This is a genomic window from Paraburkholderia sp. BCC1886, assembly GCF_900996245.1.
Classification (GTDB): Bacteria; Pseudomonadota; Gammaproteobacteria; order Burkholderiales; family Burkholderiaceae; genus Paraburkholderia.
In genome coordinates, this window is sequence record NZ_CAAJGK010000052.1 from 1 (window position 1) to 57671 (window position 57671).

Sequence of the window (57671 nt, forward strand, 5' to 3'; positions counted from 1 at the left end):
AGTTCGATTCTCGTCGGCATTCAGGTGCCGGAGAGCGAGAACGATGCGTTCGCGCGCTTCCAGGCGACGCTCGGTTATCCGAACTGGGAAGAAACGCATAACCCGGTGTATCGGTTGTTTCTTGCATGATTTTTCGGGACTGAAGCACGCAGATGGCTCTCACGCTTGCGGACAAACTGGTGGTGGCAATCTCGTCGCGCGCGCTGTTCGACTTCGAGGAAGAGAACCGCGTGTACGAGGACGGCGACCTGCGCGCGTATGAAGCGTTGCAGCGCGACCGGCTGACGGTGCCTGCGAAGCTGGGCGTCGCGTTTCCGCTGATCCGCAAGTTGCTGGCGCTGAACGCCGGCGGGCATCGGGTCGAAGTGGTGATTCTGTCGCGCAGCGATCCGATCAGCGGGCTGCGCGCGTTCCATTCCTGCCGCGAGCATGGGCTCGCGATCGAGCGCGGGGTGTTCACGCGCGGCCGCGCGCCGTTCGGCTATCTGAAGCCGCTGAATGCCGCACTGTTTTTGTCCGCGAATCAGGACGACGTGCGTGATGCGCTGGCCGCGGGATTTCCGGCTGCGCGCGTGTTGCCCGAATCGGCGAGAATGGCGAGCACGTATCCCGACGAGATCCGGATTGCGTTCGACGGCGACGCCGTGCTGTTTTCCGACGAAGCCGAGCGCGTGTTCCAGAAGGATGGCTTGCGGGCTTTCGTCGGCCATGAGATTCACAATAAGGACTTACCGCTGGCGGACGGTCCTTTGAAGCCTTTGCTCGAAGCGCTGCACCGTTTGCAAAAACTCGCGGACGAAGCCGCACCCATGCATATTCGTACGGCATTGGTGACGGCGCGATCGGCGCCGGCGCATGAGCGGGCGATCCGCACCTTGATGGCCTGGAACATCGAAATCGACGAAGCGATGTTTCTTGGCGGTTTGGACAAGAGCGCATTTTTGCGCGAGTTCGAGCCGGACTTTTTCTTCGACGACCAAATTGGCCATTGCGAATCGGCCCGCGTCGTGACGGCGACGGGGCACGTGCTGAGTGGCATCGTGAACGCATCATGACACCTGAACAGTCACCGCTGGGTAAGCCCTCTGCTTACACCGAACAATACGACGCATCGTTGCTGTTTCCGATTGCGCGCAGGAATGCGCGCGAGGCGATTGGCATTGGTGCGCAGTTGCCGTTTTTCGGCACGGATATCTGGAACGCTTACGAGTTGTCGTGGCTGAATTTGCGTGGCAAGCCGCAGATTGCGGTGGCGACGTTTTTCGTGCCGGCGGATTCGCCGAATATCGTCGAGTCGAAGTCGTTCAAGCTGTATCTGGGGTCGTTTGCGCAGACGGCGTTCGAGTCGATGGATGCGGTGCGCGACACGATTAAGCGGGATGTGTCGGCTGCTTGTGGTGCGACGGTTTCGGTTCAGCTTGCGGCGCCTTATGAGTTTGGCAAGTTGAAGATGGAGGAGTTCGACGGGTTGTCGCTGGATCGGCTGGATCTGGATACGGATGTTTACCTGCCGGATGCTTCGTTGCTGTCGGCGGCGCTCGATGAAGCGCCGGTTGAGGAGACGGTGGTTTCCAATCTGCTCAAGTCGAATTGTCCGGTGACCGGGCAGCCGGATTGGGGGAGTTTGCAGATTCATTATGTCGGGCCGCAGATCGATCATGCCGGGTTATTGCGGTATGTGATTTCTTATCGGAATCACACGGGGTTTCATGAGCAGTGTGTGGAGAAGATTTTTATCGATCTGGTGAGGGTTTGTCGGCCTGTTAAATTGGCGGTGTATGCGCGTTACACGCGGCGGGGGGGGTTGGATATTAATCCTTTCAGGACGAATTTTAATTTGCCAATGCCGGATAATTTTAGATTGGCTCGGCAATAACTGTTTTGCACGTTGCACTGGCTTTTGTTTTGGTTTTTTTTGGCCTTTCCTTGATTTGCTTTCGGTCTATTAGCGTTCCCCCTGTGCGGGGGGGCACCTACTTTTCTTTGCCGCCGCAAAGAAAAGTAGGCAAAAGAAAGCGGGCTCAAACCGCTAACCATTAAGCGGGCACCACGCGCGGTTTCTGGTAGTGGTGCATCTGGAATCTGTGTTCCCGCACATTCCGCCTCAGTGACAAGGCCGTCATTCTTCCGGCGGCGCTTCGCGCGCCCCCGGGTCGTTCTTGGAACCCTCGGTTTTTTTGCCTTCCGCCGTTTACCCATCCGCGACGCACGCAGTGCGGAGTGGGAGCTGATGAGTGCTTTGTCACTACCGCAGAATGCGCGACGGCACGGATTCCAGATGCACCACTACCAAAGAAATGCCGAGGGACCCGCTTAAGAATTAGCGGTGTGAGCCGCTTTCTTTTGCCTACTTTTCTTTGCGGCGGCAAAGAAAAGTAGGTGCCCCCCCGCACAGGGGGAACGCTAATAGACCACTAACAAAGCAAGGAAAGGCCAAAAAATCCAGAAAAACAAATCAAGCCGAAGGCTTCCTATAAGCCACACAATCAACCTCAACCTTACAATCAATCACCATAGAAGAAACCACACATGCCCGCGCCGGCGGATTCCCCCCAAAATACTCTCTGAAAACCTTATTAAACGAAGCAAAATCCCGCGGATCATCCAGCCAAACCCCACACCTCACCACATCCTCAACCCCATAACCCGCCTCACCCAGAATGGCGACAACATTCTGAATCGCCTTGTGCGATTGCTCCACAATCCCACCATTAATCACCTCGCCATTCTCCATCGGCGTCTGCCCAGACACGAACAACCACCCATCCGCTTCCACCGCCCGCGCAAACGGCATGTGCTGACCACCCGTCCCCTTCCCACCTTCCACACCATATCGCTTCATCATTCGACTCCTAAAAAAATTCAGAACACCCCACCCGCATCGGCCTTCGAGGCCGCCCCTCGTGCCACGAATCGCCCGGCCCGCTCCCCGGTCACCGCACCATCCCGATACGAGAGCACGCCATTCACCCACACCGCGTCGATACCCTCGGCAGCCTGCCGCGGCGACTCGAACGTGGCAGCATCCCGCACCCGCGCCGGATCGAACAGCACGAGATCGGCGTGATACCCGATATGCACCTCGCCCCGCTGCGACAACCCAAAACGCCGCGCGGACAACCCCGTCATCTTGTGCACCGCCGCCTCCAGCGGCAACAACCCGGCGTCGCGCACGTAATGCCCCAACACCCGCGGAAACGCCCCCCACAAGCGGGGATGCGGCAACGGATCGTTCGGCAATCCGTCCGACCCCACCATCGACGCCGGATGCGACAAAATCCGCCGCACATCGTCCTCCGACATGTTGTGATACACCGCGCCCGCCGGCTGCAACCGCTTGCCCGCCTCCTGCTGCGTCACGCCCCACAACGCCGCAATCTCCCCGACCAGCTTGCCCGCCATCTCGGGATGCGGCTCCGACCACGTCACCGTAATGTCGATGTCGCCCGTCACCTGTTTCACATCGAGCGTCGAAGAACTGCGGTTATACGGGTAGCAGTCGCAACCGACCGGCTGCAACCGCCGCGCACCGTCCAGCGACTGCAACACCTCGGCACTACGCCCCCAGTTCGACGGCCCCGCACACTTCAGATGCGAGATCACCACCGGCACCCGCGCATGACGGCCGACGCGGTACGCCTCGTCCATCGCGTCCAGAATCGCATCAAACTCGGTGCGCATATGCGTCGTGTAGAGCGCACCCGCCGCGGCCAGCGGCTCGGCCAACGCCATCACCTCTTCCGTCGGCGCCGAAAAAGCCGAGCCGTACGCAAGTCCCGAACTCAAACCCAACGCGCCGTTGGCCAACGCCGCTTCGAGTTGCGCCCGCATCGCGGCGATTTCGTCGGCCGTCGCTGCGCGATCGAGACGGTCCATCTGGTTGCTGCGCAAGGCCGTATGACCGATCAGTGCGCCGACGTTCACCGCCGGCCGCGCGTCGTTCACCGCTTTCACGTAATCGGCGAAATCCGGGTACTGGAACGCGTCGCGCTCACCGAGCAGATTCATCGGATCGGGCGGCTCGCCCTTCAACGTGACCGGCGCGGCGCTAATGCCACAGTTGCCGACGATCACCGTGGTCACGCCCTGACTGATCTTGGGCAGCATCTGCGGAGAACGGATGACATGCGTGTCGTCGTGCGTATGCACGTCGATGAAACCCGGCGCGAGCGCGCGACCCTCGGCTTCGATCACCTCTTCCGCAAGCCAGTTCGACAGATTGCCGATCGCGACGATGCGGCCGTCGCGAATCGCCACGTCGCGCTCGAGCGGCGGCGCGCCGGTGCCGTCATAGAGTTGCGTGCCGACGATCAGCGTGTCGGCGACTTCAGGATGCGAATGCATGACTCAATCTCCCAACGGTTGTCGATTGCCGCCGCCACGATGCGCGTCGAGCGCGTGCTTCATGCGGCGCAGCAATTCGCGGCTTTCGTCACCCTGACTGACCGCGAGTTCGGTGACGAGCACATCGAGCGCCATCATCATCGCGTAGCGCGACGACGAGGGCTTGTAAATGAAATCGGTTTCGAAGGCGACGATCGGGATCACCCAGTCCGCCTGCTTCGCGAGCGGCGACGCGGGCGCGGTCAGCGCGATCAGCGTCGCGCCGTAGCCGCGTGCGATCTTGCAGTTCTCCAGCATTTCCGGCACGCGTCCGGTCGTGGACAGCGCAATCACCACGCAATCGCGCGACACCGTGCTCGCCACCATGCGCTGCAGCAACCCGTCCTGATACGTCGCCACCGGACGGCCGAGACGCACGAGCCGGAAGCGCATCTCGTCGGCAAGCGCGGTGGAGCCGCCGCCCATCCCGAACACGTAGATCATCTTGGCCGCGCGCAAAGCGGCGGCGGCTTCGCCCAGCGGCGCCTGGCGCAACAGTTGATGGTTGTGCGCGAGCGCAGTTTGCACTTCGTCGAATACGCGTGTGGCAATCGGCTCGGGCGCATCGCCGGCGGCGCCCGCCTGCAGAAACCGTTGCCCGACCGCGGCCGCCTGCGCGAGCCGCAGTTTCAGTTCGCGCACGTCGCGGCAACCGACCGCCTTGGCAAAGCGGGTCACCGTTGCCACACTCACCTGAGCCTGCTGAGCAAGCGCACCGATGCTCGCGCGCGACGCGCCGGTCAGGTCGTCGAGAATCTGCGCGGCCACCTTGCGTTCGGCCGAACGCAACTCCGGCGCGCATTCGGCGATGCGCGCGACGATGTCGAAAGCGAGTGGATCGGCGGTGGAGTTCATCGTGACAGCGGCATGACCAGGCGGCTCAGGAAGCAGGCGGACAAGCCGCCTGAAAAATTCTGGTACTAAATAACATTCGTCCGAGCATCGTACTTTCGGTAACATGGCAAAGTCAAATTTCGATTCGATTTAACCGAACGATGGAGCAGGAGAACATGAAAGTTACAAACTATCAAGGCGCGTCAATCGATCCTTATAGCAAGGGCTTGGGCATGGTTCCGGGCGCGAGCATCCAGCTGACCGACGCGGCGCGTCTCGAATGGAATCTGCTGAACGAGGACGTGAGCCTGCCGGCCGCCGTGCTGTACGCGGATCGGGTCGAGCACAACCTGAAATGGATGCAGGCGTTCGTCGCGGAGTACGGCGTCAAGCTCGCGCCACATGGCAAAACGACCATGGCGCCGCAGCTATTTCGCCGGCAACTGGAAACCGGTGCATGGGGCATTACGCTGGCCACCGCGCATCAGGTGCGCGCGGCGTATCACGGCGGGGTCACGCGCGTGTTGATGGCCAATCAGCTGGTCGGCCGCCGCAACATGATGATGATCGCCGAACTGCTGAGCGATCCGGATTTCGAGTTCTTCTGCCTGGTCGACTCGGTCGAAGGCGTCGAACAGTTGGGCCGTTTTTTCACGTCGGTCAAGAAGCCGCTGCAAGTGCTACTCGAAATCGGCGTGCCGGGCGGTCGCACCGGCGTACGCGATGCAGCACAACGCAACGCGGTGCTCGAGGCCATCGCGCGCTATCCAGATGTGCTCAAGCTGGCGGGCGTGGAGTTGTATGAAGGCGTGTTGAAGGAAGAAGCCGAAGTGCGCGAGTTCCTGCAAACCGCGGTGGCCGTGACTCGCGAACTCGTCGCCGCCGGTCGCTTCGCGCGCAAACCGGCGGTGTTGTCCGGCGCGGGCTCGGCCTGGTACGACGTGGTGGCGGAAGAATTCGTGAAGGCTTCAAAAAGCGGCGAGGTCGAAGTCGTGTTGAGGCCAGGCTGCTATCTGACGCACGACGTCGGCGTTTATCGCAAGGCGCAGACCGACATCTTCGCGCGCAATCCGGTCGCGAAGAAAATGGGCGAAGGCTTGCTGCCGGCGCTGCAGTTGTGGGCTTACGTGCAGTCGATTCCCGAACCGGACCGCGCGATCATCGGTCTGGGCAAGCGCGACTCCGCTTTCGATGCCGGCATGCCGGAGCCGGCACGTCACTATCGGCCCGGCAACGAAGCGCCGCGCGAGATCGAAGCGAGCGAAGGCTGGGAGATTTTCGGCATGATGGACCAGCACGCGTATCTGCGCATTCCTGCTGGCGCCGATCTGAAAGTGGGCGACATGATCGCGTTCGATATCTCCCACCCGTGCCTGACGTTCGACAAGTGGCGTCAACTGCTGGTGGTCGATCCGGCGTATCGCGTGACGGAAGTGATCGAAACGTTTTTCTGAATCCGAGCGGCGCCGTTACGCTGCTTCATTGCCCGGCGCCGCGTCTTCGGTTTGCGTAGCCGCCGAACCAGCGGCGATGACGCTCTCGGTCGCCGCCACTTCGGCAATCCGCGCTTCCAGCATCGTCAGCGCGCCGCCGAGCGCGGCCAACGCGTCGTCCGGCAAAGCCGCCATCGTGTCGTGCAGAAACGCATTGCGACGCGGCAAGCTCTCTTCGATCGCAGACTGCCCTGCCGCCGTCAGATGCACGTTGGTCACGCGGTTATCGCGCGTGTCCATGCTGCGCGCGATCCATCCCAACGCTTCCAGGGTTTTGAGCTGCCGCGTGAGCGCGCCTGGGTCCACGCGCAACCGCTCGACCAGCCGCTTCTGCGACGACTCGCCGTCCTGCGCGTGCAGCGCGAGCAGAATGCGCCAGCGCGGCAGCGGATGGCCGACCTGCGCCTCGAAGGCCGACATGAACGCCCGATAAGTGCGACCGAATTGTTGCATGACGGCGACGCGGTCCTGTTCTTCCATGATCTTTCAGCCAAACGGTAAGCAAACGGGAAATCAGTCGACGTGCATGACCGGCTCGAGCTTGCGTTTGAGCTCGATCGGCGGGACACGACGGCTTTGCCACAACGACAACACGGCGACCACCGCCGCCATCGCCAGACCGAGATGGATGGCCGCCACCAGCGCTTCGCGCGCGCTTTCGAGCAGCATCGCGCCGTTATGGCCGGCTTGCGCCAATTCGCCTAGCAGCGTGGCCTGCGCATCGCGATTGATGAGAATTTGCGGATCGCCGAGACTCGGAAACCACTTCGACGCGTGATCGTTATCGAGCGCATTGCGCACACCGCTCGCGTACATATGGCTGACCAGCGTACCGGTGAGCGCCGTGCCGAACATCCCGCCGATCATCCGCAGCGACTGCAGCAAAGCGGTCGCAATGCCCAGGTGTTCGCGGCCGGCGGTCTGCTGCGCGAAGATGGTCAGGTTCGGCATGACGAAGCCGAGACCCAGGCCGCCGAACGTCATGAACAGCATCAGCAGCCATTGCGGCATCGCGTGAGTCGACACCACGACGCCGAGGCAAGCGAGCGCGATGAGCGCGAAGCCCACGTACAGCATCAGATTCGGATTGCGGATGCGCGACACGATGCGGCCGTTGGTAATGCTGCCGATCGTAATGAACACGACGAGCGGCGTGATGATGATGCCCGCGTCTTTCGGCGACAGCCCGAAGCCGCCTTGAAACAGCAGCGGCGCGTAAAACAGCAGCGAAAACATCGTGAAGCCGCCGAGCACGGCCAGCGTGAACAGCGCGGCGAGACTGGGATTGCGGAACATCTCGACCGGCAAAATCGCCGTCGGGCAGCGCTTTTCCCACTGCCAGAGCGCGTAAGCCCCGGCGACGCTCAGCACCAGCAACCCCACTGCGGTGCCGGTCACGCCATGCTTCGGCAAGAGTTCGACGAAGAGTTGCAACGAGCCGAGCACGATCGCGATCAGCAGTGCGCCGGGCCAGTCGAGCCGCATCTTGCTCTCATGCTCGACATGCCGCAGATGCGGCAGAAAGCGCCACACGAAGAACAGCGACAGCAAACCGACCGGCAGATTCACGTAGAAAACCGAACGCCAGCCGTAGTACTGCGTGAGAAAACCGCCGAGCGACGGACCGACTGCATTCGCGATACCGAACGCCGAGCTCATGATGACCTGCCAGCGCAAGCGCACGACGGAGTCGGGAAACAGATCGGGAATGCAGGCGAACGCGGTGCCGACCAGCATGCCGCCGCCGATCCCCTGCAAGCCGCGCGCAAGCACGAGGAACAGCATGTTGTTGGCCGCGCCGCACAGCACGGAAGCGGCCGTGAAGACGACGATCGATGCGATCACGAATGGCTTGCGGCCATAGTAATCGCCGAGTCGGCCGAAGATGGGGACGGTGATGACGGACGTGAGCAGATACGACGTGGCGACCCACGCATACAACTCGAAGCCCTTGAGTTCGGCGACGATGGTCGGCAACGCGGTGCCCACCACGGTCTGGTCGAGGGCGACCAGCATCGTCACGAATGAGACGCCGAGAATGGCGAGCAACGACTCACGGAAAGGTAAAACTTGCCCACTTGAGTGGTGGGCCGCGGTATGAACAGCCATTTTTGATAGCGCAACAGTTGACTTGTCAAACAATGGGGAATCATACCATGGGTCACTACTCTAAGCTGGCACACACCGGTGCGACGAAGCGCCGGATATTCGCTCACAGGCAGGAGCCCACATGACGCCAGGGAGGCACATGGAGCCGAGCTCGCTCACCCCATCATCATTGACGAACGAAGATTTGCGCGCGCTGCGGCGCGCGAAACACGAACTGGAAAGCCCCGCGCTCGCCATGAAGCTGGCGAGTATCGTCGGCGCGCCGCTGGAGAAGCTGCTCGCGCGGATGCCGGCCTTCGCCAACGAGAAAGTCACGGATGCAACCGAATTGGCGTTGCGCAAATGCCTGTCGATCGCATTGCGCACCATGGGTCGTCAGGATGGCGCGACGCCGCTGGTCGTGCCCGACAAGCCGAGCAACCTGTTGCACAAGTTCGCAGTGGCCACGACGGGCGCGGCAGGCGGAGCGTTCGGCCTGTTCGCGCTGCCGGTCGAGTTGCCGGTGACGACCACGCTGATGTTCCGCTCGATTTGCGACATCGCGCGCAGCGAGGGCGAGGACCTCACGTCGATCGACACGCAACTGCAATGTCTGACCGTGCTGGGCATGGGCGGCTCGTCGAGCGCGGACGACGACGCCGATTTCGGCTACTTCATCATGCGCGGCGCGCTGGCTCAGGCGATTTCGAAGGCGTCGTCCGAGATCGCCACGAAGGGTTTCAGCGCGCACGGATCGGCGGCCTTGCTGCGTCTGCTCAATACGATCGCCGCGCGCTTCTCTGTGCAGGTGAGCGAACAGATCGCCGCCAAATCGATTCCGGCGATCGGCGCGGTGCTCGGTGCGATGGTGAATACGGTCTTCATCGACCACTTCCAGCAGGTCGCGCACGGCCACTTCACCGTGCGGCGACTCGAGCGGCAATACGGCTCCGAGGCGGTCGAGTCCGCGTATCAGACCATCGACATCGCGCTCGACGGCTGAGCGGCACGCTCGCTCGTCACGCGCTGCACGAAGCTCGCGGCGCGGTCGAGCGCGCGGTTGGCTTCCGGCAGGAACGGCGCGAACAACGGCCATACATGCGGCATCTTCTTCCACACTTCGATTTCGCAAGCGACACCCGCCGCCCGCGCGTTGTCGGCGACCCGGCGCGAATCGTCGAGCAGCACTTCGGTGCTGCCCGCCATGATGAAGAGCGGCGGCAAACCCTTCAGATCCGCGTAGACCGGCGACGCGTAGGGATGCGTGCCCGGCGTATCGCCGAGATACAACTGGGCGGCGCGGCCGATCGCAGGGCCGCTAAACATGGGATCGAGTCCGTCGTTGCTTTGCAGGGTGGCGCCGGTCGCGGCCAGATCGGTCCACGGTGAGAACAGCAACGCGCCGGCCGGCAACGGATCGCCGGCATCGCGCAGCGCGACCAGCGTAGCGAGCGCGAGGCCGCCGCCTGCCGAATCGCCGGCAATCACGATCGAGGCAGGCGGCGTGCCGTTCGCGATCAATCGACGGTAGGCGGCGCTCGCGTCTTCCAGCGCGGCTGGAAAGCGATGTTCAGGCGCGAGCCGGTAGTCGAGCGAGAACACCGGAGCGCCCGTGCGCGTCGCAAGCCCATACACGATCGAGCGATGCGTGCGCGGCGAGCAGAAGTAGTAGCCGCCGCCATGGCAATACAGCACGGTGGGCCCGGCGGCGACCGCCGCCCCACCGTCGACACGCTCCACCCATTCGCCGCGCAACGGCGCATCGCCGCTGTCGTAACACTCACGCAAACGCCAGCCGTTCGGTACACGCGGAATGCGCGCGCGCTTCGCGGTCAATGCCCGCGCTTTGCCGACATTGATGCCCGGCTTCAATGTCTCCGGACGGAACTGTCGACGCAAAAACCAGCAGGCGAGTGCACTTTGCCAACTCATGGGGGACGCTCCTTTCGCTAAGGTCCCGCCATGGTACGTGCGTTCGCCACGGTGACACTGGGCAAGGGCTTCTAATCTCGAAAAGCGGACGCGCGATGAGTGTGGCTTCGCTTCGAGCCTAGTTGGCCGGCAAAACCTGCCCGCGAATCTCGCCCATCGGGTTTTGTGCGGTATGCACGTTGAAGTACCACTGGCCGCCCATCAGATCGGTCACCTGCTGTTCGCTGAGCACCGCCGAGCCCTTGATCGGGCTACCCAGCGCATCCTTGCCGATCGGCACCTGGATCTTGGCGTTCTGCCCCACTGGCGCAGGTCCGTGAAAATGGGCGGCGGTGGCCGGGCCGGTCAGGCCTTCGTAGGTGACGGTCCATTGCAGCGTTTCGTTCGACGTGTCGAAGGTGGCGTTCAGCATGCCGTGCCCGTGACTGACGCGCGGCGGGACTTCGGTCGACGGCTCGAGGTCGGCCTTCAATGCAACCGTATCGGCCAGCGCGATACCCGAAGCTGCCGCCCACATCGCCACTGCGGCGATGGCCAGATTCATTTTTCGAAGTGCAGTCATGATCCCCTCCAGTCGTGATCCAACGCCGCGCCGACGGTTCGGCTGCGCACGGCCACACATACTAGTGCAAATCACGCGAGGCAATGCAGGCGTCGCCAGGCTGGCTTTCAAACGGCAAGGTGGTCGATTGCGGCAGGTCGAGCTACGCAGATCACGCTATCGCTCTGCCCACCTATCACGATCAGAAAAACCAGCATTCTCAGCGCTATTCGATTTTTTCGAAGAGTTAATTGCGCTTTCTGTAATGAATGTTCGGCACCAACGCGGTTATGCTCCCGTTTGCGAGAAGCGACTTCTTCATCGAGAAGTCTCCAAACCTTTAACGCGGCCTCGGCCGCGTTTTTTTTCGTCCTGGTTTTGCGTTATCAAGCTTCGCCCGCCTTGCGTCGTGCGTTAAACGAGCAGCGCCGACTGCTGCTCGATGCCATCGAGCATTGCATGGCATCTGGCGATCAGCGCGAAACCGTCGTCGCGCACCCGCTCCGGTGACTGCACTGCGAGATCGCGGCGATATGTCTCCAATGCATCGAGTAACGGCGGATATTGCAGCACGCTTGCCGCGCCGGCCACCCGATGAAGCCATTCGCGCAACCGTCCGAGATCGCTGCGCTCCAGCAACGGCGACAATCGCTCGACGTCCTCGCGCACCGACGAAACGAACGAATCGAGCAAGGCCTTCACGGTCGACTCGCTGCCCCACAGTTGCGTCATTTGACCGAGATCGACCGGCACGAACGGTTGCGCGCCGCCGCCGGCAGCCGGATCGGTGAAGAGCGGCGCTTGCGCGCTTTCGGCAGGCGTCGCTTGCCACGCGCTCTCGGTGCCGAACCAGCGGTTCAGATAGTCGCGTAGCGTGGCGAGCCGGGTCGGCTTGACGAGCGTGTCGTCCATGCCCGCATCGCGACAGAGATTCAGATCGCCCGGCGCGGTGTTCGCGGTAATGCCGAGAATCGGCAGGCGATGCGTGCCGCCCTGCTTCTCTTCGCGCTCCCGGATCCGTTGCGCGAGTTCGTAGCCCGACAGGTTCGGCATGTGGCAATCGGTAATCAGACAGCCATAACTCGTCTGTTCGAGCGCGGCGAGCGCTTCGGCGCCATCGCTCGCCACGTCGCAGGCAAAACCGAGCAGCGCCAGTTGATGACGGATCAACTCCTGATTCACCGGATGATCTTCCGCAACGAGAATCAGCCGGCCGCTGGCGATCGCGCGTTCGCGGTCCGGCGGCACGGCGGCGCGCTCGGGCGTGCGCGGTATGCCCGTTGCACGCGGCGCCACCGACGGCAGCCCCGCCATCGCCGCCGCGCAGGCAGCACCCAGGCCGCGCCACGAGATCGGATTGACGCTGACGCGCACGTGGTTGTCGAGAATACGGTAGCCGGTCGGCTTGGGTTTCTCGGTCAGACAGATGATGCGCGTGGTCGAACTCACGCCTGCGGGCGGCGGCAAATCTTCGCCGAGGAACAGCAGGTCGGCGTCAGCCAGAATCGTGTGTGCCTGCGAGAGTGCGAGGCCCGGCGTAAGACGGTGCATATCGAGTCCGAGCGCCGCGCCGAAATGCATCAGCGCCTGGTCGACGCCCATGTCGCGCGTCACGACGACTGCGCGCTTGCCGCGTAATCCGCTGACCGAATAGTGCCTCGTCGCGACCGGCATGCTGAGCCGCACGATCATCCGCGTGCCGACGCCGGGCTCGCTGCGCAGATCGAGAGAGCCGTCCATCAGGTCGATCAGCTTGCGGCAGATCGTCAAGCCGAGGCCAGTGCCGCCGAAGCGGCGCGTGGTCGACGACTCCGCCTGCACGAACGGCTCGAACAGTTTGGCCTGCACCTCCGGCGCGATGCCGATACCGCTGTCCTCGACGACCATCTCGACGGTCTGCACCTCGTGCACTTCATCCACGACCGACATGCGCACGTCGACTTCGCCCGTCGGCGTGAACTTGATCGCGTTGCCGAGCAGGTTGAACAGAATCTGCCGCAGCCGCACGCTGTCGCCGAGCAGCGTCGCCGCGACGTCGCCCGCGATATCGACGCGAACCTTCAGCCCTTTTTCATGCGCTCGGCCCGCGAGCAGTCCGACGGCGTTGTCGACCAGTTCGCGAATGTCGATCGGCTCGGCTTCGATCGTCAACCGTCCCGCTTCGATCTTCGAATAGTCGAGCAGGTCGTCCAGAATCTGCAGCAGCGCGCCCGCCGATTCGTGGATCATGCTCAACATCTCGCCCTGATCCGGATTCAGCGGCGTGCGCTCCAGCACTTCGACGAGACCCAGCACGCCGTTCATCGGCGTGCGGATTTCGTGGCTCATCATTGCGAAGAAATCGTCCTTGGCGCGCGACGCCGCTTCGGCCGCGTCACGCGCTCGCGCGAGTTCGTCGGAGCGCGCGTGTTCCACGCTGGCGTCCACCCAGTAGCCGCTCCAGACGACGCCGCCGTGCGCCTCGCGACGCGGGACGAGTTCGGCACGCGCCCACTTCAGTTCCGCGTCGATATCGAACCGGAACTCCAGGTTGATCGGCGTTTCGCAGCGCGCCGAGCGCTCCAGTTCGGCCACTACGAACGGCCGGTCCTGTTCGCAGATGCGTTTGAAGTCGATCGGCGTGCCGGTCGTCGGCACTTCGCTGCCGCCCAGCAAATGCCGCGTATCGCCGCCGATATACGGAAACGAATAGACGCCCTCGTTACTCCGGTTCAACTGGAATACCACCGCGGGCAAGGAGCGCGTCACGTCGAACAGGCGCCGCTCCGTTTCGCGAGCGAGCATTTCAGCGCGGCGAATGTCGGTGATGTCGACCATGGTGCCGAGCACGCACACCGGCTGGCCGTCGCTGCCGCGACACAGGCTCGTCCAGAACAGGCCATGGCGCACGTCGCCGGCCGTGAGTTCGAACTGCAACTCGACCTGTGCCGTCTCGCCGTCGAGCAGCATCTCGCGGGTCATCTCGTCGAGCACCCGGCTATTGGCCGCGCCCCACGTCTGAACTTCCGTGGTGGTGCGACCGACGATCGCATCTCGGCCCCTGCCGCACACTTCCTCGTACGCGCGGTTGACGGCGATATAGCGGCCGTCGAGGTCTTTGGCGACCAATGGATAAGGGACCATCTTCATCATGGTCTCCTGAAAATTCAGTTGCAGCGCCAGCTCGCGCTCGGTCTGCTTGCGTAGTCTGACTTCGCGCTGCAGCAGCAGATACGCCCGCAGCGTCACCAGCAACACGATGCCGAAGCCAATCAGCACGGGCAGCAGCCGCACCGCCGTGACGCTCCAGTTACCGGACTCCGGCGTGGTGCCGGTCACCCACTTCTTGCGGATGCGCTGCTTTTCCGCGGACGGCATGGCCAGCAACGCCCGGTCGATGAGCGCGGCGAGCGGCGCGAGATCGGGGCGAACGGCGAACTCCAGCGCATCGGATTCGCCGACGGTCCCGAGAATCTTGAGGGAGTCGGCGTACTGCTGTTTCAGCAGGATATCGACTGCGGCGACATTGCCGACCACGACGTCGGCCTCGCCGGCTTCGACCATTTTGAGCGCGTCGTCCAGCGTCGCCGCAACCACGATGCGATCGCGTGGAATGACCTTCAGCGCTTGCGGCACAGCACCTGCGACATGCGACGACACGGCGACGCGACGCGCCGCGAAATCGCCAAGCGAACGCGCCGCCGGTTCGTCTTCGCGGCCGACGATAACCAGCGGATAGTTCTCGTACACCGCGGTGTGCTGTGCGTCTTTGAGACGCGGGTCGTCTTTGGAGGCGGTAGCCAGCAGCGCCAGTTCGCCGCGCTGGAACGCATCGAGTGTGGCGACCCAATCGCCCGTGTGCGCGCGGTTGAGCACGACGCCGAGCGTGCGGGCCAGATAGGCGAGGTAGTCGGACGCGACGCCCGCCGGGCGCCCCGCGCTGTCGACATAGCTGAACGGCGGCCAGTTCTCGTCGAAGCCGACTCGCAACGGCGGCAGCGAGCGCAGCCAGGCCTGTTCCTGCGGCGTGAGGACCAGGCCCGGCGCGGCGGCCGCGGGCTTCGCTGAGAAATTGCTGGAGAGCCAATGCGTGCGAATGGCTGCATCCTGCGCGGGCGTGACGAGCGCAAGCGAGCGGTCGAGCTGGTCACGCAACAGCGTACGGCCACGCGGTACACCGAAGCGGAGAAAAGCCGTCCGGCTGCTTTCTTCGAAAGCGACATGCAAACCGTGAAATTCCTCGGTGCCTAACGCGTATTGCACGGACGGCGTGAATCCAAAGTAGACGTCGGCGGCGCCATGCGCGACGGCGGTGAGCGCCTCGTGCGTCGACGCGTACCCTTCGATGGCCGCGCGAGGAAAGCGCTCGCGTATCGGGCGCTCGCGTGCGTAGCCTTTCTCGATGGCAATGCGCGCGCCCGCCAGTTCCGAGCCGCTGTCGTAGTTGGGACCGGCCCGTCGCACCACTGCGGATGTCGACGAACTGAAGTACGGCGCCGTGAAGTTCAGGCAACGCTCGCGCTCGGGCGTGCGCGCGAGGCTCATCAGCAGATCGACCTGACCGGCGCATGCTGCGGCAAACAGGTGCGGCATGTCGGGATAGGCGCGCGCTTCGATCGCGACATCCGGCCCGACCAGACTGCGCAGATAGTCGGCGCTCAAGCCGGTGAGTCGACCGTCGTGCAAGGTTTCGAACGGCGGCCAGCCCGCGGCGAGTACACCGACCGTCAGCTTCGCGGGGTAAGACTCCGCCATCGTGGACTGCGACGTGTCGCCGGCGACCTGGGCGAACGCCGTGGCCGACAAAGCGAGAGACAGCGAGAATGCCAGCGAGAGCGGCAGCACGCTCGCCGAACGCCGCGCAGGCCTGAACATGAGCGCGGCAACGAAGAGAATCATCCGAACGGGCGGGAGCATTAGTCGCCGCTCAAAGGACTTCGCCCTGACCGCTCGCGAGCGCCGCGACGGCCCGGTCCGACTTGTCCTGCCAGAATGAAAACACCATGCCGGCCGCGACGCCCCCCGACATGGGCGCGGCCCAGAACAGCCACAACTGGTCGAGCGCCCAGTCGCCGACGAAGAGCGCCTGCGCGGTCGAGCGGGCCGGATTGATCGAACCGTTGGTGACCGGAATCGACACCAGATAGACGAGCATCAGACAGGTGCCGATGACGAGTGGCGCGACGAACGCTGCGTTCTTCTTGCGCGCCATCGACAAGGTGATCATGACGAACGCAAACGTCAGCACGAATTCGATGACGAGCGCCGAATGCATTTGATAATCGGCCGGAGAATGGTCGCCGAAACCGTTCGCGGCAAACTCGCTGGCGGCGAGATCGAACCCCGGCCGGCCGCTCGCGAGATACACGAGCAACGCTGCCGCCACGATCGCGCCGAGAATCTGCGCGGCGATGTAGGGAACCAGGTCCTTGACGGGAAATCGTTGCGCAACCGCGAAGCCGACGGTGACGGCCGGGTTGAAATGCGCGCCGGACGACGTGCCGAGCGAGTAGCAGGCGGTGGCGAGCGCAAGGCCGAAGGCCAGCGACTCTTCCAGCACCCCGTAGCCTTGCTGGACCGCGCTGGTTGTCAATACGATACTGCCGCAGCCGACGAACACCAGCCACGCCGTTCCCACACCCTCGACCAACAACCGCTTACCTAACGCGACCATGCCGCCTCCCAGGTTCGTTGTAGAAGGCGGACGGCCTTGCGTACCGCGCGCAAAACGTCCACCCGACTCATGGCGGCCTTTTCTGCGCTGGCATGGCGACATTGCTGCAGTCGTCAGGCGGAACACGAAGGGGCCGTAGTGAGTTCAGAACTATGAGGGGGCAACATTCGCCGACCAATCAGAAGAATCCTAAAGTCCTTAAGACCGCTGATCGTTTTCTTCCGGCGTCTGTCAGGCACTCAAGCGAGTCCTATCTGTCGCGCATAGTCGATCAGATCGCCCTCCGTTTCGAGCCCGAGCTTGCGCATCGCGCTGCGCTTTTGCGTGCTGATGGTTTTGCCGCTGCGCTGCAGCCGCGCGGCAATTTCGTGGACGGCGAGGCCTTGCACGTAGAGCTGGAACACTTCCCACTCGCGCGAACTCAGCATGCCGGCTAGCAACTGCGGCGGCGTGTCGGTGGCTTCGATCACGTGCCGCGCCTCGTCCGACAGAAAAACCTGCCCGGCCACCACCGTGTCGATGGCTTCGAGCAACGCCGCCGCCGCGTCGCGTTTATCGACGATGGCGGCCACGCCCATGTTGAGAAGGCCGGACAGCATGTGCGCCTGATAGATCATCGTGAGCACGACGAGATGAGGGTGTGGCCGGCCGCGCAACACCCGGCGCAGAAACGAGACGGCGTTGGTACCGCCATGTATGCCCGGCATGCTGATGTCCGAGACGACCACGTCGCAGGCATGAGCGTCGAGCAGTTCGGCCATGCCATGTGTGTCGGACGCCTCGCCGACGACTTCGATATGCGGCGCCGTCTGCAGCAACCGGCGGATGCCGACGCGCACGCAGTGGTGATCGTCGGCCACGATAACGCGAATTTTTTGTCTCATTTTTTTGTTGTCCTGGCGATTGACCTGCCCCGCACATGGTGCTTCCCCGGGCCATGCCAATGCATCTGATGATCGTCGCGCCGGTGCGGCGCGACACCGCACCGGTTCTACCGGGTTTGCAGTCCCTCCTCGGGTATGACGCCGTGCTCGACCGCGAAGCGGAACAGTTCCGCGTCGCTGTTCAACGCGAGCTTGCGCATGGCCGTGCATTTCTGCGCACTAATGGTTTTGACGCTGCGGTTCAGGCGTGCCGCGATTTCCGTCACGCCGAGCCCGGAGGCGTAATGCGTGAAGACTTCCAGTTCGCGCCGCGACAGCATCTGGCGCACGAAGTCGAGCCGCTGCGTGACCGTGGCGTCGGCAATCAGCGTGCGCACGGCCGGACCGAGATAACGCTCGCGCGCGAGTGCCGTGACGATGGCCACGTGAATCAGGTCGATGCGGTCGCGTTTGCTCAACAAACCTTCCACGCCGAGAGAGATGACTTTTTGCAGCGCCGCCGCGTCGGTTTCCATGGTAAGCACCACCAGCGCGACCTCGGGATAGCGGTCCTTGAACTGCCGCACCGCTTCCGGTCCGAAGCAGTCGGTCGCGCCCGGCATGTAGAGATCCATGAGAACCAGGTCGCAGGACGTGCTGGCGACCTTGGTGAAAAGCTCCATGTTGTCGGCGGCGCGGCCCACCACCTTCATGTTCGGATAGCTGCCCATCAGGTTTTCGATAGCCAGCAGAACCAGTGGATGATCGTCCGCGATGACGGCTCTGACGGGGGTGCTGCTCTCAGCGGAATCGTTCATCTTTTATTTGCTCCTCCACTACTTGACTGCCTGCCGCCCTCTTCGGCGCAACTGGTCCAGCCGCGATCATCGATCGGCTCGGCGAAAATATACATAAGATCGATCCGAAATAAGATCGACCGAAGCGAAATCTCAATTGCTTAGATGTACGAGTCAACCTATCTAAGACCCTGCGCTCGAACATAGGAAAAAAGACCGGGATCGTTGGTGACACCCAGACGCACCATCGCCTCGCGTTTTTGCCGGCTGACGGTGCGGCGGTGGCAACCGAGTGCCGCCGCGATCTCCGCGATGGACTGGCCGCCGACCAGCATATGGACGACTTGTGCCTGCATCGTCGATAGCGAAGCTTCGAGCGGCAATGGACCCGGCTCTTCCTGAGGTTGCTCGAGGGCGTCGCGAATGGATTGGCCGATGTGGGTTCGGCCCGCCGCGGTGGCTTCGATGGCATCCCACAACGCGTCCATCGACTCCGCCTTGCCCAGCACGCTGATGGCGCCGTCCGCGACGATTGCGCGAAGGATCGCCGCGCTGGTCGAGGTGGTCAGCACGACGATGCGCAGCGCCGGCCACTCGCTGCGAATGCGGCGAACGAGGCGCAGCCCGTCCTCGGCGCCGCCTGCCGACTCCGGCATCGCCAGGTCCGTGACGAGCACGTCGCACGGCGTGCTGTGCAATAGCCCGATTAACGATGCGGGCTCGATCGCTTCGCCGACGATGCTTACGCCGGCACGACTGTCGAGGGACGAACGAATACCAAGCAAGACGAACGGATGATCGTCCGCCAGAATGACTCGAAGGCTCACGGTGTTTTCTCTCGTTTGTTGTAGGAATAGTGATTCAGCAAGCAGGATGAAACTGACGCTCCTGCCTAAGCCTGGAAGGCCACCTGGTCCTATATCGATAGGCCAGGTCGGCATGGAATCACTGCTACAACGCGTGGGAAATCGGATCGTTCCGAATCACGCCGAGAAACCCATGGATTGTTGCGCCTTTAACGAAAACTAAAAATATAGTTAAGCGAAACGAATAGCTTTGAGCGTTGCGACCGGTGACGCTCAGGTGACACTCAGGTGACGCGGCAGGATTGCGGCGTCACGTTTTTTCCCACACGGAAGGCGCGCGGAAACACGGGCAATGCCAGCAACGCGCAGAAGCTCGCGACGGCCCAGACCAACGGCCACGACCCCCAGGCCAGCAACGGCGGAATCGCGAGTGGCGTCACGAACAGCGTCAGAAACACGCACGTGTTGCCGATCGCGAGCGCGGTGCCCGCGCGGTTCGTGCCGGCTAGCGTCGCGAGTTCGGTGAAGGCGACGCCGTGCCAGGCCGAAGCGCTCACGCCGCCGAGCACGATCAGTGCGACGATCGGCCCGCTCAGCGATGGCTGATGCAGCGCGGCCCAACCGGTCGCCGCGGCGAGTACCGCGAAGAGCGAGGCGGTCAGCCAGCTGCAACCGCGCAGATAAGCGCGCCGGTTGCCGCGCCGGTCGGTCCAACTGCCGCTCCAGACACGCGCGATCGCGGCACCGGTTTGCACCGCGGCCATCGTCACGCTGATCGCGAACACGCCGGCGCGGTTGAAGTCATGCAGGAACACGGTACCGAAGGTGACGACGGCAAGTTGCGGCACGCACAGCGCGCCCGCTCCGAGCGCCACCCGCCAGATACGCGGATCGCGCAACGGCGACAACTGAGGATGCAGGACGGCGGCGTCACTTCCGTGAACGACGTCATGCATCCCGTCATGCGACGGTTCGTGCAACCATCGCCACGCGAACACCGCCGTCACCGCGCAGGCCATTGCCAGCGCCGCATACGCACTCGCAAAACCGGACTTCGCCGCGAGCACCGGCAGCACGAGCGCGCCCAGTCCGCCGCCCGCCGGCACCGCCGTCTGCCGGATGCTCATCGCCAGGCCGCGCTGCCCTTCGCGAAACCACGCCATGACCGCCCGTCCACTCGAACCGTTGACACTGCCGCCCAGCAGCCCGACCAGCAACAGACCGAGCGCGAGCGTCGGCGTGCCGGGCACGTGTCCGCTGGCGGGCACCACGAACAGCGCGAGGCCGGCCAGCGCGGCCGCGGTCGACAGCAGCCCTAGCAACAAAACTCGACGGTCGCCCCAGCGGTCCGTCAGCAAACCCCACGGCAATTCGGAAAGCGCAATACCGAGGCCGAGCATGCCGAGCACGAGGCCCAGTCCACCGTTGCTCAGGTGATAACCGGAGCGCAGAAAAACGGCGGTGGTCGGAATGCCGGAGAACGCCGCGGAGAAGCTCGCGTTTGCCGCAAAGCCCACCCCGAGCACCTTCCACCGATGATTCGCCGGACGCACAAACCCGCTCCGCCCGGCTGCAACTGATTCGCTACCCATGCCATCCTCCAGGAAATTTGAAGGTATGCTACGGCTGGCTCTTCCATCGGAAAAGCCGGAAATTCAGATAGAATCCATCGGATATAGCGAATCATGAACCAGCGTGGTTTCGACCTGACGCAGTTACGGACTTTCGTCGCCGTCGCCGAATCGGGCAGCGTCTCGGCGGGCGCGGAACGCGTGTTTCTATCGCAATCGTCGGTGAGCGAGCAGTTGAAGAAACTCGAAGAACGCGCCGGCCAGCCGCTCTTCGTGCGTAGCAAACAGGGCGTGAGCGCAACGGCCGCCGGCAGTCGTCTGCTCGAGCACGCGCGGCGCATTCTCGCGATGAGCGAGGCCGCCTTCGAAGACCTGCACGGCCGCTCGCTCGACGGCGAACTGCGGATCGCCATCACCGACTATTACCGGCCGCACGACATTGCGCGCATCCTCCGGCTTTTCTCGGAGCAGCATCCGCGGCTGAAACTGCATGTCACCGTGATGCCGAGCGCGGTGATCGACAGTCAGGCGGGCGACGACGCGTCGTTCGACATCGGTCTTTCGCTGCGGCTCGTCACGGGTGGCGTGCGCGCAGCCGGTCGGCGCCCAGGCGCCGACAGCACCGTGGTACGTCGCGAGAAGTTGTTGTGGGTCGGTGCCGCCGATGCCGACCCGCGGCCGGCTGCACCCTACGACCTGGTGTTGCTGCCGTCGACGTGCCAGTTGCAGCGTTTCGTCGTGAAGCTGCTCGACGAGCACAAGGTGCCGTATCTCATCTCGCATTCCGCGTCCGGTGTCGCCGGGCTACAGCTTGCGTTGCGAGCGGGACTCGGATTGTCCTGTCTGAACGAATCAGCGATTGGCGAGGGCGTGGTGGCGTGTCCTGCGAGTCTCGGTTTGCCCGCGCTGCCGGCGGTCGAGTTTCATTTGCTGCCGGGACGTCCCGGTGAAAGCGAACGCGTGAGCAACGCGCGCCTCGCCTTGCTGCGGCTTTGCAGCTAGAGAGGACGCGCAAAAAATAACAAGCTGTCAGGCCAGCGCGGCGCGAGAAGTCCGCCCTGCGCTAAACGCCGGCGTCGCGCCGCCGGTGAGCGATTCGCCCGAACCGGAACGGTCGAGCTGAAACACGCCGACCGCCTGGCTCAACCGGCGCGCCTGCTCTTCGAGCGAGCCCGCGGCGGCCGCCGCCTGTTCGACCAGCGCGGCGTTCTGCTGCGTCACCTCGTCCATCTGCGCGACCGCCAGATTCACCTGATCGATACCGGTGCTCTGCTCGGTCGCGGCCGACGCGATTTCACCCATGATCGAGCTCACGCGCGAGATCGCCTCGACGATCTCCGTCATCGTCGAACCCGAGCGTTCGACCAGTTGCGAGCCGGCCTGCACCCGCGCCGTCGACGCATCGATCAAGCCTTTGATCTCCTTTGCCGCGGCCGCGCTGCGTTGCGCGAGCGAGCGCACTTCGCTCGCCACGACCGCAAAACCGCGCCCCTGCTCGCCCGCGCGCGCGGCTTCCACCGCCGCGTTCAACGCCAGGATATTGGTCTGAAACGCGATCCCTTCGATCACGCCGACGATGTCGGCAATCCGCCGCGAGTCGTCGACGATGCCATGCATCGTGCCGACCACCTGCTCGGTGAGGTCGCCGCCTTGCGCCGCGAGACTCGACGCGCCCTGCGCCAGCGAACTCGCCTGCTTCGCGTTGTCCGCGGTCTGCTTGACGGTGGACGTCAGCTGCTCGATGCTCGCCGCCGTTTCCTCGAGCGAGGCGGCCTGCTCTTCCGTGCGCTGCGAGAGATCGGTATTGCCCGCGGCAATTTCGCTGACGCCCGTGTCGATCGATTCGGTGCCCTGACGGACGGCACGCACCGTGGTGGTCAACGAATCCTGCATTTTGCGCAGCGCGGCCGCGAGACGGCCCATCTCGTTATTGCTGGTGACGACGATCTGACCGGTAAGGTCGCCGTTGGCAATGCGCTGGAACTGACCGATGGTTGCGTCCACCGGCGTGACGATGGCGCGCACCAGCACGGCCCGGCCGATCCACGCGCCCAGCAGCGACACCGCCATGCCGATCGCTACCGCCACCGAGATCGCGAAGAACAGGTCCTGCGCATCCTGATAGCGCTGCGCACCGTGGTCGAGTTGCAACTGTTCGAGCGCGAGCATCGCCTGCTCGTAAGCGCTATATAGCGACGGCAGTTTATGCGCCTGCAATTGCTGGAATGCGTTCTTGTCACCCGCTTTGAGCGCGGCCAGCGCGGGCGCGACGCCTTCGCGCAGGAAGAGATCGCGCTTGTCCTGCATCGCCTTGATCAGGCGCTGCTCGTCGGCGTCGGTGCTCGCGCGGCTCACATAGTGAGCCAGCCGGTCGTCGGAAGCCTTCTGATATTGGGCGGAACGTTTGAGCACGGCATCCGCGCCGTCCTGATCGTTCAGATCGACGAGCGACGCGTAAGTGGCGAGCGCGAGGCGCAGTCGCAGCAACTGACCCGAGCTGCCTTCCAGATCGGCGACGGCCGGCGTGTCGACGGTGTACATCTGCTGCAGGGACGCGTTGCTCGAACGCAGCGACAGCAATCCCGCAGCCGCGCCGAACAGCAGCACGATGCCGAAGAAAACGATCATCAGGGTGAGGCAAGCGCGAATCGACAGATTTTTAAGCACTGAGCATGTCTCCATTGTTCAGCGCGGCCGAGTGCTGGGAAAGTCTGCTCTGGCCGTGCCGTGCCGCGCCTGAGCTCATGATCAGGTGCGCCGTTTCCCGTTGAAACTCAAGCGAATTCCACTTAGAGAACTACGGCTGGATAGCCGAAAACTTTATGGTCGATGGCGCATCCTGGTGCAATCGAGCAACATAGGGCGCGCGGTGACTGGCCGCCGGCGTCCGGACGCCGGACGCCGGCTAGGCGAAGCGTGTGCGGGACTATCCGGGTTTCCGTCCGGGCGCGCGTGATGGAAAGTGCTGGAGCCTGTATCCCCGGAGCCTTGCCATGTCAGAAGTCGGTTCGACGTTGCTGGTGTTCACGCTGTTGCTGCTCGCCACCGGCCTCGGCGTGTGGGTGCGCCCGCTGCTGCCCGATGAACACAAGGCGCACGAAACCGTGCAGCTGATCCAGCTGGTAATCGGGATGCTGGTCACGTTTGCCGCGCTGGTGCTGGGTTTGATGACCGCATCGGCGAGTTCGAGTTTCGATACGTCGTCGAACGATCTGCGGGCGTACGCGGCCGATCTGATCGAGTTCGACAACACCTTGAGGGAATACGGCAGCGGCACGGACGAATCGCGTCGCCTGCTGCGTGTGTACACCGCGGCGGCGATCGCCTCCACGTGGCCGGACGAGCCCGCACCCGCGGGGGATTATCCGAAGCACCTCGGCTCGCCCGGCAGTACGAGCAGTCTGGAGAACGCGCAACTGGGCGCGATGCTCAACGCGGTGGGGCGGCAGTTGCGGCAGTTGCAGACGCACGATCCGCTGCAACAGCGCACGCTGGACGATGCGCTCGCGCAGTATCGGCGCGTCGTGGATGCGCGCTGGAAAATCATCGAAGAAGCGCACAGCTCGATTTCGCAGCCGTTCTTCAAGACCCTGACGTTCTGGCTATGCGTGATCTTCCTGAGCTTCGGGCTGATCGCGCCGCGTAATGCGCTGGCGCGCGTGACGATTTTGCTGGGCGCGGTGTCGATTGCATCGGCCATCTACGTGATCGTCGATCTGGATACGCCGTTCAGCGGGCCGATCATGATTTCCAGTGCGCCGATGCGGGATGCGCTGGTGCATCTGGGGGGATGAAGTATAAAAAAAGCCCCGCTGGGAGCGGGGCTTGGTGTGCTTATGTGCGGGAGGGCGACTTAGAACGGAATATCGTCGTCCATTTCGTCGAAGCCACCGCCAGCCGGCGCGCTCGGGCGGCTGGCACCGCCACCATTGCCACCGCCGTTGCCACCATTCCCACCCCGCGAACCGCCACCCGACACGGCGCGGCGTTCACCACCACCACCGCCGCCACTGCGTTCCGACGGCTCGCCCCGGCTATAACCGCCTTCGTCGCCACCGCCGCCCATCGACCCGCCGCGGCCCCCCAGCATCTGCATCTGTTCAGCGACGATTTCCGTCGAGTAACGGTCGGTGCCGTCCTGCGCCTGCCACTTGCGCGTGCGGATGCGCCCTTCCAGGTACACCGACGAGCCTTTCTTCAGATACTCCGACACGATTTCGGCGAGCCGGCCGAAGAACGAGACGCGGTGCCATTCGGTGGCTTCCTTCATCTCGCCGGACGCTTTGTCCTTGTAACGATCCGTCGTAGCAAGGCGGATGTTCGCCACTGCGTCGCCGCTCGGAAGATAACGGACTTCCGGATCGGCTCCGAGATTGCCGACGAGAATAACCTTGTTCACGGATGCCATGAGTTTCTCCTGTTGATTCCGTTGCGGGCGGCGCGGCGATTCGCGGTTTCGCGGTGTCGGGGCCGCGAGGCCCAGGACCGGAACTGCGCCTCAACCCGCCGCCGGGTGAGTTCTGAACGATGACGCTTAAGCCCGGCGCGGCGGCTGTTTCATCTTTGCGGCGATTATAAGCCAGCAAAAGACCAGGCCCGAGCAAGTGAAAAACACGGTGCTTGGACCGTCGACTTTAAGCAGCCAGCCTCCGACCACGCCGCCCAATGCCAGACCGATGGACTGCGTGGTGTTATACACGCCGGCGGCCGCCCCTTTGCGCGTACCCGGCGCCAGTTTGGACACGAGCGATGGCTGCGACGCTTCGAGAATATTGAAGCCGAGAAAGTACACGAAAAGAATGCCCGCCACGCTCAGAATCGTATGCGGAGCGACGCCCAATAACAATTGGCCGATCAGGATAAGAGCGATGGCCGACAGCAGCACGGTTTTCATCTTGCCGCGCTTCTCGGCGGCGATGATGGCCGGGACCATCATCACGAACGAGAGGCCCATGACCGGCAGATACACCTTCCAGTGCGATGCGACCGGCAAGCCGCCGGCTTCGAGGATGCGCGGCACGACGAGGAACAACGCCGTTTGCGTGGCATGCAGAACGAGCACGCCGAAATTCAGACGCAGCAGTTCGACATTGCGCAGCACTTCGGCGAACGGCGCACGCACGTGCACCGGTTTCGGCGCATCGGGCACGACCCACAGCACCACGCCGATCGCGACGATCGAGAACACGCCGACCAGCGTGAAGAGTCCGCTCATGCCGACCCACTGGAACACGATGGGCGCACCGACGATCGCCACCGCGAACGAGATGCCGATACTGCCGCCGACCATCGCCATCGCTTTGGTACGGTTCTGCTCGGCCGTCAGGTCGGCGATAAAAGCGATGACCGCCGAGGACACCGCGCCCATCCCCTGAATCACCCGACCGACGATGATCCACGTCATGTCGTGCGCGCCCGCGGCGACGAAACTGCCGAGCGCGAAGATAAGCAGGCCGGTGGCGATGACCGGCTTGCGGCCGATCTTGTCCGACACCCAGCCATAGAAGATGTAAAGCATGGACTGCGTGACGCCGTAAGCGCCGAGCGCCACGCCGACCAGCCAAACGTTATCGCCGCCGGGGATGGTCTTCGCGTAGATGGAGAAGACCGGCATGATCATGAAGAGCCCCAGCATGCGCAGCGCGAAGATAGCGGCAAGCGACACGGTCGCGCGCAATTCGGGCGCGCTCATGCGTGAGGATGTGGCGGACGGATTGGACATCGGAGCGTTCTTTGAATGAGCTGTGCGGAGCAGGCGCACGGCACGGCCAACAGGTGGAACGGCGTTCAGGCAAACGGCCTCGCACGTTCCCGCTGTCGACTCGCGGTGCCTCGGGGGTTGTCTTGTACTTGCCTTGTACTTGCCTTGTACTTGCCTTGTACTTGCCTTGTACTTGCCTTGTACTTGCCTTGTACTTGCGGAAATCGGCCCCAGTTAGACCGGGTCACGCCACGGGTCATAACTTGGGTCATACCTATTTCCGGCGGCATCGGACCGGTGCCCGACAGCTTGCCTCGCGCGCCCATTCGGACTGTCGGCAAGCCATAACGGCGGTCCTGAAAAGTCGTTATAGTAGCAGGTTTAGCCCCTCCCTCTTTCCGCCAGTTCATGGAATAAATCCGTGGAACAAATCCGTATTCGTGGGGCTCGCACCCACAACCTGAAGAACGTCAATCTCGATCTACCCCGTCACAAGCTCGTTGTAATCACGGGCCTCTCAGGCTCGGGAAAGTCGTCGCTTGCATTCGACACGCTGTATGCGGAAGGACAGCGGCGCTACGTCGAAAGTCTCTCTGCCTACGCGCGTCAATTCCTGCAATTGATGGAAAAGCCGGATGTCGATCTGATCGAAGGCCTGTCGCCGGCCATCTCGATCGAGCAGAAGGCAACCTCGCACAATCCACGTTCCACCGTCGGCACGGTCACCGAAATTCACGACTATCTGCGCCTGCTGTTCGCGCGGGTCGGCACACCGTATTGCCCGGACCACGAGATTCCGTTGCAGGCGCAAAGCGTATCGCAAATGGTCGATGCCGCGCTCGCGCTGCCCGACGATACGCGCCTGATGATCCTGGCTCCGGTGGTCGCCAATCGCAAAGGCGAGCATGTCGAACTGTTCGAAGAAATGCAGGCGCAAGGTTTCATCCGCTTCCGGGTCCGCTCTGGTGGCGGCACGGCGAACGAAGGCGTCGCGAAAATCTACGACGTCGACTCGCTGCCGAAGCTGAAGAAGAACGACAAACACACGATCGACGTGGTCGTGGACCGCCTGAAGGTCCGCGACGATATGAAGCAGCGTCTGGCCGAATCTTTCGAAACCGCGTTGCGTCTCGCCGACGGCCGCGCGATCGGACTCGAGATGGACACGGACCGGGAACATCTGTTCAGCTCGAAGTTCGCCTGCCCGATCTGTTCGTATTCGCTGCAGGAACTCGAACCGCGTCTGTTCTCGTTCAACAACCCGATGGGTGCGTGCCCCGAGTGCGACGGTCTCGGTCAGATCACCTTCTTCGATCCGAAGCGGGTGGTCGCTCACCCCTCGCTGTCGCTCGCGGCGGGCGCGGTGAAGGGATGGGACCGGCGCAACCAGTTCTACTTCCAGATGCTGCAGAGTCTCGCGGCGTTCTACGAGTTCGACATCGACACGGCGATCGAAGATCTGCCGGAGAAGGTCCGCAAGATTCTGCTGTTCGGTTCGGGCAAGCAGGAGATTCCGTTCTCGTACATCAACGAACGCGGCCGCACGTCGGTGCGCGAGCATGTGTTCGAAGGCATCATCCCGAATCTGGAGCGGCGGTATCGCGAAACCGATTCGGCGGCGGTGCGCGAAGAGCTTGCCAAGTATCAGAACAACCAGCCGTGCCCGGCGTGCGCCGGCACCCGGCTGCGCCGCGAAGCGCGCTTCGTGCGCATCGGCGCGGACGACACCGCGCGCGGCATCTTCGAGATCAGCGGCTGGCCGTTGCGCGACGCGCTCGGCTATTTCCAGACGCTGCGGCTCGAAGGGGCGAAGCGCGAGATCGCCGACAAGGTGGTCAAGGAAATCGTCGCGCGGCTCATGTTCCTGAATAACGTCGGGCTCGATTACCTGTCGCTCGAACGCAGCGCGGAAACGCTCTCCGGCGGCGAAGCGCAACGCATCCGGCTCGCGTCGCAAATCGGCTCCGGGCTGACTGGCGTGATGTACGTGCTCGACGAACCGTCCATCGGCCTGCATCAGCGCGACAACGACCGGTTGATCGCCACGCTCAAACATCTGCGCGACCTCGGCAACTCGGTGATCGTCGTCGAACACGACGAGGACATGATCCGCATGGCCGACTACGTGGTCGATATGGGACCGGGCGCGGGCGAGCACGGCGGCATGGTGATCGCCGAAGGCACACCGGAAGAAGTCCTGCAAAACGCCGCGTCGATGACCGGCCAGTACATGTCCGGCGCGCGCAACATCGAGTATCCGAACGAGCGCAAGCAGCCGGACGAACGGCGTCTGCGCATCGTCGAGGCGTATGGCAACAACTTGCAGCACGTATCGCTCGATCTGCCGGTGGGGTTGCTCACGTGCGTGACCGGTGTGTCCGGATCGGGCAAATCGACGCTGATCAACGACACGCTCTATCACGCGGTCGCGCAGCATCTGTATGGGTCGGCTACCGAGCCGGCACCGTACGAGTCCATCGAAGGCCTGGAGAATTTCGACAAGGTCATCAACGTCGATCAGTCGCCGATCGGCCGCACGCCGCGCTCGAACCCGGCCACTTACACCGGCCTGTTCACGCCGATCCGCGAACTGTTCGCCGGCGTGCCGGCGGCCAAGGAACGCGGCTACGAGGCCGGCCGCTTCTCGTTCAACGTGAAGGGCGGCCGTTGCGAAAGCTGCCAGGGCGACGGCGTGCTGAAAGTGGAGATGCACTTTTTGCCGGACGTCTACGTGCCTTGCGACGTGTGTCACGGCAAGCGCTACAACCGCGAAACGCTCGACGTTCAGTACAAAGGCAAGAACATCAGCGAAGTGCTGGACCTGACGGTCGAAAACGCATATGAGTTTTTCAAGCCGGTTCCGGTCGTTGCGCGCAAGCTGAAAACGCTGCTGGACGTCGGTTTAGGCTATATCCGGCTGGGTCAGTCGGCCACTACGTTATCGGGTGGCGAAGCGCAGCGCGTCAAACTTTCGTTGGAACTGAGCAAGCGCGACACGGGTCGCACTCTCTACATTCTCGACGAGCCGACCACCGGTCTGCATTTTCACGACATCGCATTGCTGCTGGAGGTGATCCATCGTCTTCGAGAACAGGGCAACACCGTCGTGATCATCGAGCATAATCTCGATGTGATAAAAACTGCCGACTGGGTGATCGACCTCGGGCCGGAAGGTGGCGCGGGCGGTGGTCAGATCATCGCTCAAGGCACGCCGGAGCAGGTCGCGAAGTCCAAGGCAAGTTTTACCGGCAAGTATCTGGCGCCATTGTTGAAACGCGCGGCCAGTCGACAGTAACGCTGCACAAACGGTTGGAGACGGAATAAGCCATGGCCACCAAGCGGAATCAGGCGCGCGACGACGGGCAGGTGCAGGACCTACGCCCACGCCCGGTCAGGCTGACGAGCGACACGGTCCTGCCGAAACTGTCGGCGGTGGAAATCGGCAGTTACGTGATGATGCTGCTGGGCATGTGGGCGGTCATCGAACTCAAGTTGCTCGGCGCCCTGCTCGCGGGGCTGCTGGTGTTTCAACTGGTGCACACCATCGCGCCGCGCATCGAGCGGCATATGTCGAGCAAGCGGGCGCGCTGGCTGGCCGTGGTGCTGCTGTCGGTGGTGATCGTCGGGGCGTTGACAGGGCTCACGCTCGGCATCATCGAACACTTCGAGAACGACGTGCCGAGCGTGCAAAAGCTGCTCGACCAAGCCATGCAACTCATCGACGAAGCTCGCGGGCGCATTCCGCAGTTCGTCGCCAACTATCTGCCGGTCGACACCGAGCAGATGAAAACCAAAGCCGCCGAACTGATGCAGACGCATGCCAACATGCTGCAGCAAAGCGGCAAGACGGCGGCGCGTGCGTTCACGCATATTCTGATCGGCATGATCATCGGCGCGATCATCGCGGTCGGCGCGCAGAAGCATATGCAGCGCTTGCCGCTTTCCACCGCGTTCGTCACGCGGGTCACGCGGTTTGCGGACGCGTTTCGCCGCATCGTGTTCGCGCAGGTGAAGATTTCGGCCATCAACGCGGCGTTCACCGGCATTTTCCTGCTGGTGATCCTGCCGCTCGCTCACGACACGCTGCCGCTCTCCAAGACCCTCGTGCTGGTCACGTTCATCCTCGGATTGCTGCCGGTCATCGGCAATCTGATGTCGAATACGATCATCGTCGCGGTGGCGCTGTCGGTGAGCTTTCCGGCGGCAATCATGTCGCTCGTGTTTCTGATCCTGATCCACAAGCTCGAGTATTTTCTGAACGCGCGCATTGTCGGCGGGCAGATCGAGGCGCGTGCCTGGGAACTGCTGCTCGCGATGCTGGTGATGGAAGCCGCCTTCGGCATCCCCGGCGTGGTGGCCGCGCCCATTTTTTACGCGTATATCAAGCGGGAATTGATCTTTCTGCGGCTGGTTTAACAGGCCGAGATGCCGGCGGCGGGGCCACCGTTCCAGATTACTAACAGAAAGCTTGCAGGGAACGCCGCAATTCCATAAGATGCGAACAATTCCTATTTGCACCTGAGCGTTCCGCGTGACACCCCATCCGTTTTTCCGCCTTGTCGCGCCGGACCGGGCATGAGGCGTCAATTCGTCCGATTGCACCGCTGGTTCGGTGTCGCCACTGCCTTATTCCTGTTTCTCGCCGGCCTGACCGGCGCGATCATCGCGTGGGACCATGAACTCGACGCGTGGCTCAATCCGTCGTTCTACAAGGCCCGCACCGCCGCTCCCGCGCTGTCGGGGCTGGAACTGGCGAACCGGCTCGAAGCCGCCGATCCGCGTCTGCAGGTCAGCTATCTGCCGCTCGAAGCCGAGCCCGGCAGTACGCTGCAGATCATGGTGCTGCCGCGCACCGATCCGGCGACGCATCGACCCTATCCGCTCGATTTCAATCAGGTCGCGGTCGACCCCGCGACCGGCGCCGTGCAAGGCCGACGCGAATGGGGCGTGGTCTCGTTCGCGCCGATCAACCTGATCCCGTTCATCTACCGCTTTCACTACACGCTGACGCTGCCGTTCGCCGGCGGCTTCGATATCGGCACCTGGCTGATGGGCTGCGTCGGCATCGTCTGGGTATTCGATAGTGCGATCGCGCTGTGGCTATCGTTTCCGAGTTTCAAGGCGTGGCGCAAGTCGTTCGCGTTCCGCTTCAAACGCGGCGGCTACGCGCTCACGTTCGATCTGCATCGCTCGGGCGGCGTCTGGATCTGGGGATTGCTGCTCATCATGGCCGTCACCTCCGTCTCGATGAACCTCTCGGCGCCCGTGGTGCGTCCCATCGTGTCGGTGTTCTCGAAGCTCACGCCGAACGCGCTGACCAATCCGGAAATGCTGCGCGCCCCGCAACCCGGCGATCCGGTGTTGAGCCGCGAGCGCATCGTGCAGATCGCACGCGACGCCGGCGCGGCGCAACATCTGAAAGCACCACCGGGCGGTTTGTACTATGTCGAGTTCATCCACGCTTACGGCGTCGGCTTCTATACGCCCGGCAACGATCACGGCGATGCGGGCCTCGGCAATCCGTGGATGTATTGGGACGCGGCCACCGGCAAGCCGCTCGGCGCGCAGATTCCCGGCAAAGGCACGGCCGGCGATATCTTCACGCAGGTGCAGTTCCCGCTGCATTCGGGACGCATCCTCGGGCTTGGCGGGCGGATTCTGGTGAGCGTGCTCGGGCTGGCAGTCGCCGTGCTGAGCGCGACAGGACTGCTGATCTGGCTGAAGAAACTAAATGCGCGGCGCCGTTCGGCGCACAACGCGAATACTGCACGCGATTCGGGTCGCTCCGTCGTTCGGTCCTGAGCCGGCTGCATACTGGTTGCTTGCATACCGGCTGCATACCGGCAGGACCGCACACTGCACGCCATGCAGCGTGCAGCGTGAATGCTCTACCGGAACACTACCGTCTTGCTGCCGTTCAACACGACGCGATGCTCGACGTGCCACTTCACGGCGCGCGCGAGCGTCACGCATTCGACGTCGCGGCCAATCGCCGTCAGCTGCTCCGGCGTCATGCTGTGGTCAACCCGCTCCACTTCCTGCTCGATGATCGGACCTTCGTCGAGATCGGTCGTCACGTAATGAGCCGTCGCGCCGATCAGTTTCACGCCGCGATCGAACGCCTGGTAATACGGCTTCGCGCCCTTGAAGCTCGGCAAAAACGAATGGTGAATGTTGATCGCGCGGCCCGCGAGCGCTTCGCACAGTTTCGGCGACAAAATTTGCATGTAGCGGGCGAGCACCACGAGATCGGCCTGATGCTCGTCGATCACTTCCAGCACGCGCGCTTCCTGCGCGGCTTTCGCGTCGGGCGTCGCGCCCATCAACGGGAAGTGGTGGAACGGAATGTCGTAACTCGCGGCGAGTTGATAAAACTCCTTGTGGTTCGAAATGATGGCCGCAATCTCGATACCGAGTTGTCCCGTGCGATAGCGGAACAGCAGGTCGTTCAGGCAATGGCCGATTTTCGACACCATGATCACCACGCGCGGTTTCACCGACGCGTCGTGCAACTCCCAGCGCATGCCGAACTGTTCGGCGAGCGTCCCGAACGTGGCGCGCAGCGCGTCGAGTCCCGGGTCGCCGCCCACCTGCTGGAAATGCACCCGCATGAAGAACTCGCCGGTACGGCTGTCGCCAAACTGCGCCGAGTCGAGAATATTGCTGCCACGCTCGAACAGAAAGCCCGATACCGCATGGACGATGCCGGGCCGGTCGGCGCACGACAGTTTGAGGATAAAGCTGTGATCGGTCGACATGACCTGGGTGACTCCCTTCTTCAATGCGTGGTTTGTTCGGGGTGATGCGGTGCGCTCGAGCTGCAACATTCAAGCCGCGGCGTTCATGCAATCGTTCGTTCCAGAACCGGTGGCGCAAATAGCGCCTCGATACCTGGACACGCGTCGGCGTCGATCCAGCGGCGCCGCAACAGACAATCGAGCGTGGCCAGACTCGCGTCGACGGTCATCGCGTCCTCTTCGATCCAGCGCGCCACTTCGTCGATGCGCGCGAGCCGGTGTTCGCCCACTTCACCGTCCTGATTGCGCGGTGCGAAATCGGCCGGCAACGCCAGGTCGAAGATGAAAATCTGTTCGGCCTGCGTGCCTTCCGGCAAGGATTGCAACACATGCGCGGTACGGCCAGCCGTGGCGCGCGCGGCGATGTCTTCGGGAATGCCGGCTTCTTCCCAGCATTCCTTCACGATGGTCTGTGCGACGCTGAAGCCCCAGCCGATTCCGCCCGCTACGACATTGTCGAGCATGCCGGGATCGGTGGCTTTGGTGTCGCTGCGGCGCGCAATCCAGAGCTGAGGTGCGCCGCCGCCCGCGTATTCTACGACGCCGTTCAGATGCACCGCGTAGGTCAGGGTTCCGAAGAAGCGCGACGCGGCGCGTTCGATATACGCAAGCGGCGCAGCATCGAACGCATTGCGGATCGCGTAGGTTTCGTTGCGCCAGCCCGGAATCCGGCCGTCGGCGGCGAGTGCGCCGATCACCGAACCGAGCGCCGCGCTGCGCAGATCGACAGTGTCGAAGGCCGGCGCAAGCGTCACGCGCGTGGCGTCGATCTCGAAGACATCGGGCCAGCGCGCGAGCAGCGGCACATCGCTCGAACGGATCCAGCCGACCTGTTCGGCGCCGATATGAAACGGCACGTGCGCCTGAATATCGAAGCGGCGCGCGGCGGTGATGCAAGGCAACGTCATCTGAAACTCCCAACAGTTCTTTCCGTTATGGCGGACTCGATTAATCGCGCAGCGCCACGCGAATGCCGATCGCAATGAAGGTCGCGCCCGCCAGCCGGTCGAGCCATACGCCGACGCGCGGCCGGCGCTTGAGCCAGCCGCCGATCATCCCCGCGGCCACGCCGAACAGCGAAAACACCACGACCGTCTGCAACATGAACAGCACGCCGAGTTCCAGCATCTGCAGCGTGACGCTCTGCGCGCCGTCCGGCACCACGAACTGCGGCAGGAACACGACGAAGAACAGCGTGACCTTCGGGTTCATCAGATTGCCGAGCACGCTTTGCCGGAACACGGCCAGCAAGGGTTGCGGCGCGCGCTCGTGCGCGGCGGCCAGGCCCTGGCTGCGCAGGGCCTTAATGCCGATACAGATCAGATACGCGGCGCCGGCCAGCTTGATCGCCTCGAACGCGAGCGGCGACGAGCGCAGCAAGGCGGCCACGCCGAGCGTGGCCAGCGTCGTATGAAACGTGAGACCGGCCGCGAAGCCTAACGCCGCGACGAAACCCGCTGCGCGCCCCTGCGCGATACCGCGCGCGAGCACTTGCAGATTGTCGGGGCCGGGCGCCACGGTGATGGCAATCGACGTGGCGAGAAACAGCAGGAAGTGGGGCATCGGATTTCACCTCGTTCGGTTCGGGCCGCAACATGCGTACGCGGGCAAACAGTCGCTCAATGGCCGTCGAAACTGGTCACCGTGTAGAGCGGCAGGCCGGCCTCGCGCAGGAGCTTCGAGCCGCCGAGTTCCGGCAGATCGATGATCGCCGCGCCCTCCACGACCTCGGCGCCGAGCCGGTCGAGCAGGATCTTGCCGGCCATCATGGTGCCGCCGGTGGCGATCAGATCGTCGACGATCACCACGCGTTGGCCGGGTTGGCAGGCGTCTTCGTGAATCTCGACGGTCGCGGTGCCGTACTCGAGTTCGTACGATTGCGCGAGCCGCTTGTAGGGCAGCTTGCCCTGCTTGCGGATCGGCACGAAGCCCAGGTTCAGCTCGTACGCGAGAATCGGCCCGATGATGAAACCGCGCGCATCCAGCCCGGCGATGTAGTCGAGTTCGGCGTCGATATAGCGCTGCACGAACAGGTCGATCAGCACGCGCAGCGATTTCGGCTCCTGCAGCAGCGGCGTGATATCGCGGAACTGCACGCCCGGCTGCGGCCAGTCGGGCACCGTGCGGATGTGGCTTTTGATGTAGTCGGCCGCATCGCGCGGCGCGCTGGCGGGCGCGTTGGACATGCTGTCTCCGGGTGGATCACGACGGATCCGGTGAAAAGGCTGCGGTCGATGCCTGCGATGTGAGGCTAAACAGCAGCCCATACAGCAGCCTGTAAAGCAGGCTAAAAAGCGCGGCTCAAGCCGCCGCGCCGCCGCGACGGTGCTTCGACAGCCGCTCTTCGGCCGCCGCCAGTTGCTCCGGCAGCCCACGCAACACGACGATATCGCTCGCGCGCAACTTGGTGGACGGGTCCGGCTCCACGCCGCGAATGCCATGCCGGCGGATCGCCGTCACTTCGACGCCGATCTCGAACAGACCCAGTTCGGCCAGCGTGCGGCCCACCGAGTCCGAATTCGGGTCGACCGGCACCGATTGTAGCCGCACCTGTTCATGGCCGTCGTCGTCGTCCACGTCGTCCGCACCGTGGAAATAGCCGCGCAACAGCGCATAGCGCTCATCGCGCATTTCCTCGACACGCCGCACCACGCGCCGCATCGGCACGCCCATCACCACCAGGGTGTGCGAGGCCAGCATCAGACTCCCCTCGACGATTTCCGGAATCACCTCGGTCGCGCCGGCGGCCAGCAGCTTTTCCAGATCGGCGTCGTCGACGGTGCGCACGATTACCGGCAACGTGGGCTCGAGCTCATGAATGTTGTGCAGCACGCGCAGCGCCGACGGCGTGTTCGCATACGTGATGGCGATCGCCGCCGCGCGGTGGATGCCGGCGGCGAGCAGCGACTCGCGCCGCCCGGCATCGCCGAACACCACCGACTCGCCGGCCGCGGCCGCCGCCTGTACGCGATCGGGGTCGAGATCCAGCGCGACATACGAGAGGCCTTCGTGCTCCAGCATGCGTGCCAGATTCTGCCCCGCGCGACCGTACCCGCAAATGATCACGTGGCCGCTCTGTTTCAGGCTTTGCGTGGCGATGCGCGTCATTTGCAGCGACTGCATCATCCATTCAGTGGACGACAGCCGCAGCACGATGCGGTCGGCGTTCTGGATCAGGAACGGAGCGGCCAGCATCGACAGGAGCATCGCGGCGAGAATGGCCTGCAGCAGCGTGGCGTCGACCAGATGCTTGTCGAGAATCAGATTCAGCAGCACGAACCCGAATTCGCCCGCTTGCGCGAGGCCGATGCCGGTGCGCATCGCGACGCCCGGCGACGCGCCGAACAGGCGCGAGAGGCCGGTCACCATCACGGCCTTCAACAGAATGGGCCCGACCAGAAAACCCAGCACGAGCAGCGGATGCTCCCAGATCACACGCGGATTGAGCAGCATCCCGGTGGTCACGAAGAACAGCCCGAGCAGCACGTCGCGAAACGGCTTGATGTCTTCTTCGACCTGATGCCGGTACGGTGTCTCGGCGATCAGCATGCCGGCAATGAACGCGCCGAGTGCGAGCGACAGCCCGAACTTGTCGGTGATGAACGCGGCGCCGAGCGTCACCAGCAACAGATTGAGAATGAACAGTTCCTGCGAGCGACGCCGTGCGACCACGTTGAACCAGCGCGTCATGAAGCGTTGCCCGACGATCAGCAGCAAGGCCAACGCCACGACGATCTTGATGGCCGCGACGCCGAGCGCGTTGACGAGGTCCTTCGAATCGCCGCCGAGCGCCGCGATGATGATGAGCAGCGGCACCACCGCCAGATCCTGGAACAGCAGCACGCCGAAGATATTGCGGCCGTGCTCGGTCTCGATCTCGAGCCGCTCGGCCAGCATCTTGCTGACGATCGCCGTCGACGACATGGCCAGCGCGCCGCCGAGCGCGACACTCGCCTGCCACGTGATATGCACCCAGCGCTCGAGCACGAAGCCGAGCGAGACCGCCACCGCGATCGTGCCGATCACCTGCAGCAGACCCAGCCCGAACACGAGGCGCCGCATCGAGCGCAGCTTGGCCAGCGAGAACTCGAGGCCGATCGAGAACATCAGAAACACGACGCCGAATTCGGCGAGGTTTTGCGCGCCTTCCGAATCGGGAATCAGACCGAATGCATGCGGTCCGACGACGATGCCGACCGTCAGGTAGCCGAGCATCGGCGGAAGATTCAGAAAGCGAAATATCACCACGCCCGCTACCGATGCCAGCAGCAGGAACAGCGTCATTTCGAGCGGGGAAATCATCGGCAAAAACGCATCGGTAAAGCGTCCTCGTTCGTCATCGGAACCGCGCACGCAAACCGCCGTGCGACAAGGTTGAGGGGCCGGTAAAGGCAGCGTGGAAGACAGCGGCTTGGCACAGCAGGCCCGGCGCGGCGAACAGGCGCCTTTGTTATACTCCGCGAATGATAGCGAAAATCAATGGCGACCGGGCACTCGCACTTGCTCGTGACGTCCTCAACATCGAAGCGGACGCCGTGCGTGCGCTTTGCGATCAACTCGACGAAGGCTTCGTCGGGGCGGTCGATTTCATCCTGGGCTGCCGTGGACGCGTGGTCGTTTCCGGCATCGGCAAATCCGGCCATGTGGCGCGCAAGCTCGCTGCCACGCTCGCCAGTACCGGCACTCCCGCATTCTTCGTGCACCCGGCCGAAGCCAGCCACGGCGACCTCGGTATGGTGACCGCCGACGACGTGTTTCTCGCGCTGTCGAACTCCGGCGAAACCGAAGAACTCGTGGCCATCCTGCCGCTCATCAAGCGCCTCGGCGCGAAGCTCATTGCAATGACGGGACGGCCGTCGTCGAGCCTCGCACAACTGGCCGACGTGCATCTGAATTCCGCAGTGTCGAAAGAAGCGTGTCCGATGAATCTCGCGCCCACTGCGAGCACGACGGCAGCGCTCGCACTCGGCGACGCGCTCGCGGTAGCCGTGCTCGATGCGCGCGGATTCGGTCGCGACGACTTCGCGCGCTCGCATCCGGGCGGCGCGCTCGGCCGGCGTCTGCTCACTTATGTACGCGACGTGATGCGCACCGGCGAACAGGTACCCAAGGTGGCGCCCGACGCTTCCGTGCGCGACGCCCTGTTTCAGTTGACCGCCAAGCGCATGGGCATGACCGCGATCGTCGACCGCGAAGAACGCGTGAGCGGCATCTTCACCGACGGCGATTTGCGCCGCGTGCTCGAGCGTGACGGCGACTTCCGCAACCTGCCGATCGAGTCGGTCATGACCGCGGGCCCGCGCACCATCGGCCCCGATCAACTCGCGGTGGAAGCCGTGGAACTCATGGAGCGTCACCGTATCAATCAGATGCTGGTCGTCGACGAGGCAGGCAAGCTCATCGGCGCGCTCAATATGCACGACCTGTTCTCGAAAAAGGTGATCTGATGGCCATCGCTCCGCCCACCGCAACTGAACGCGCCAGCCGCGTGAAGCTGATGATTTTCGACGTCGACGGCGTGCTGACCGACGGCGGTCTGCTGTTCACGGAGCAGGGCGACACGATGAAAGCCTTCAACTCGATGGACGGTCACGGCATGAAGTTGCTGCGCGAAGCCGGCATCGCAACGGCCGTCATCACCGGGCGTCAGTCGGGCATCGTCGCGGCGCGCGTGAAAGACCTGAACGTCGCGCACGTTTATCAAGGCGTGCAGGACAAGCCGAAGGCGTTCGCCGACCTGCTCGCGAAGACCGGGTTGCGTGCGGAAGATTGCGGCTACATGGGCGACGACTGGGTCGACCTCGGCGTGATGCTGCAAGTCGGCTTCGCGGCGGCGCCCGCCAACTCGCATCCCGAAGTCATCGCGCGCGCCCACTGGGTCAGCGAAGCGCGCGGCGGCCACGGCGCGGCGCGCGAAGTGGTCGACACGCTGCTGCGCGCGCAGCACAAATACGAAGCGTTGCTCGCGGCCGCCTGCAGCGGCGAACAGCGAGGCCTCGTGGGATGAACCCGTCGCGCCTGACTTCGCTGATCCCGCTCATCGCGATGGCGTTGCTCGCCGGTATCACCTGGTGGCTGTTGCAAGCCACGCTGCCGCGCCAGAACGAAAACGTGGTGCGCCCGAAAGAGCACACGCCCGACTACTTCGCCGATAACTTCTCGGTGTCCGAACTCGACCAGTCGGGCTCGACGCAATACCGCCTGACCGCCCAGTCGCTGATCCATTACGAAGACGACGAACTGAGCGACCTCGTCAAGCCGGCCATGCGCGCGTTCCAGCCGGGCAAGCCGATCGTCACCGCGACCGGCGACACGGGCAAGGTGAACGGCGACGCGTCGATCGTCGATCTGTACGACAACGCTCGCATCCTGCGCGCCGCCGGCAATGGCGATCCGCAGATGCAGGCGGATTCGCAGCATTTTAAGGTGCTGGTCAACGACGATGTGATCGAGACCGAAAAGCCGGTTAAACTGCAGCGCGGCATGTCGGTGATGACTGCCAGCGGCATGAACTACAACAACGTCACCCGGGTGATGCAACTGTTCGGCAATGTGAGAGGCGCGATCGCCGCGTCCGATGCCGGCGGCAGCTCGCCCAAGCAACCCGGGTAATCCATTCCAGGCGTGACTGCATGAACGAATCGTTCCCCCGTTTTGATACCGGCCGCTCGCGCACTTTGTCCGCGTGCCGCGCCGGACTCGCTGCGCTCATCGTCGCGTTGCCGCTGGCCGGCTTCGCGCCGCTCGCGCACGCCGATCGCGCCGACAAGGACAAGCCGCTGAACATCGAAGCGGACAACATGACTTACGACGACCTCAAGCAGGTCAACATCTTTACCGGCCACGTGGTCGCGACCAAAGGCACGATCGTCATCAAGGCCGATCGTGTCGAGGTGACGCAGGACCCGCAGGGCTACCAGTACGCCACCGGCACGTCGAGCGGCGGCAATCTGTCGTATTTCCGCCAGAAGCGCGAAGGGCTCGACGAATTCATCGAAGGCACGGCCATCCGCATCGACTACGACGGCAAGCAGGACCTGACCACGCTGACCACCAACGCGACCGTCAAGCGACTGCAAGGCCTCTCGACGGTGATGGACCAAGTGCACGGCAGCGTCGTCACGTACGACGGTCAGAACGATTTCTATACCGCGAAGTCGGGCAAGGACGTCGCCGGCCCGGGCAATCCGACCGGCCGCGTGCGCGCGATGCTGGCGCCGCGTAATGGGGGCGCCGCGCCGCTGAACGGCGCGTCGGCCACGCTCGTGCCGTCCACCACGATTCAGGGAGCGCCGAACCAGTGAGCACCTCCGCGTCCCTTCCCAATCGCAAGCCGGCCGGCACCAGCAGTTCGCTGGTCGTGCGCAATCTGAAAAAGCGCTACGGCTCGCGCACGGTCGTCAAAGACGTCTCGCTCGACGTGAAGAGCGGCGAAGTGGTCGGGCTGCTCGGCCCGAACGGCGCCGGCAAGACCACCTCGTTCTATATGATCGTCGGGCTCGTGCCGCTCGACGCCGGCGAGATCGACCTGGACGGCAAGTCCATCAGCCTGCTGCCGATTCACAAACGCGCGTCGCTCGGCCTGTCGTATCTGCCGCAGGAAGCGTCGGTGTTCCGCAAGCTCAGCGTCGAGCAGAACATTCGCGCGGTGCTCGAACTGCAGCACGAAGAGAACGGCAAACGGCTCAGCAAGGACACCATCACGAGCCGCACCGAAGCGCTGCTCGATGAACTGCAGATTGCGCACTTGCGCGAGAATCCGGCGCTGTCGCTGTCGGGCGGCGAGCGTCGCCGGGTCGAAATCGCCCGCGCGCTGGCGACCAACCCGAGCTTCATTCTGCTCGACGAACCGTTCGCCGGCGTCGATCCGATCGCGGTGCTGGAAATTCAGAAAATCGTCAAGTTTTTGAAACAGCGCAATATCGGCGTGCTAATCACGGACCATAACGTTCGCGAGACGCTCGGCATTTGCGATCACGCGTACATCATCAGCGACGGCAGCGTGCTGGCCGCAGGCGCGCCGAGCGAGATCATCGAAAACGAAAGCGTGCGGCGCGTCTATCTGGGCGAGCATTTCCGCATGTAAGCGCGCGGGAATGGCGAACGAAGCATTGCGGGTGCCGCAAGGTATCGCGGTCGTGGCAAACTCTCTACAATGAATCTCAATTTGCCATGAAAGCCAGCCTCCAACTCCGCCTATCGCAGCATCTTGCGTTGACTCCCCAACTGCAGCAGTCCATCCGGCTGCTGCAGTTGTCCACGCTCGAATTGCAGCAGGAAGTCGCGATGGCGATCTCGCAGAATCCGCTTCTCGAGAACGAGGACGACTGGATTGCGAGTCCGCTGCGGGTGGCGGCCGACGGTTCGCTGATCACCCAGGCACCCAACTCTTCCCCGCCGTCCGACCAGATGGGCGGCAGCACGTCTTCATCGTCCAGCAGCAGCGAGCGCACCGAGAACGGCGAGCCGCAGGGCGTCGATGAATACAACGGTTTGGCAGGCGACGGCAACAGCGACTCGTCGCAATGGAATCTCGAAGACTACGGCCGCTCCGGCAACGCGTCCGACGACGACGATCTGCCGCCGTTGCAAATCCACGAATCGAGCACCTCGCTACGCGACCATCTGATGGCGCAGTTGCGCACGACGAAGGCCAGCCAACGCGACCGCGCGCTCATCACCTTTCTGATCGAATCGCTCGACGACGACGGTTATCTCGCGGCAACGCTCGACGAAGTGATTGGCGATCTGCCGGAAGAACTCGAAGTCGATCTCGACGAAATGAATGCGGCGCTGGCTTTGCTGCATAGCTTCGACCCGGCCGGCGTCGGCGCGCGCTCGGCCTCCGAATGTCTGAAGCTGCAATTGCTGCGGCTCGACGTCTCGCCCACTCGCACGCTGGCGCTCGACATCGTCGCGCATCATCTGGAACTGCTTGCCGCGCGCGATTTCACGCGACTGCGTAAGCATCTGAAAGCTAACGACGACGATCTGCGCGATGCGCATGTGCTGATCCGTTCGCTCGAACCGTTTCCCGGTGCGGCCTACGGCAAAGCCGAAGCGGACTACGTGGTGCCGGACATCATGGTGCGCAAGACGGCCCAGGGCTGGCAGGCCGAACTCAATCCGGACGTGGTGCCGAAGCTGCGCATCAACAACCTCTACGCGAACATTCTGCGCAATAACCGCGGGGATCCGGGCAGCGGATCGTTGCGTCAGCAACTGCAGGAAGCGCGCTGGCTGATCAAGAATATTCAGCAACGTTTCGAAACTATCCTGCGGGTCGCGCAGGCTATTGTCGAGCGTCAAAAGAGCTTTTTCGTGCACGGCGAAATTGCCATGCGCCCCTTGGTTTTGCGGGAAATTGCTGATACGCTGGGTCTACACGAGTCGACTGTCTCGCGTGTGACAACCGGCAAATATATGTTGACGCCCTTCGGGACGTTGGAGTTCAAGTACTTTTTCGGCTCACACGTTTCAACCGACACGGGCGGCGCGGCCTCTTCAACGGCCATTCGCGCGCTCATCAAGCAACTGATAGGAGCGGAAAACCCGAAATCGCCTCTCTCAGACAGCCGCATAGCCGAACTGCTGGCGGAACAGGGCTTCGTGGTCGCACGTCGTACCGTTGCGAAGTATCGCGAAGCACTGAAGATTCCAGCAGTCAACCTGCGCAAGTCTCTGTAGCTCGTCGCCTCCCGCGGCGGGCATTCACCGGCCGCTCCGCACCTTGGCGGAAAGGCCGGCCGATGCGACCTGCCAGACGTCAGTCGAAGGGAAGCCCCCGCGGGGAAACGTCCCAGGCAAGCCGACAGATCGACCGGGCTTTCGTCATTGTGTGGACCAGGCGGCCATTAGCTTGGAGAAGCACTATGAATCTGCAGATCAGTGGACACCACCTCGAAGTAACGCCTGCGTTGCGCGAATACGTGATCACCAAACTGGATAGGGTGCTAAGACATTTCGATCAGGTCATCGACGGCAGTGTGGTCCTCTCGGTCGACAACCATAAGGAAAAGGACAAGCGACAAAAGGTGGAAATCAACCTCCATCTGAAGGGCAAAGACCTGTTCGTCGAGAGTTGCGACAGCGACATGTACGCTGCAATCGATCTGATGATCGACAAGCTCGACCGGCAAGTCATCCGCCACAAGGATCGCCTGCAAGGCCATCAGCACGACGCGATCAAGTATCAACCGGCGCCGCAACTCGACGTGCCGCCGCAATAGGAAAACAAGAAGCCGCTTCTGATTTTTCCTACCCAGCAAAACCGCCCTCCATCGGGCGGTTTTTTGTTTTCCGGGCGTCTTTCCGGCGCGACGACCGGCACTCGAACGCATGTTTTGAAAAACCCATATCGCATCGATGGCGCGCCGCACCATCCGTAGCTACCCTGTTCTATAATGTTCCGGTTACCATCGGGGTCAAGTTAGTTCTCACGGTCGCCGTGGGCATCATACGAATGGAACGCCACTCAAACGCCCCAGCGAGGAGAATCCAGGCCACGTTTTCGCCTGTCAACATGAATCGTTTAGCCAAATTTCTTCCCCTCGAGAACGTCGTCATCGGACTATCGGTCACCAGCAAGAAGCGTGTATTCGAGCAAGCGGGCCTGATCTTCGAGAACCAGAACGGCATCGGTCGCAGCACGGTCACTGACAATCTGTTTGCGCGCGAGCGCCTCGGATCGACGGGGCTCGGCGAAGGCGTCGCGATTCCGCATGGCCGGATCAAAGGCCTGAAGCATCCGCTTGCCGCGTTCGTCCGTCTGGCCGATCCCATTCCCTTCGAATCGCCCGACGGTCAGCCGGTCTCCTTGCTGATCTTCCTGCTCGTGCCTGAACAGGCCACCCAGCAGCATCTGGAAATACTTTCGGAAATTGCCCAGCTGTTGTCGGATCGCGAAGCCCGCGAGCGGCTACACACGGAAGCAGACCCCGAAGCATTGCATCGCCTGCTCACTCAGTGGCAACCTTGATGCATCGGCGGTTATCCGCACGCCGGTTACCCGCCAGCAAGCGGGTATCGTCCAGCACGGCGGGCGGCCCGCGTTAGCGCGGCCGCCTCTTTGCCAGACACGCGGTCCACACTGGAGTCACTGACTCATGGATACGTCCAGCATCAACGCCCAGAGCATTTTCGACGACAACGCCGCCACGCTGAAACTAAGCTGGCTGACGGGGCATGAAGGCTGGGAGCGCGGCTTTTCTGCGGAGTCGGTCGCAAACGCCACGTCGAGCGCCGACCTCGTCGGCCACTTGAACCTGATTCACCCGAACCGCATCCAGGTTCTCGGCGACGCCGAAACCGAATACTACAAACGCCAGACCGACGAGGACCGCTCGCGCCACATGGCCGAGCTGATCGCGTTGGAGCCGCCGTTCCTGGTGGTCGCAGGCGGCGTCGCGGCGCCTCCCGAACTGGTTTTGCGCTGCACCCGTTCGTCCACGCCGTTGTTCACCACGCCGATGTCGCCGGCCGCGGTCATCGACAGCCTGCGCCTTTACATGTCGCGCATCCTCGCACCGCGCGCCACGCTGCATGGCGTGTTCCTCGATATTCTCGGCATGGGCGTGTTGCTCACCGGCGATTCGGGGCTCGGCAAGAGCGAACTCGGCCTGGAGCTGATTAGCCGTGGCCATGGTCTCGTGGCCGACGACGCGGTCGACTTCGTGCGCCTCGGCCCGGATTTCGTCGAAGGCCGTTGCCCGCCGCTCCTGCAAAACCTGCTCGAAGTACGCGGCCTCGGCTTGCTCGATATCAAAACGATTTTCGGCGAAACCGCCGTCCGTCGGAAGATGAAACTCAAGCTGATCGTGCAACTGGTGCGCCGTCCCGATGGCGAATTCCAGCGTCTGCCGCTCGAAAGTCAAACCGTCGACGTGCTCGGCCTGCCCATCAGCAAGGTCACGATCCAGGTCGCGGCCGGCCGCAACCTCGCGGTGCTGGTCGAAGCGGCCGTGCGCAACACGATCCTGCAACTGCGCGGAATCGACACGTTGCGCGACTTCATGGATCGTCAGCGCCTCGCCATGCAGGACCCCGACAGCCAGTTTCCCGGCAAGCTGATCTGATGCGAATAATCCTGATCACCGGCATCTCCGGCTCCGGTAAATCCGTCGCACTGAACGCGCTGGAAGACGCGGGCTATTACTGCGTCGACAATTTGCCGCCGCGCTTTTTGCCGCAACTCGCCACCTACCTCGCCGACGATGGCCAGGAGCGTCTCGCGGTCGCAATCGACGCCCGCTCGAGCGCTTCGCTCGACGAAATGCCGGCCATGATTCGCGACCTCTCCCGCGCACACGACGTGCGGGTCCTGTTCCTGAACGCCAGCACGCAGTCGCTGATCCAGCGCTTCTCCGAAACGCGCCGCCGCCATCCGCTATCGGGCTCGACCGCGCACGACGCGGACGTCGGCCTGCTCACGTCGCTCGCCGAGGCGATCGAACGCGAGCGCGAACTGGTCGCGGGTCTCGCCGAATTCGGCCATCAGATCGATACCAGCGACCTGCGCGCCAACGTCTTGCGCGCCTGGGTCAAACGTTTCATCGAGCACAAGGACTCCGGCCTCGTGCTGATGTTCGAGTCGTTCGGGTTCAAGCGCGGCGTGCCGCTCGACGCCGATTTCGTCTTCGATGTACGCACGTTGCCCAACCCGTACTACGATCATGAATTGCGGCCGCTGACCGGTCTGGACAAACCCGTCATCGATTTTCTCGACGCGTTGCCGGTGGTTCATGAAATGATCGACGACATCGAGAAGTTTCTGGCCAAGTGGCTGCCGCATTTCCGCGACGACAATCGGAGTTATCTGACGGTCGCAATCGGTTGCACGGGCGGTCAGCACCGGTCGGTGTTCATTGCCGAGACGCTGGCCGTGCGCCTCGCGTCGTCGTCGAACGTGATCGTGCGGCATCGCGATGCCCCCGTCGATGTCGGTCTGTCGTCGAAGTTAGTGGCTTAACCGGCCGCATTGCGCGGCCTCAACCCGAGCGTTGCGCCATGTCTTCTACCTCGCCTGTGCTTGCCGATGTGCCGCTGTTCCCCTTGCACACCGTGCTGTTTCCCGACGGCCTGTTGCCGCTCAAGATCTTCGAAGCGCGTTATCTGGATATGGCGCGCGCGTGTCTGCGCGAGAACGCGCCGTTCGGCGTCTGCATGCTGAAAAGCGGTGCGGAAGTGGCGCGTGAAGACGAGCCTTCGGTGCCCGAAACAATCGGCTGCCTCGCCCAGATCGAGGAATGCGACGTGGAAACCGTCGGCATGCTGCTGATTCGCGCGCGCGGCACGCGACGCTTCCGGCTGCTGTCGCATCGCGTGGAAAGCGACGGCCTGCTGGTGGGAATGGCCGAAGCGCTCGGCGACGATCAGCCGCTCGAAGGCGACCAGCAACTGGCGAAGTTCGGCGCGTGTTCGGAAGTGCTCGAACGCATCATCGCCACGATCCGCGAACGGGACGCGGACGGCCTGCCGTTCGCCGAGCCGTTCCGGCTGGACGATCCGTCGTGGGTGTCGAACCGGCTCGCCGAAGTCTTGCCGATCGCGCTGCGCGCCCGTCAAAAACTGATGGAGTTGCAGGATGCCGGCGCACGGATCGACGCGGTTCATCACTACATGCAGCAGCATCAGTTGTTATAAGCGCCGGCGTTGAAACTAGGAAGTTAACGCTCAGATCAGCGAGCCCTGCAAACCATCCAGCAGTTTGCGCACCGGCGCCGGCACACCGAACGAATCGAGCTCGCTCAACGCGACCCATGCGGTATCCGCGTCGCCCAATGCGGCGAGCGTTCCCACTTTGGGATCCAGTTCTGCAAGACGCGGCTCGATATCCAGTTTGAAATGAGTGAACACATGTGTGAGCGGCGCGAGCGGCGATAGCGACTCGCGCGCGCCCTCTCCGCCGAACACCAATGCGCGGTCGGCCAAAGCCGCTTCGTCGGCGGCTTCGGGCAGGCTCCACAGACCGCCCCAGATGCCCGACGGCGGACGCTTTTCCAGCATCACCGCATTGCCGTCGCGCAGCACCAGCATCCACGTGCGCCGCGTCGGGACGGTTTTCTTCGGCCGCGACGTCGGCAACTCGCGCTGACGCCCCGTCACGTTGGCCACGCAGTCCGGCGCGAACGGGCAGCGCAGGCAGTCCGGCTTGCCGCGCACGCAAAGCGTGGCGCCGAGGTCCATCAGTCCCTGCGTGTAGGCGCCGACGTCTTCATCCGACGCGTTCGACGGCAGCAGCGATTCCGCCAGCGTCCACATCGCGTTCTCGACTTTCTTCTCGCCCGGAAAACCCACCACGCCGAAGACGCGCGCCAGCACCCGCTTCACGTTGCCGTCGAGAATCGTCGCGCGCGCGCCGAACGCGAACGACGCGATTGCCGCTGCTGTCGAGCGGCCGATGCCCGGCAACTCGGCCAGCGCCTCCACCGACGCAGGAAACGCACCGCCGTGCTGTTCGAGCACGGCCTGCGCGCAGCGGTGCAGATTACGAGCCCGCGTGTAGTAGCCGAGGCCGGCCCACAACGCCATCACGTCGTCGACCGGCGCGATGGCGAGCGCCGCCACGGTCGGAAAGCGCGCGAGGAATTTCGCGTAGTACGGAATCACCGTCGACACCTGGGTCTGCTGCAGCATGATTTCCGACAGCCAGATGCGATACGGGTCGCGTGTGTTCTGCCACGGCAGGTCGTGCCGGCCATGCTGGCGTTGCCAGACAATCAGGCGCCCGGCGAAGTCGGGCATGGCCGGGAAAGCCTGCTTGTCAGGCGCAGTAGACGGAGTGAGACGGGAAGGCATCGGCAATCAACGCTGGCAGGTGGGACAGAAATACGTGGAGCGCTGCCCTTGCACGATCTGTTTGATCGGCGTGGCGCAGACGCGGCAGGGCAACCCGGCGCGATCATAGACGAAATAATCGAGCTGGAAGTAACCGCTCTCGCCGTTGCTGCCGACGAAATCCCGCAACGTGCTGCCGCCCTTCTCGATCGCAGCGGCCAGCGTCACGCGCACCGCGTCGGCCAGCAACTCATAACGTACGAGCGACACGCGGCCGGCCGCGGTCGTCGGCCGGATGCCCGCGCGAAACAGGCTTTCCGATGCATAGATATTGCCGACGCCGACCACGATTTCGCCGGCCAGCAGTGCCTGCTTCACCGACACTTTCCGCCCGCGCGTGAGACGATGCATCAGCAAACCGGTGAACGCCGGTGAAAACGGTTCGACGCCGAGATTCGCGAGCAGCGGGTGGCCGAGCACGTCGCCGGCTTCACGCGGATGCCAGAGCACCGCGCCAAACCGCCGTGGATCGCGATAACGCAGAATGAATTCGTCGAAGACCCAGTCGATGTGGTCGTGTTTCGCCGCGGCCGGCGGATGCGGCACATGGCGCAGCACCCGCAACGTGCCGCTCATGCCGAGATGCACGATGAACCAGCCCGCGTCGATTTCGAATAGCAGATACTTGCCGCGCCGCCCGACACGACGCACGACGTGTCCGCGCAAGGTGTTGGCAAGGTCGGCTGGAATCGGCCAGCGTAAGGCCGGCGCGCGTACGTCGACACGTTCGACCTTGCGCCCGGACACGTAGGGTTCGATTCCCCGTCGGGTAACCTCAACTTCTGGCAACTCTGGCATGTCTAACTGGTCTGCAACTTGCGTGAGTGGTTGTGCGCGTATTGTAGCGAGCGCGTTACAATCGACCGAAACATTGAACGGATTTCCATGAACCTGTCCTTCGTGAAGCTGTTTTCGAAGCGCCCGGCTAGCGCATTCCCGGCATCACATGCGCCGCACGCTGCGTTGGCTGCATCGGCCAATTCTTCGGCCCGTCGCGTGCTCGGTGCAGCGGTACTCGCCGTCTGGGCGCTGGCCGCCGTGCCCGCGCATGCGCAGGACCCCTCGCCGGATTCGGACGATACCTCGGTCACGCTGCCCGATCCTCTCGGGCCCGCATCGGCGGAAGACCAGAAGTCTCTACCCGGCGTGCAGCTATCCAGTCAGATCGTCTTCCAGGTGCTCGCCGCTGAGGTTGCGTTGCAACGCAACCAGCCGGCGCCCGCCTATCAAACCTACCTCGCCCTTGCACGCGATACGCACGACCCGCGTATGGCGCAACGCGCTACCGAAATCGCCCTGGCCGCGCAAAGCCCGACCGACGCGCTAGCCGCCGCGCAATTGTGGCTGCAGTATGCGCCGGAATCGGAACGCGCCGCACAGCTCGACGCCTCGCTGCTGGTGCTGTCGGGCAAGCCCGACGACGCCAAGCCGATCCTCGCTCGCGAACTTACGAAGGTGCCGGCCGGCAATCGCGGCAACGCGCTGCTCGCGTTGCAGTTGCTCATTTCGCGTGGGCCGAATCGCGTCGGTGGCCTGCATGTGCTGCAAGATCTGCTGAAGGACGACATGAACCGTCCGGAAGCGCAACTCGCCATCGCCCGTCAGCAAATCGTCGCCGACGACGCACCCGGCGCGCGCAAGTCGCTCGAACAGGCGCTCACGCTCAAGCCCGACTATCTGCCGGCCGCGCTGATGCTGTCGCAGATGGGTCCCGAAGAGCGCAAGGAAGGCATCGCCTCGCTCGAGAAGTACGTGCAGCAGAATCCGAAGTCGCACGATGCACGTCTTGCGCTGGCGCAGATGTACCTGGCGAGCGATCGCCTGGACGACGCGCAGAAGCAGTTCGAGACCATGCACAAGGACAACGCGAACGACCTCACGCCGCTGATGGCGCTCGCGCTGATCAAGATTCAGCAGAAGAATTATCCCGCGGCACAGACTTATCTGACGCAGTACGCGCAGCAGGCGGAGAAGACGCCGGGCGCCGATCCGGGTCAGGCGTATATCTATCTGGCGCAGCTGTCGCTGGAACAGAAGAACGAAGCCGCCGCGAACGACTGGCTGAACAAGATTCCCCCCACCAGCCAGCAATACATGGCCGCGCAGATCACGCGTGCGCAATTGCTCGCGAAGCAGGGCAGGGTCGACGACGCGCGCAAGCTGCTGGCCAATCTGCAGTCGCCCGATCCGCGTGACGAGGCTTTGCTCGTGCGTACCGACGCGGCCATCCTGTTCGACGCAAAGCGTTACCCGGAAGCGGAAGCGCGCCTGCAACAGGCCACCGCCGCGTTTCCCGGCGACCCGGACCTCGCCTACGACTACGCAATGGCCGCTGAGAAAACCGGCCATTACGACGTGATGGAAGCGCAATTGCGCAAGCTCATCCAGACGCAGCCGGACAATCCGCAGGCCTACAACGCGCTCGGCTACTCGCTTGCCGATCGTAACCAGCGTCTGCCGGAAGCCGACCAGCTCGTCGAGAAGGCGGCGGCGCTCGCACCGAACGACGCGTTCATCATGGACAGCGTCGGCTGGGTCAAATTCCGGTTGGGCGATACGCCGGACGCGATCAAGCTGCTGCGCAAGGCGTACGACCTGCAGCCGAACGCCGAGATCGGCGCGCATCTGGGTGAAGTGTTGTGGAAGAGCGGCGATCAGGATCAGGCGCGTGCCGCGTTCCGCGACGCACGCAAGCTCGAACCGGATAACGACACGCTCGTCAAAACGTTGCAACGTCTTCAGGTAAACGATCTTTAATGCGCTTCCCGAACCTGTATTTCGTTCCCCGGGCGCCGCGTGGCGCGGTGCTCGGCGTCGCGGCCGCGACTGTGCTGGCGCTGGCGGGCTGTGCGTCGGTCAAGCCGCAAGGACCGTCCACGTCGAATGCCGCGACGTCGGTCACCACGCAGACCAGCCGTGCGTATGAAGGCCGGTTCGCGATCCAGTACAACGATCAGAACGGTCAGCAGCGCAATGCTTATGGCAACTTCTCATGGCAGGAGTCGGGCGATACGGTCACGCTGCAATTGCGTAATCCGCTCGGCCAGACGCTGGCTGTCGTGACCTCGTCGCCGGCCTCGGCCACGCTCGAACTGCCGAACCGCCAGCCGCTCACCGCCGACAACGTCTCCACGCTGATGCAGAATGCGCTCGGCTTCGCGTTGCCTGTCGAAGGTTTGCGCTACTGGCTGCAGCCTTCGCCGGCACCGACGTCGCGAGCCAAAACCGAAAAAGACCCGGAGCAACCTTCGCGTCTGAAGCAGATCACGCAGGACGGCTGGACGATCGACTACGTCGCGTATGCCGACGCGCCGGCCAACGGCGTGAAACGCATGAATCTTAGCCGCTCGGATCCCGCGCTCGATATCAAACTCGTGCTGAATCAGTAATGCGCGTTTGCGCAGTGCAGCTTCACCGCGATGCGATGCGCGGCCTTTGCTTTTCGGCGCCGCCGTGGCGCATGTAGCCAGAATCATGATCGAAACGACCGACTCGCTGCGCGATTGCCTCGCGCCGGCGAAACTCAACCTCTTCCTGCACATCACCGGCCGCCGCGCCGATGGTTATCACACGCTGCAAACCGTCTTCCAGCTACTCGACTGGGGCGACACGCTGCACTTCACGCGACGCAACGACGGCCTGATCACACGCAGCACGGAGATCGCCGATGTGCCGCCGGAGCACGATCTCACGGTGCGCGCGGCGACATTGCTGAAAACGCATACGGGCTCGCCCGAGGGTGTCGACATCGAAATCGAGAAGCGCTTGCCGATGGGCGCGGGACTCGGCGGTGGCAGCTCCGACGCCGCCACGACGCTGCTGGCTTTGAACCGCTTGTGGGGGCTCGACTTGCCACGCCTGGAACTGCAGGCGCTGGCATTGAAACTCGGTGCCGACGTGCCTTTCTTTGTGTTCGGAAAAAATGCGTTTGCGCAGGGTGTCGGAGAGGCTTTAGACGTTGTACAATTGCCGCCGCGTCATTTCCTGGTAGTGACGCCGAGGGTTCAGGTTCCGACTGCAGCGATTTTCTCCGAAAAAGCGTTGACAAGAGATTCAAAGCCACTCATAATTACGGACTTTCCTGCAGAGCTTAGCTGCAACACTGAATGGCCGGAAAGTTTTGGCCGTAATGACATGCAGCAGGTTGTCGTAGGAAAATACGCGGAAGTAGCGCAAGTGCTGCGATGGTTTGAGAACATCGCGCCGGCGCGGATGTCTGGGTCAGGTGCAAGTGTATTCGCAGCATTTCGTAGTCGGGCGGAAGCAGAAGCGGCGCAAGCCAAACTGCCCGGTGATTGGAATAGTGCAGTAACAGCCAGTCTCGATCAGCATCCACTCTTTGCTTTCGCGTCATAAGTTTTGCGTCGTCGAACGAAACTCCACGTTCGGTGAAGCTCAAAGTTGTGTAGGGGAGTCGCCAAGTTGGTTAAGGCACCGGATTTTGATTCCGGCATTCGAAGGTTCGACTCCTTCCTCCCCTGCCAAAAATTCTCGCAATTCCCTCGCCCCCAGCCTCAAGTAGGTGCACGATGAGCAGCCATGACGGCCTGATGGTTTTTACTGGCAACGCAAATCCTGCGCTTGCACAGGAAGTCGTCAAAATCCTCGGTATTCCCCTCGGCAAAGCAATGGTCAGCCGTTTCTCGGACGGTGAAATCCAGGTCGAGATTCAGGAAAACGTGCGCGGCAAAGACGTCTTCGTCCTGCAGTCCACGTGCGCACCGGCGAACGACAACCTCATGGAACTGATGATCATGGTCGACGCGCTCAAGCGTGCGTCAGCCGGCCGGATCACCGCAGCTATCCCCTACTTTGGCTATGCCCGTCAGGATCGACGCCCGCGTTCGGCGCGCGTCGCCATCTCGGCGAAGATCGTGGCGAACATGCTGGAAATCGCCGGCGTCGAGCGGATCATCACGATGGATCTGCACGCCGACCAGATTCAAGGTTTCTTCGACATCCCCGTCGACAATATCTACGCGACGCCCGTGCTGCTCGGCGACCTGCGCAAGCAGAACTACGAGAATCTGCTGGTCGTTTCGCCGGACGTCGGCGGCGTGGTGCGAGCCCGTGCTCTCGCCAAGCAACTGAATTGCGATCTCGCGATCATCGACAAACGCCGCCCGAAGGCGAACGTTGCCGAAGTGATGAACATCATCGGTGAAGTCGACGGCCGTACCTGCGTGATCATGGACGACATGGTCGATACCGCAGGCACGCTGTGCAAGGCCGCTCAGGTGTTGAAAGAACGCGGTGCGAAGCAGGTTTTCGCTTACGCCACCCACCCGGTTCTGTCGGGTGGTGCAGGCGAGCGGATCGCAGCGTCGGCACTCGACGAACTGGTCGTGACGGACACCATTCCGCTCGGCGAAGAAGCCCGCTCGTGCAAGAAAATCCGTTCGTTGACCAGCGCAGGTCTGCTGGCCGAAACGTTCTCGCGTATCCGCCGCGGCGACTCGGTCATGTCGCTGTTTGCCGAAAGTTAAGACTTTGTAGAAGCGCGGTGCAGGTAGACGCAGTTCGAACTACCCGGCGCCGCGTTTTGCAAGACCGGCACGAGCGAACGAAGGTTCGTGCCGTAGCTCTGGGGCCTCAGCCAACTGGCTTGCAGGCCCCGTTTTTACTGCCTGGTCGCGGGCAGTGCATTGGAGATTCAACATGAAAGTAGTCGCTTTCGAGCGTTCTTTGCAAGGTACGGGTGCGAGCCGCCGCCTGCGTATCTCGGGCAAGACCCCGGGCATCGTATATGGCGCTGGTGCTGAAACGCAATTGGTCGAACTGGACCACAACGCACTGTGGCATGCGCTGAAGAAAGAAGTTTTCCATTCGTCGATTCTCGAACTGGAAGTGGCAGGCAAGTCGCAACAGGTTCTGCTGCGCGACGTGCAATACCATCCGTTCCGTCAGCTCGTGCTGCACGTGGACTTCCAACGTGTCGACGCGAAGAAGAAGCTGCACACCAAGGTGCCGCTGCACTTCCTGAATCAGGAAAGCAACCCGGCTGTGAAGCTGTCGAGCGCCGTCATTTCGCACGTCATCAATGAACTGGAAGTCGAGTGCCTGCCGTCGGCACTGCCGGAATTCATCGAAGTCGATCTGGCGAACATCGAAGCTGGTCAATCGGTTCACGCGAAGGATCTGAAGCTGCCGGCAGGTGTGACGCTGGTTGCTCACGTCGACGCTGAAAACCCGGTGGTTGCTGCTGCAACGATCCCGGCTGGCGCAATCGCCGAAGGCGACGCCGCTGCTGCTGAAGGCGAAACGCCGGCTGCATAAGCTAGCCGAGCCGCTTCAGGCAAGCAATCCTCTCGATCCGTTTGAATGAAACGGTCAATGTGACCCGCCGAGGTTCTCCCCGGCGGGTTTTTTTTCGGTTTTTTCTGGTTACTTCGGCGAGGCCGCTTTTGGCAGCCTGCCCAGACGGACCCATTCAATCATGATCAAGCTGATCGTCGGACTCGGCAACCCGGGTGCCGAATACACCGCGACACGCCACAACGCCGGTTTCTGGCTCGTCGATCAACTGGCGCGCGAAGCCGGCGCGACGCTGCGCGACGAGCGGCGCTTCCACGGTTTTTACGCGAAAGCGCGATTGCACGGCGAAGAAGTGCATCTGCTCGAACCGCAAACGTATATGAACCGATCGGGCCAGTCGGTCGTCGCGGTGGCGCAATTCTTCAAGATTCTGCCCGACGAGATTCTGGTCGCGCACGACGAGCTGGACATGCCGCCCGGCAGCGTGAAGCTGAAACTCGGCGGCGGCAGCGGCGGCCATAACGGTTTGAAGGACATCTCCGCTCACCTTTCTTCGCAACAGTATTGGCGGCTGCGAATCGGCATCGGCCATCCGCGCGATTTGATTCCAGAAAGCGCACGCGCCGGCGCCAAACCGGACGTCGCCAACTACGTGCTGAAACCGCCGCGCCGCGAAGAGCAGGAAGTGATCGACGCGTCCACCGAGCGCGCGCTCGCCGTGATGCCGCAGATCATCAAGGGCGAGCTGGAGCGGGCCATGACGCAGTTGCATCGCAACAATCCGTAAAGCATCCACGCCGCCCTTGGAGAATCGCTTGAGCCGTTATTGGAGTGACATCGTCCACCGCCTGACGCCGTATGTCCCGGGCGAACAGCCCGTGGTCGCGCATCCGGTGAAGCTGAACACCAACGAAAATCCGTATGCGCCGTCGCCGCGGGTGCTCGACGCGATACGCGAAGCGCTCGGCGAAGGCGGTGAAGCGTTGCGGCGCTACCCCGATCCCACCGCGCTCAAGCTGCGCGAAACGGTCGCCGCGTATCACGGTATTCGACCGGAGCAGGTGTTTGCTGGTAATGGCTCGGACGAAGTGCTGGCCCTCGCCTTCCAGGCTTTGCTCAAACACGACGAGCCGCTGCTGTTTCCCGATATTAGCTATAGCTTCTACCCGACCTACGCGCGACTTTTCGAGATTGATTACCGGACCGTTGCGCTGGACGAGGCGTTCGCAATCAATGTCGACGACTACGCCGCGCCCAACGGCGGCGTGCTGTTCCCGAACCCGAACGCGCCGACTGGCCGGCCGCTGCCGCTCGCGGAAATCGAGCGGCTGGTGGCCCGCAACACGGACTCGGTGGTGGTGATCGACGAGGCTTACGTGGATTTCGGCGCGGAATCGGCGGTTGCGCTGATCGACCGTTATCCGAATCTGCTGGTCGTGCAGACGGTGTCCAAGTCGCGCTCGCTGGCGGGGATGCGGGTGGGCTTCGCGTTTGGTCATGCGTCGCTGATCGACGCCATGAACCGCGTGAAGGACAGCTTTAACTCGTATCCGCTCGACCGGCTCGCGCAAGCCGCGGCCATCGCCGCTTATGAAGACGACGCGTGGTTCCGCGACACCTGCGCGAAGGTGATCGCGAGCCGCGAGCGGCTGGCCGCTGGCTTGACGGCGCTGGGCTTCGACGTGGTGCCCTCGGCGGCCAATCTGCTGTTCGCCCGGCATCCGGGGCAGGACGCCGCGACGCTCGTCTCGCAACTGCGGGAAAGGGAGATTTTCGTGCGCCATTTCAAGGCGCCGAGAATCGATCAGCATCTGCGAATCTCGGTGGGAACCGACGCGGAATGCGACGTTCTGCTGCGCGCGCTGCGGGAGATCATCGGCGGGAACGCAATCTAGGCACATAAAAAACAATGGCGAGGCATGCGCCTCGCCATCACCCGTTCACCTGTAGACCCGACTCTGCTTAATCGGCCTTGGCCGCCTGCAGCGCGTGGTATTTCGCCATCAATCCTTCGGCCGACTCGAGATGTTCCGGGTCGCGTGGAATGCACTCCACCGGGCACACCTGAATGCACTGAGGTTCGTCGAAGTGGCCGACGCACTCGGTACATTTTTTCGGGTCGATCACGTAGATTTCCGTGCCCATCGAAATTGCGTCGTTCGGGCACTCGGGCTCGCACACGTCGCAATTGATGCACTCGTCGGTAATCATCAAAGCCATACTTCTCTCACTTCACGCCGGCCGCAGCCGGCTTTAATCCGTCGAACCGACAGCTTACGCCGGTTACGGTTGGCCCGCCGACGCACCACCATCCGAATCCAGCGCCGCGACCTTCTCCGTCAGCCATTTTTCGACGGACGGGAACACGAATTTGCTGACATCGCCGCCCAGTTGGGCGATTTCGCGGACGATCGTGCCCGAGATGAACTGGTATTGATCCGACGGCGTCATGAACATGGTTTCGACGTCGGGCAGCAGATAGCGGTTCATGCCCGCCATCTGAAACTCGTATTCAAAGTCGGAAACGGCACGCAGCCCACGCACGATCACCCGTGCGTTGTTACTGCGAACGAAGTCTTTCAGCAACCCCTTGAAGCTCATGACCTGAACGTTCGGGTAGTGCCCCAGCACTTCGTGAGCGATGTCGAGGCGCTCTTCGAGCGTGAAGAACGGCTTCTTGTTGCGGCTGTCCGCGACGCCCACCACCAGCGTGTCGAAAATGCTCGACGCGCGTCGAACGAGGTCTTCGTGACCGCGCGTCAGCGGGTCGAAGGTGCCCGGGTACACGGCGACTACCATGAGACTTCTCCTCTCTTCAGACAAATGGGCGCCTCGAACGTCCACGCGACGCAGTCGGCACCGGCCGCGCACGTGACGATAAACCGTCCGGCGCTTGTTTTGGAACGGGCATTATTCCTTATTTTCGCGCTGCAGCAAATGAAAGTGGACAGCGCCCGCCTTCCCTTGCCGCACGATCTCCCAGCCGGCGAGCGTCTCGTTGCCGGCCAGCTCCAGATCGGCGCCGGCTTCGACATACAGAAAGCCGTGCTGGCTCAGCAGCGGAACCACGACGCCGAGCGCCCGGCCGAGCAGATCGCCGTCGAATGGCGGGTCGAGAAACA

At 63.0% G+C, this 57671-nt stretch carries 53 protein-coding genes and 1 tRNA gene (1 of these 54 running past the window's edge); 28 read left to right on the forward strand and 26 right to left on the reverse strand.

Features of this window, described 5'->3' with window-relative positions; translation table 11 throughout:
- Positions 1–152: 152 nt before the first annotated feature.
- Together FQ746_RS18100 and queF are read left to right on the forward strand one after the other, a co-directional pair.
- The gene (locus tag FQ746_RS18100; protein ID WP_144110909.1) at positions 153–1055 is read left to right on the forward strand and encodes a 5'-nucleotidase; all 903 of its coding nucleotides are present in this window, start codon (positions 153–155) and stop codon (positions 1053–1055) included.
- Entirely contained in the window at positions 1052–1876 is an 825-nt protein-coding gene (gene queF / locus FQ746_RS18105; protein WP_144110911.1) for an NADPH-dependent 7-cyano-7-deazaguanine reductase QueF, read from the forward strand. The genes FQ746_RS18100 and queF overlap by 4 nt, the downstream gene beginning before the upstream one ends.
- Before the next feature lie 579 nt (positions 1877–2455).
- Here queF and FQ746_RS18110 read toward each other — a convergent pair.
- The 3 genes from FQ746_RS18110 to FQ746_RS18120 are packed head-to-tail and all read right to left on the reverse strand — an operon-like array spanning position 2456 to position 5238.
- A complete protein-coding gene (locus FQ746_RS18110) occupies positions 2456–2842 on the reverse strand; it encodes a RidA family protein (RefSeq protein WP_144111485.1) in 387 nt (128 codons plus the stop codon).
- Positions 2843–2862: 20 nt separating this feature from the next.
- Entirely contained in the window at positions 2863–4344 is a 1482-nt protein-coding gene (locus FQ746_RS18115; RefSeq protein WP_144110913.1) for an N-acyl-D-amino-acid deacylase family protein, read from the reverse strand.
- Between the two features lie 3 nt (positions 4345–4347).
- A complete protein-coding gene (locus FQ746_RS18120; RefSeq protein WP_144110915.1) occupies positions 4348–5238 on the reverse strand; it encodes a MurR/RpiR family transcriptional regulator in 891 nt (296 codons plus the stop codon).
- A 155-nt stretch (positions 5239–5393) separates the two neighbouring features.
- On the opposite strand from FQ746_RS18120, the gene FQ746_RS18125 reads away from it, so the two are divergent.
- Entirely contained in the window at positions 5394–6671 is a 1278-nt protein-coding gene (locus tag FQ746_RS18125; protein WP_144110917.1) for an amino acid deaminase, read from the forward strand.
- Positions 6672–6686: 15 nt separating this feature from the next.
- On the opposite strand, the gene FQ746_RS18130 is transcribed toward FQ746_RS18125, so the two are convergent.
- Positions 6687–7190, reverse strand: coding sequence for a MarR family winged helix-turn-helix transcriptional regulator (locus FQ746_RS18130; RefSeq protein WP_144110919.1), 504 nt, complete (start codon positions 7188–7190; stop codon positions 6687–6689).
- 33 nt (positions 7191–7223) lie between these two features.
- Entirely contained in the window at positions 7224–8819 is a 1596-nt protein-coding gene (locus tag FQ746_RS18135) for an MDR family MFS transporter (RefSeq protein WP_144110921.1), read from the reverse strand.
- 139 nt (positions 8820–8958) lie between these two features.
- On the opposite strand from FQ746_RS18135, the gene FQ746_RS18140 reads away from it, so the two are divergent.
- Positions 8959–9801 carry an EcsC family protein gene (locus tag FQ746_RS18140; RefSeq protein ID WP_144111486.1) on the forward strand — a complete coding sequence of 281 codons (843 nt, stop codon included), beginning with the start codon at positions 8959–8961 and terminating at the stop codon, positions 9799–9801.
- Here FQ746_RS18140 and FQ746_RS18145 read toward each other — a convergent pair.
- From FQ746_RS18145 to FQ746_RS18180, 8 genes are all read right to left on the reverse strand, one after another.
- Entirely contained in the window at positions 9771–10730 is a 960-nt protein-coding gene (locus FQ746_RS18145; protein ID WP_144110923.1) for an alpha/beta hydrolase, read from the reverse strand. The two genes, FQ746_RS18140 and FQ746_RS18145, sit on opposite strands and share 31 nt — an antisense overlap.
- Before the next feature lie 118 nt (positions 10731–10848).
- The gene (locus FQ746_RS18150; RefSeq protein WP_144110925.1) at positions 10849–11292 is read right to left on the reverse strand and encodes a CHRD domain-containing protein; all 444 of its coding nucleotides are present in this window, start codon (positions 11290–11292) and stop codon (positions 10849–10851) included.
- A 393-nt stretch (positions 11293–11685) separates the two neighbouring features.
- Positions 11686–16167, reverse strand: coding sequence for an ATP-binding protein (locus FQ746_RS18155; protein ID WP_409932407.1), 4482 nt, complete (start codon positions 16165–16167; stop codon positions 11686–11688).
- Positions 16168–16177: 10 nt separating this feature from the next.
- A complete protein-coding gene (aqpZ, locus tag FQ746_RS18160) occupies positions 16178–16924 on the reverse strand; it encodes an aquaporin Z (protein WP_144110927.1) in 747 nt (248 codons plus the stop codon).
- A gap of 239 nt (positions 16925–17163) precedes the next feature.
- Positions 17164–17808, reverse strand: coding sequence for a response regulator transcription factor (locus FQ746_RS18165; RefSeq protein ID WP_144110929.1), 645 nt, complete (start codon positions 17806–17808; stop codon positions 17164–17166).
- Positions 17809–17915: 107 nt separating this feature from the next.
- Positions 17916–18605, reverse strand: coding sequence for a response regulator transcription factor (locus FQ746_RS18170; RefSeq protein WP_144110931.1), 690 nt, complete (start codon positions 18603–18605; stop codon positions 17916–17918).
- A 158-nt stretch (positions 18606–18763) separates the two neighbouring features.
- Positions 18764–19411 carry a response regulator transcription factor gene (locus tag FQ746_RS18175; RefSeq protein WP_260854113.1) on the reverse strand — a complete coding sequence of 216 codons (648 nt, stop codon included), beginning with the start codon at positions 19409–19411 and terminating at the stop codon, positions 18764–18766.
- Between the two features lie 263 nt (positions 19412–19674).
- On the reverse strand, positions 19675–20982 hold the full coding sequence (locus tag FQ746_RS18180) for an MFS transporter (protein ID WP_144110935.1): 1308 nt from the start codon (positions 20980–20982) through the stop codon (positions 19675–19677).
- A 93-nt stretch (positions 20983–21075) separates the two neighbouring features.
- On the opposite strand from FQ746_RS18180, the gene FQ746_RS18185 reads away from it, so the two are divergent.
- Positions 21076–21963 (forward strand): LysR family transcriptional regulator, encoded by an 888-nt coding sequence (locus FQ746_RS18185; RefSeq protein ID WP_144110937.1) that lies wholly within the window; start codon positions 21076–21078, stop codon positions 21961–21963.
- A 27-nt stretch (positions 21964–21990) separates the two neighbouring features.
- Here the strand turns inward: FQ746_RS18185 and FQ746_RS18190 are convergent, their stop codons facing one another.
- The gene (locus tag FQ746_RS18190; RefSeq protein WP_260854094.1) at positions 21991–23628 is read right to left on the reverse strand and encodes a methyl-accepting chemotaxis protein; all 1638 of its coding nucleotides are present in this window, start codon (positions 23626–23628) and stop codon (positions 21991–21993) included.
- A 326-nt stretch (positions 23629–23954) separates the two neighbouring features.
- Here FQ746_RS18190 and FQ746_RS18195 point away from each other — a divergent pair, with 326 nt between their 5' ends.
- Positions 23955–24755, forward strand: coding sequence for a DUF4239 domain-containing protein (locus tag FQ746_RS18195; RefSeq protein WP_144110939.1), 801 nt, complete (start codon positions 23955–23957; stop codon positions 24753–24755).
- 59 nt (positions 24756–24814) lie between these two features.
- On the opposite strand, the gene FQ746_RS18200 is transcribed toward FQ746_RS18195, so the two are convergent.
- Positions 24815–25369, reverse strand: a complete 555-nt coding sequence (locus FQ746_RS18200; RefSeq protein WP_144110941.1) for a single-stranded DNA-binding protein — start codon at positions 25367–25369, stop codon at positions 24815–24817.
- A gap of 126 nt (positions 25370–25495) precedes the next feature.
- Positions 25496–26683: an MFS transporter gene (locus FQ746_RS18205; RefSeq protein ID WP_144110943.1), complete on the reverse strand. Its 1188-nt coding sequence runs from the start codon at positions 26681–26683 to the stop codon at positions 25496–25498.
- A 400-nt stretch (positions 26684–27083) separates the two neighbouring features.
- Between FQ746_RS18205 and uvrA the strand changes: the two genes are divergently transcribed.
- From uvrA to FQ746_RS18220, 3 genes are all read left to right on the forward strand, one after another.
- On the forward strand, positions 27084–29957 hold the full coding sequence (uvrA, locus tag FQ746_RS18210; protein ID WP_144110945.1) for an excinuclease ABC subunit UvrA: 2874 nt from the start codon (positions 27084–27086) through the stop codon (positions 29955–29957).
- Between the two features lie 32 nt (positions 29958–29989).
- The gene (locus FQ746_RS18215; RefSeq protein ID WP_144110947.1) at positions 29990–31078 is read left to right on the forward strand and encodes an AI-2E family transporter; all 1089 of its coding nucleotides are present in this window, start codon (positions 29990–29992) and stop codon (positions 31076–31078) included.
- A 159-nt stretch (positions 31079–31237) separates the two neighbouring features.
- Complete coding sequence (locus FQ746_RS18220; RefSeq protein WP_144110949.1) at positions 31238–32464, forward strand: PepSY-associated TM helix domain-containing protein; 1227 nt, start codon at positions 31238–31240, stop codon at positions 32462–32464.
- Between the two features lie 86 nt (positions 32465–32550).
- On the opposite strand, the gene purU is transcribed toward FQ746_RS18220, so the two are convergent.
- The 5 genes from purU to FQ746_RS18245 form a co-directional block, all read right to left on the reverse strand.
- Positions 32551–33420, reverse strand: coding sequence for a formyltetrahydrofolate deformylase (gene purU / locus FQ746_RS18225; protein WP_144110951.1), 870 nt, complete (start codon positions 33418–33420; stop codon positions 32551–32553).
- Positions 33421–33503: 83 nt separating this feature from the next.
- Positions 33504–34367: an NUDIX hydrolase gene (locus tag FQ746_RS18230; RefSeq protein WP_144110954.1), complete on the reverse strand. Its 864-nt coding sequence runs from the start codon at positions 34365–34367 to the stop codon at positions 33504–33506.
- Between the two features lie 40 nt (positions 34368–34407).
- The gene (locus FQ746_RS18235) at positions 34408–35022 is read right to left on the reverse strand and encodes a LysE family translocator (protein ID WP_144110956.1); all 615 of its coding nucleotides are present in this window, start codon (positions 35020–35022) and stop codon (positions 34408–34410) included.
- Between the two features lie 56 nt (positions 35023–35078).
- Positions 35079–35645, reverse strand: a complete 567-nt coding sequence (locus tag FQ746_RS18240; protein WP_144110959.1) for an adenine phosphoribosyltransferase — start codon at positions 35643–35645, stop codon at positions 35079–35081.
- A 115-nt stretch (positions 35646–35760) separates the two neighbouring features.
- On the reverse strand, positions 35761–37761 hold the full coding sequence (locus tag FQ746_RS18245; RefSeq protein ID WP_144111488.1) for a monovalent cation:proton antiporter family protein: 2001 nt from the start codon (positions 37759–37761) through the stop codon (positions 35761–35763).
- Positions 37762–37922: 161 nt separating this feature from the next.
- On the opposite strand from FQ746_RS18245, the gene kdsD reads away from it, so the two are divergent.
- From kdsD to FQ746_RS18300, 11 genes are all read left to right on the forward strand, one after another.
- On the forward strand, positions 37923–38906 hold the full coding sequence (kdsD, locus tag FQ746_RS18250) for an arabinose 5-phosphate isomerase KdsD (protein WP_144110961.1): 984 nt from the start codon (positions 37923–37925) through the stop codon (positions 38904–38906).
- Positions 38906–39466: a KdsC family phosphatase gene (locus FQ746_RS18255; protein WP_144110963.1), complete on the forward strand. Its 561-nt coding sequence runs from the start codon at positions 38906–38908 to the stop codon at positions 39464–39466. Before kdsD ends, FQ746_RS18255 begins: the two co-directional genes overlap by 1 nt.
- A complete protein-coding gene (lptC, locus tag FQ746_RS18260) occupies positions 39463–40071 on the forward strand; it encodes an LPS export ABC transporter periplasmic protein LptC (protein WP_144110965.1) in 609 nt (202 codons plus the stop codon). The genes FQ746_RS18255 and lptC overlap by 4 nt, the downstream gene beginning before the upstream one ends.
- A 20-nt stretch (positions 40072–40091) precedes the next feature.
- Positions 40092–40763, forward strand: a complete 672-nt coding sequence (gene lptA, locus FQ746_RS18265; protein WP_144110967.1) for a lipopolysaccharide transport periplasmic protein LptA — start codon at positions 40092–40094, stop codon at positions 40761–40763.
- Positions 40760–41545, forward strand: coding sequence for an LPS export ABC transporter ATP-binding protein (lptB, locus tag FQ746_RS18270; RefSeq protein WP_144110970.1), 786 nt, complete (start codon positions 40760–40762; stop codon positions 41543–41545). The genes lptA and lptB overlap by 4 nt, the downstream gene beginning before the upstream one ends.
- 86 nt (positions 41546–41631) lie before the next feature.
- Positions 41632–43146 (forward strand): RNA polymerase factor sigma-54, encoded by a 1515-nt coding sequence (locus FQ746_RS18275; protein ID WP_144110972.1) that lies wholly within the window; start codon positions 41632–41634, stop codon positions 43144–43146.
- Between the two features lie 185 nt (positions 43147–43331).
- Positions 43332–43688: a ribosome hibernation-promoting factor, HPF/YfiA family gene (gene hpf, locus FQ746_RS18280; protein ID WP_144110974.1), complete on the forward strand. Its 357-nt coding sequence runs from the start codon at positions 43332–43334 to the stop codon at positions 43686–43688.
- A gap of 233 nt (positions 43689–43921) precedes the next feature.
- On the forward strand, positions 43922–44437 hold the full coding sequence (locus tag FQ746_RS18285) for a PTS sugar transporter subunit IIA (RefSeq protein ID WP_144110976.1): 516 nt from the start codon (positions 43922–43924) through the stop codon (positions 44435–44437).
- 127 nt (positions 44438–44564) lie between these two features.
- Positions 44565–45533, forward strand: a complete 969-nt coding sequence (gene hprK / locus FQ746_RS18290) for an HPr(Ser) kinase/phosphatase (protein ID WP_144110978.1) — start codon at positions 44565–44567, stop codon at positions 45531–45533.
- Positions 45533–46426 carry an RNase adapter RapZ gene (rapZ, locus tag FQ746_RS18295; RefSeq protein WP_144110980.1) on the forward strand — a complete coding sequence of 298 codons (894 nt, stop codon included), beginning with the start codon at positions 45533–45535 and terminating at the stop codon, positions 46424–46426. The genes hprK and rapZ overlap by 1 nt, the downstream gene beginning before the upstream one ends.
- A 38-nt stretch (positions 46427–46464) precedes the next feature.
- Complete coding sequence (locus FQ746_RS18300; RefSeq protein ID WP_144110982.1) at positions 46465–47100, forward strand: LON peptidase substrate-binding domain-containing protein; 636 nt, start codon at positions 46465–46467, stop codon at positions 47098–47100.
- Positions 47101–47130: 30 nt separating this feature from the next.
- On the opposite strand, the gene mutY is transcribed toward FQ746_RS18300, so the two are convergent.
- Together mutY and mutM are read right to left on the reverse strand one after the other, a co-directional pair.
- A complete protein-coding gene (gene mutY / locus FQ746_RS18305; protein ID WP_186310772.1) occupies positions 47131–48255 on the reverse strand; it encodes an A/G-specific adenine glycosylase in 1125 nt (374 codons plus the stop codon).
- Between the two features lie 6 nt (positions 48256–48261).
- Complete coding sequence (gene mutM / locus FQ746_RS18310) at positions 48262–49092, reverse strand: bifunctional DNA-formamidopyrimidine glycosylase/DNA-(apurinic or apyrimidinic site) lyase (protein ID WP_144110986.1); 831 nt, start codon at positions 49090–49092, stop codon at positions 48262–48264.
- Between the two features lie 87 nt (positions 49093–49179).
- On the opposite strand from mutM, the gene FQ746_RS18315 reads away from it, so the two are divergent.
- The 8 genes from FQ746_RS18315 (at position 49180) to hisC (ending at position 56444) form a co-directional block, all read left to right on the forward strand.
- Positions 49180–51051 carry a tetratricopeptide repeat protein gene (locus FQ746_RS18315; RefSeq protein WP_144110988.1) on the forward strand — a complete coding sequence of 624 codons (1872 nt, stop codon included), beginning with the start codon at positions 49180–49182 and terminating at the stop codon, positions 51049–51051.
- Positions 51051–51683 carry a lipoprotein insertase outer membrane protein LolB gene (gene lolB, locus FQ746_RS18320; RefSeq protein ID WP_144110990.1) on the forward strand — a complete coding sequence of 211 codons (633 nt, stop codon included), beginning with the start codon at positions 51051–51053 and terminating at the stop codon, positions 51681–51683. Before FQ746_RS18315 ends, lolB begins: the two co-directional genes overlap by 1 nt.
- Positions 51684–51768: 85 nt before the next feature.
- Complete coding sequence (gene ispE / locus FQ746_RS18325; protein ID WP_144110992.1) at positions 51769–52650, forward strand: 4-(cytidine 5'-diphospho)-2-C-methyl-D-erythritol kinase; 882 nt, start codon at positions 51769–51771, stop codon at positions 52648–52650.
- A 51-nt stretch (positions 52651–52701) separates the two neighbouring features.
- Positions 52702–52778 (forward strand) — tRNA-Gln (locus FQ746_RS18330).
- 45 nt (positions 52779–52823) lie between these two features.
- Positions 52824–53780, forward strand: coding sequence for a ribose-phosphate pyrophosphokinase (locus FQ746_RS18335; protein ID WP_144110994.1), 957 nt, complete (start codon positions 52824–52826; stop codon positions 53778–53780).
- A gap of 172 nt (positions 53781–53952) precedes the next feature.
- On the forward strand, positions 53953–54570 hold the full coding sequence (locus tag FQ746_RS18340) for a 50S ribosomal protein L25/general stress protein Ctc (RefSeq protein ID WP_144110996.1): 618 nt from the start codon (positions 53953–53955) through the stop codon (positions 54568–54570).
- A 160-nt stretch (positions 54571–54730) separates the two neighbouring features.
- The gene (pth, locus tag FQ746_RS18345) at positions 54731–55336 is read left to right on the forward strand and encodes an aminoacyl-tRNA hydrolase (RefSeq protein ID WP_144110998.1); all 606 of its coding nucleotides are present in this window, start codon (positions 54731–54733) and stop codon (positions 55334–55336) included.
- A 28-nt stretch (positions 55337–55364) separates the two neighbouring features.
- Positions 55365–56444 (forward strand): histidinol-phosphate transaminase, encoded by a 1080-nt coding sequence (hisC, locus tag FQ746_RS18350; RefSeq protein ID WP_144111000.1) that lies wholly within the window; start codon positions 55365–55367, stop codon positions 56442–56444.
- Positions 56445–56511: 67 nt separating this feature from the next.
- Here hisC and FQ746_RS18355 read toward each other — a convergent pair whose 3' ends face one another.
- The 3 genes from FQ746_RS18355 to rsmD form a co-directional block, all read right to left on the reverse strand.
- Positions 56512–56769 carry a YfhL family 4Fe-4S dicluster ferredoxin gene (locus tag FQ746_RS18355; RefSeq protein ID WP_144111002.1) on the reverse strand — a complete coding sequence of 86 codons (258 nt, stop codon included), beginning with the start codon at positions 56767–56769 and terminating at the stop codon, positions 56512–56514.
- A gap of 63 nt (positions 56770–56832) precedes the next feature.
- Complete coding sequence (gene coaD, locus FQ746_RS18360; RefSeq protein WP_144111004.1) at positions 56833–57348, reverse strand: pantetheine-phosphate adenylyltransferase; 516 nt, start codon at positions 57346–57348, stop codon at positions 56833–56835.
- A 111-nt stretch (positions 57349–57459) separates the two neighbouring features.
- A protein-coding gene (gene rsmD / locus FQ746_RS18365) for a 16S rRNA (guanine(966)-N(2))-methyltransferase RsmD (RefSeq protein ID WP_144111006.1) crosses the window boundary here: on the reverse strand, positions 57460–57671 show its 3' end. The gene runs 403 nt beyond the window's last position; 212 of the gene's 615 nt are visible here — the last part of the coding sequence; its start codon lies off the right edge, out of view; the stop codon is at positions 57460–57462.

Coding starts and splice junctions, on each gene's coding strand:
- queF (WP_144110911.1), top strand. CDS start 1,052: ATGACACCTGAACAGTCACCGCTGGGTAAGCCCTCTGCTTACACCGAA.
- FQ746_RS18235 (WP_144110956.1), bottom strand. CDS start 35,022: ATGCCCCACTTCCTGCTGTTTCTCGCCACGTCGATTGCCATCACCGTG.
- FQ746_RS18195 (WP_144110939.1), top strand. CDS start 23,955: ATGTCAGAAGTCGGTTCGACGTTGCTGGTGTTCACGCTGTTGCTGCTC.
- rapZ (WP_144110980.1), top strand. CDS start 45,533: ATGCGAATAATCCTGATCACCGGCATCTCCGGCTCCGGTAAATCCGTC.
- FQ746_RS18355 (WP_144111002.1), bottom strand. CDS start 56,769: ATGGCTTTGATGATTACCGACGAGTGCATCAATTGCGACGTGTGCGAG.
- FQ746_RS18255 (WP_144110963.1), top strand. CDS start 38,906: ATGGCCATCGCTCCGCCCACCGCAACTGAACGCGCCAGCCGCGTGAAG.
- FQ746_RS18140 (WP_144111486.1), top strand. CDS start 8,959: ATGGAGCCGAGCTCGCTCACCCCATCATCATTGACGAACGAAGATTTG.
- FQ746_RS18155 (WP_409932407.1), bottom strand. CDS start 16,167: ATGCTCCCGCCCGTTCGGATGATTCTCTTCGTTGCCGCGCTCATGTTC.
- FQ746_RS18110 (WP_144111485.1), bottom strand. CDS start 2,842: ATGAAGCGATATGGTGTGGAAGGTGGGAAGGGGACGGGTGGTCAGCAC.
- FQ746_RS18285 (WP_144110976.1), top strand. CDS start 43,922: ATGGAACGCCACTCAAACGCCCCAGCGAGGAGAATCCAGGCCACGTTT.
- FQ746_RS18130 (WP_144110919.1), bottom strand. CDS start 7,190: ATGGAAGAACAGGACCGCGTCGCCGTCATGCAACAATTCGGTCGCACT.
- FQ746_RS18145 (WP_144110923.1), bottom strand. CDS start 10,730: ATGAGTTGGCAAAGTGCACTCGCCTGCTGGTTTTTGCGTCGACAGTTC.
- lolB (WP_144110990.1), top strand. CDS start 51,051: ATGCGCTTCCCGAACCTGTATTTCGTTCCCCGGGCGCCGCGTGGCGCG.
- FQ746_RS18205 (WP_144110943.1), bottom strand. CDS start 26,683: ATGTCCAATCCGTCCGCCACATCCTCACGCATGAGCGCGCCCGAATTG.
- purU (WP_144110951.1), bottom strand. CDS start 33,420: ATGTCGACCGATCACAGCTTTATCCTCAAACTGTCGTGCGCCGACCGG.
- hprK (WP_144110978.1), top strand. CDS start 44,565: ATGGATACGTCCAGCATCAACGCCCAGAGCATTTTCGACGACAACGCC.
- FQ746_RS18335 (WP_144110994.1), top strand. CDS start 52,824: ATGAGCAGCCATGACGGCCTGATGGTTTTTACTGGCAACGCAAATCCT.
- FQ746_RS18180 (WP_144110935.1), bottom strand. CDS start 20,982: ATGGGTAGCGAATCAGTTGCAGCCGGGCGGAGCGGGTTTGTGCGTCCG.
- lptA (WP_144110967.1), top strand. CDS start 40,092: ATGAACGAATCGTTCCCCCGTTTTGATACCGGCCGCTCGCGCACTTTG.
- FQ746_RS18340 (WP_144110996.1), top strand. CDS start 53,953: ATGAAAGTAGTCGCTTTCGAGCGTTCTTTGCAAGGTACGGGTGCGAGC.
- FQ746_RS18100 (WP_144110909.1), top strand. CDS start 153: ATGGCTCTCACGCTTGCGGACAAACTGGTGGTGGCAATCTCGTCGCGC.
- FQ746_RS18120 (WP_144110915.1), bottom strand. CDS start 5,238: ATGAACTCCACCGCCGATCCACTCGCTTTCGACATCGTCGCGCGCATC.
- FQ746_RS18115 (WP_144110913.1), bottom strand. CDS start 4,344: ATGCATTCGCATCCTGAAGTCGCCGACACGCTGATCGTCGGCACGCAA.
- FQ746_RS18185 (WP_144110937.1), top strand. CDS start 21,076: ATGAACCAGCGTGGTTTCGACCTGACGCAGTTACGGACTTTCGTCGCC.
- FQ746_RS18200 (WP_144110941.1), bottom strand. CDS start 25,369: ATGGCATCCGTGAACAAGGTTATTCTCGTCGGCAATCTCGGAGCCGAT.
- FQ746_RS18245 (WP_144111488.1), bottom strand. CDS start 37,761: ATGATTTCCCCGCTCGAAATGACGCTGTTCCTGCTGCTGGCATCGGTA.
- FQ746_RS18275 (WP_144110972.1), top strand. CDS start 41,632: ATGAAAGCCAGCCTCCAACTCCGCCTATCGCAGCATCTTGCGTTGACT.
- mutY (WP_186310772.1), bottom strand. CDS start 48,255: ATGCCTTCCCGTCTCACTCCGTCTACTGCGCCTGACAAGCAGGCTTTC.
- kdsD (WP_144110961.1), top strand. CDS start 37,923: ATGATAGCGAAAATCAATGGCGACCGGGCACTCGCACTTGCTCGTGAC.
- mutM (WP_144110986.1), bottom strand. CDS start 49,092: ATGCCAGAGTTGCCAGAAGTTGAGGTTACCCGACGGGGAATCGAACCC.
- FQ746_RS18300 (WP_144110982.1), top strand. CDS start 46,465: ATGTCTTCTACCTCGCCTGTGCTTGCCGATGTGCCGCTGTTCCCCTTG.
- ispE (WP_144110992.1), top strand. CDS start 51,769: ATGATCGAAACGACCGACTCGCTGCGCGATTGCCTCGCGCCGGCGAAA.
- FQ746_RS18135 (WP_144110921.1), bottom strand. CDS start 8,819: ATGGCTGTTCATACCGCGGCCCACCACTCAAGTGGGCAAGTTTTACCT.
- lptC (WP_144110965.1), top strand. CDS start 39,463: ATGAACCCGTCGCGCCTGACTTCGCTGATCCCGCTCATCGCGATGGCG.
- FQ746_RS18215 (WP_144110947.1), top strand. CDS start 29,990: ATGGCCACCAAGCGGAATCAGGCGCGCGACGACGGGCAGGTGCAGGAC.
- FQ746_RS18240 (WP_144110959.1), bottom strand. CDS start 35,645: ATGTCCAACGCGCCCGCCAGCGCGCCGCGCGATGCGGCCGACTACATC.
- coaD (WP_144111004.1), bottom strand. CDS start 57,348: ATGGTAGTCGCCGTGTACCCGGGCACCTTCGACCCGCTGACGCGCGGT.
- FQ746_RS18315 (WP_144110988.1), top strand. CDS start 49,180: ATGAACCTGTCCTTCGTGAAGCTGTTTTCGAAGCGCCCGGCTAGCGCA.
- hpf (WP_144110974.1), top strand. CDS start 43,332: ATGAATCTGCAGATCAGTGGACACCACCTCGAAGTAACGCCTGCGTTG.
- FQ746_RS18220 (WP_144110949.1), top strand. CDS start 31,238: ATGAGGCGTCAATTCGTCCGATTGCACCGCTGGTTCGGTGTCGCCACT.
- FQ746_RS18125 (WP_144110917.1), top strand. CDS start 5,394: ATGAAAGTTACAAACTATCAAGGCGCGTCAATCGATCCTTATAGCAAG.
- aqpZ (WP_144110927.1), bottom strand. CDS start 16,924: ATGGTCGCGTTAGGTAAGCGGTTGTTGGTCGAGGGTGTGGGAACGGCG.
- pth (WP_144110998.1), top strand. CDS start 54,731: ATGATCAAGCTGATCGTCGGACTCGGCAACCCGGGTGCCGAATACACC.
- FQ746_RS18150 (WP_144110925.1), bottom strand. CDS start 11,292: ATGACTGCACTTCGAAAAATGAATCTGGCCATCGCCGCAGTGGCGATG.
- FQ746_RS18230 (WP_144110954.1), bottom strand. CDS start 34,367: ATGACGTTGCCTTGCATCACCGCCGCGCGCCGCTTCGATATTCAGGCG.
- FQ746_RS18165 (WP_144110929.1), bottom strand. CDS start 17,808: ATGAGACAAAAAATTCGCGTTATCGTGGCCGACGATCACCACTGCGTG.
- FQ746_RS18170 (WP_144110931.1), bottom strand. CDS start 18,605: ATGAACGATTCCGCTGAGAGCAGCACCCCCGTCAGAGCCGTCATCGCG.